Below are 56,498 nucleotides of genomic sequence, written 5' to 3'. Positions count from 1 at the left end.
TACCAGCTTGGTCAGGTAGGCCTCTTGCTGCTCGGGCGTACCGTGCTCGGAAATGGTGTTCATCGCGCCATGGGACAGGCCCGGGTACATGCCCCACGACCAGTTGGCCGCGCCGACCATTTCGCTCACTGCCAGGCCCAGGGACTCAGGCAGGCCCTGGCCGCCGTGGGCCACGTCATGGGCCAGGCTCGGCCAGCCACCTTCGACGAACTGCTTGTAGGCTTCCTTGAAGCCGGTCGGCGTCTTCACGCCCGATTCGCTCCAGGTGCAGCCTTCGGTGTCACCAACGCGGTTCAGCGGAGCCAGGACCTGTTCACAAAACTTGGCGCCTTCCTCGAGGATGGCGTCAACCATGTCCGGGGTAGCGTCCTGGCAAGCCGGCAGGCTCTGATAGTGCGCTTCGTAGCCGAGCAGTTCGTCACGAACGAAGCGAATATCACGCAAGGGGGCCTTGTAGTCAGGCATAGCGATAAACCTCTGCTGATGAAACCTGGAATAAGCGACCGCGTCGATTTGCCACGCCGGTCAAACAGTTGTTTGAAACATACGTTTGCGCTCAAATCTTGTCAAGCATCGTTCATAAGCCATTCGTCATACATAAGGGACAGGCGCGCAGGAAAAGGCCTGCGGCCTGGAGCGCAACGGCTGGCGATAAGCTAAGAATAGTCGAGAGAAAAGCAGGCTTTGAGATCAGTGCATGGGACGCGGAGCGTCCAGAGAAACATTCCCACGGGGACCGTCGGAACGATCAGGTGAGAGGCAACGATCAGGTGAGAGGGAACAGCCAGGTGCGCAGGAACGCTCAGCGAGCGAGGAAACAGGGATCAACGGATTTTTGAGCGCTCCCACGTTCTGCCTGGGAATGCAGCCCGTGACGCTGCGCGTCACAGAGACAGGATCAGGCGTAGGTGTCGATCAGCGTACCCAGGGCCTTGTCGGCGGCCTTCTCGACCTTGGCACCCAGTTCGACCTGGAGCTTGCCCTGGGACATGTCGACCATGGTGCTCGACAGATCCTGCCGGCTACGGTCCACCGACAGCAGGCGCTCGACCTGGGCATCGGAAGACTGGCTCTTCACCGAACGTTCGACAGTGGTATTGGCGATCTGGCTGGCAGCCTGATCGACACGGTTCTGCCCAGACTGAATAGTGCTCAGACCGGCATAAAAAGCGGTATTTCCTGAGATTTCCATGGGCGAACTCGACTGTACGGAAAAGTAACAGTGCTCATTGAAGCAGACCTGCCGGAAAAAGGCCCGTCAAAAACACTAATGGCACAATGCCCCGTGATAGCCAAAACCTAGTCCAGCAGGTCCAGTTGCAGATGCGCCGCCACCGCTTCGGCCGTGGCCGCCTTGAGCTTCGGCACCCGTCCCAGGCACGGCGCGGGCAGGCGCTCCGCCAGCGTCGCGAGGTTTTCTTCCAGACGAGAGGTCTTCGGGTCGATGATATTGGCGACCCAGCCGGCCAGTTGCAGGCCATCACGGGCAATCGCCTCGGCGGTCAGCAAGGCATGGCTGATGCAGCCAAGGCGCACCCCGACCACCAGGATCACCGGCAGCCCCAGGCCCTGGGCCAGGTCCGACAGATTGGCCTGGTCCGCCAGGGGCACCCGCCAACCGCCGGCCCCCTCGATCAAGGTGAAGTCGGCATTTTTCGCCAGCACCTCACGCATCGGCCCCAGCAGCGATTGCACGGTCAAGGCGACGCCCGCCTCGCGCGCCGCCAGATGCGGAGCGATGGCCGGTTCGAAGGCCACCGGATTGACCTCGGCATAGGACAGCGGCACCGAGCACTCGGCCATCAATGCCAGGGCATCGGCGTTGCGCAGGCCCTTGGGCGTCACTTCGCAACCGGAGGCCACCGGCTTGCCGGCCGCCGTACTCAACCCGGCTACCCGCGCAGCGTGCAACAGGCCCGCGGCGATGGTGGTCTTGCCGACATCGGTATCCGTGCCGGTCACAAAATAGGCTGCACTCATAGCGGCTTCTCCAGCACGGCGTAGACCACCTGATAGGTCGCCGGCAAACCCTGTTCCTGGCGAAATTGCTCGTACGCGTTCATCAGCCCGAGAATCCGTGCCCGGCCCGTCAGTCCGCCCGGCCGTCCGGGATTGAGGTTATGCGCGCCCAGGGCCTTGAGTTCATGGGTCAGGCTGCGCACATCCGGGTAATACAGGACCTGCGGCCGGCTTTCCAGGCTCAGCACCCGCAGGCCACTGGCCGCGCACAGGCGCTCATAGTCGGCGAATTCGCGGAAACGATTGACGTGGACCATGCCATCCACGGCCCGCCAGCTGTCGCGCAACTCCTGCAAGGTGCCGACACACAGGCTGGCAAAGGCCATCACGCCGCCTGGCTGCAGAACCCGTCGGGCCTCATCGAGCACTGCCGCGAAATCCGCGCACCATTGCACCGCCAGGCTGGAAAACACCAACGCGCAGCTCTGCGCCTGCAACGGCAACCGCTCCGCATCCCCGGCGATAAAGTGCCGGGCGCCCCCCAGGGGCCGGGCGTGCTCGAGCATGCCCTCGGCGATATCCAGCGCCAGCCCGCGCTCCTCACCGAATCGGGCACCCAGCGCGCGAGTGAAATACCCCGTGCCGCAGCCGACATCGAGCCAGCGCGACGGCTTCAGTGGCGCCGGCAAGCGCAGCAACAGTTCGTGTCCGACATCGCGTTGCAACTCGGCAACGCTGTCATAGCTGGCGGCTGCACGGGAAAACGAAGCCGCGACCTGACGCTTGTCGGGCAGGCCGCCCGGCAACGGTGGGTGGGAAAGATCAGTCATCACCGGACTCATGCAGAAAAGCCTGGATGGCCCCGGCCACTCCGTGGGGGTCCTCCAGAAGAAAGGCGTGGCCGGCCTGCTCGATCAGGCCGACTTCAACATCCGGCAACAGCGCCAGCAACGCAGCCGCGGCCTCGGCCGGGACCAGGCCATCGAGCCCGGCGAACAGATGCAACTGCGGTCCACGGTAGGCTTGCAGGGCCTCGCGGGTATCCAGTTGCGCCAGCACTTCCAGGCCGCTCAACAAGACCTGGGCAGCGCTGTTCGGCGCGCCACTCGACAGCAGACGCGACTGCCCACGCGGGTCCGCGCTGCCCTGGGCACACAGCAGGCTGAAGCGCTTGAGGGTGGCCTGGGGCTGCTCGCGGCAGCCGGCGAGGAACTGATCGAACGTCTCGTTGGCCATCGCGCTGGGCCAGCCGTCGCTGACGACGAAGCACGGGTTGCTCGCCAATGTCAGCAAGCCGCAGCAACGATCGCCACGACGCGCCGCCAGCTCCGAGGCGAGCATCCCCCCCAGGGACCAGCCGCCCAGCCAGGTATCCTCCGGCAGGGTCGCATCCAGTTCCTCGATCCATTGCCCCAGCTCACCGGAGTCCAGTTCCGGCAGCGGTTCGATTTCCACCCGCAGGCGCTCGTCCAGCCCGCGCAAGGCGGCCGCCAGCGGCTCCAGCGGTGAAACACCGAGGCCCCAACCGGGCAACAGGATCAGACGATCACGCATGGTGTGGCTCCAACGGCTCATGGGGACCCAGCAACCTGGAACATTCTGCCAATCCTTCTAACAATAGCCGCACCTGCGCTTCACTGTGGGCGGCGGACAAGGTCACCCGCAAACGTGCGCTGCCGGCGGGCACGGTCGGCGGACGAATCGCCGTGACCATCAGCCCGCGCTCGCGCAGCAACTGCGAGAAACGCAGCGCCCGTCCGGCATCGCCGATCAGGATCGGCTGGATCGGCGTGAAGCTGTCCATCAGTGCCAGGCCGATCTGCCGCGCGCCCTCGCGGAACTGGCGGATCAATGCATCCAAGTGTGCCCGCCGCCAGTGTTCGGTGCGCAGCAACTCCAGGCTTTTCAGGGTGGCGCAGGCCAGCGCCGGCGGCTGGCTGGTGGTATAGATATAGGGGCGGGCGAACTGGATCAGGCTCTCGATCAACTCTTCGCTGCCGGCGACAAACGCCCCCGCCGTGCCAAACGCCTTGCCCAGGGTGCCGACCAGCACCGGCACGTCCTCCTGGCTCAGGCCGAAGTGCTCGACGATCCCGCCACCGTTGGCGCCCAGCGGGCCGAAGCCATGGGCGTCATCGACCATCAGCCAGGCGCCCCTGGCCCGGGTCTCACGGGCCAGGGCCGGCAGGTCGGCGAGATCGCCGTCCATGCTGAACACCCCGTCGGTGACCACCAGCGTATTGCCGGTGGCCTTTTCCAGGCGCTTGGCGAGGCTCCCGGCGTCGTTGTGCAGATAGCGGTTGAAACGCGCGCCCGAGAGCAGCCCGGCGTCCAGCAGCGAGGCGTGGTTGAGACGGTCTTCCAGCACCGTGTCACCCTGCCCGACCAGCGCCGTGACCGTACCGAGGTTGGCCATGTAGCCGGTGGTGAACAACAGCGCGCGAGTCCGTCCGGTGAGGTCGGCGAGGGCTTCTTCCAGCGCATGGTGCGGGCCGCTGTGGCCGATCACCAGGTGCGACGCCCCGCCACCCACGCCCCAGCGCGCCGCGCCGGCCTGCCAGGCTTCGATCACCAGCGGGTGATTGGCCAGCCCCAGGTAGTCATTGTTGCAGAAAGCCAGCAGCCGCCGGCCATCGACCACTACGTCCGGCCCCTGGGGGCTGTCGAGCAGCGGTCGCTGGCGATAGAGGTTTTCGGCACGACGGGCAGCCAGGCGTGCAGAGAGATCGAAGGACATGGGCGCCTCGCAGATGCAATCTCAGGAACACAACATGACCTTGTGGGAGCCGGGCTTGCCCGCGAAGCTCTTGGCGACCTCAAGGACGCCTTCGCGGCGACGCGGCATGCCGACAAGCCGGCTCCCACAGGTTGTGTGTTCCCGCAGGAAGGACGGAGTGGATCAGACCGCAGCGTTATAGAACTGCTCGCTGCTCTTCTGCTCCACCAGCGCCTGCTCGATGGCCGCCTGGTGCACTTCGTCGGCGTGCTCTTCACGGGCTTCCGGCTGGATGCCCAGGCGGGCGAACAGTTGCATGTCCTTGTCGGCCTGCGGGTTGGCGGTGGTCAGCAGCTTGTCGCCGTAGAAAATCGAGTTCGCGCCGGCCAGGAATGCCAGGGCCTGCATCTGCTCGTTCATCGCCTCACGACCCGCCGACAGGCGCACGTGGGATTTAGGCATGAGGATCCGCGCCACCGCCAGCATGCGGATGAAATCGAACGGATCGACATCATCGGCGTTTTCCAGCGGCGTACCGGCGACCTTCACCAGCATGTTGATCGGCACCGACTCCGGGTGCTCCGGCAGGTTGGCCAGTTGGATCAGCAGCCCGGCGCGGTCATCGAGGGACTCGCCCATGCCGAGGATGCCGCCGGAGCAGATCTTCATGCCGGCATCACGCACGTAGGCCAGGGTCTGCAAGCGTTCGCCGTAGGTGCGGGTGGTGATGATGCTGCCGTAGAACTCCGGCGAGGTATCGAGGTTGTGGTTGTAGTAGTCGAGACCGGCCTCGGCCAGGGCGGCGGTCTGGTCCTGGTCGAGACGCCCCAGGGTCATGCACGTTTCCAGGCCCATGGCCTTCACGCCCTTGACCATCTGCAGCACGTAGGGCATGTCCTTGGCCGACGGATGTTTCCACGCCGCGCCCATGCAGAAACGGGTCGAACCGATGGCCTTGGCCCGTGCGGCTTCTTCCAGCACCTTCTGCACTTCCATCAGCTTTTCTTTTTCCAGCCCGGTGTTGTAGTGGCCGGACTGTGGACAGTACTTGCAGTCTTCCGGGCAGGCACCGGTCTTGATCGACAGCAGGGTCGACACTTGCACGCGATTGGCATCGAAGTGCGCGCGGTGCACGCTCTGGGCCTGGAACAGCAGGTCGTTGAACGGCTGGACAAACAGCGCCTTGACCTCGGCCAAAGACCAATCGTGACGCAAAGTGGCGGTGATGCTGGCGCTCATCGGCGGAGTTCCTTGTTTTATGCTGGGCAAGCGGCGGGGCAAGCAATACCCACAACCGCGACACGGATGCTCGGCATATTTAAGGAAGCGACATGGACTGTCAACCACATAACAAATCACAGGTTTACATTTGGTTAAAAAACAAACAGATCTGTTTATTATGCGATGAGCCCGGTGACAGCAGTCATCCACTCTGCACGCCCTGTGAAAGCGAACTGCCCTGGCTGCTGGACGGCTGCCAGACCTGCGCCCTGCCCCTGCCGATGTCCGGCCTGACCTGCGGCCACTGCCTGAAGCGGCCGCCCAGCTTCGAACAGGTGATCGCCCCCTGGACCTACCGCTTCCCGGTGGACAGCCTGATCACCCGCTTCAAGCACCAGAGCCAATGGCCGCTGGGACGCCTGCTCGCCGAGCTGCTGGCCGAGGCCCTGCGCGAGCGTTTCGACACCGGCCTGCCCCGCCCGGACCTGTTGCTGCCGGTACCCCTGGCGATCAGGCGCCAGCGCCAACGCGGCTACAACCAGGCGGCGATGCTGATGGACTGGCTGGGCCAAAGCCTGGAAATCCCCGTGGATGAACACCGTTTGCTGCGTATTCAGGACACGGTGGCGCAGCAGGACCTGGACGCCAGGGCACGCCGGCGCAACCTGCTGAACGCCTTTGCCCTGGCGCCCGGCGCCCGGGTCGAGGGCCTGCACCTGGCCCTGGTCGACGACGTGCTGACCACCGGCGCCACCGCCGAAAGCCTCGCCCGCCTGCTGCTCAAGGCCGGTGCCCGGCGCATCGACGTCTATTGCCTGGCGCGCACGCCGGCCCCACAAAGCCGCTAGTTGTGGGAGCTGGCTTGCCAGCGATGAGGCCCGTGAGCCTTGTATCGCCTGACCAGCCGCCATCGCCAGCAAGCCGGCTCCTACAAGGTTGTGACTACCTCATATGCAGCGCCGAAGCCCACATGTTGTGGGAGCTGGCTTGACGCCACCGACGCCGAAAGGCACCTTGCCTGGCACCTCTACCGTTCGAAGCTCGCCCATGTCCCTGCCCGTCCTGCTCACCCAACATATCGTCCGTCGCCCGCAGCGCATTGCCCTGCTGCAACATATCGCCGAGCAGGGTTCGATCACCCGCGCGGCGAAAAGCGCCGGCCTGAGCTATAAGGCGGCGTGGGACGCTATCGATGAACTGAACAACCTGGCGCAGAAGCCACTGGTGGAACGCAGTGTCGGCGGCAAGGGCGGTGGCGGGGCAAAGCTGTCGGCCGAGGGCGAGCGGGTATTGCGCCTGTACCAGCGCCTGCAAGTCATCCAGGCCCAGGTGCTGGAAGCCGCCGAGGACGCCAGTGACCTCGACCTGCTCGGGCGCCTGATGCTGCGTACCAGCGCCCGCAACCAACTGCATGGCACCGTGATCGCGATCGACGGCCACGGGCGCAATGACCTGATCCGCCTGGAACTGGCCGGCGGCCTGACCCTGCAGGCGCAGATCACCCACGACAGCACCCTCAGGCTGGAACTGGAAATCGGCACCCAGGTGGTCGCCCTGATCAAGGCCGGCTGGCTGGAATTGATCGCCTCGCAGGCCTCAGTAACACCTGGACACAATTGTCTCGGTGGTCTTGTCGAGGAAATTCTCGAGGACGAAAGCGGGCCTTCGGAGGTCAGGATCGCCCTGCCGAACGGACAAACTCTCTGCGCCCTGGCCGGGCCGGAACAGCTGGCCGCCCTCGGCCTCTCGGCGGGAAGCCCGGTGCAGACGCAGTTTGCGCCGTCCCTCGTATTGCTGGGTACACCGTTGTGACCTCATCGCCGGCAAGCCGGCTCCCACAACAGCCCCCCTGCCTCCGGTAGGAACCGGCCTGCCAGCGATCGATCCAGCAACACTCGCGACTTTTTCCTGCAACAAATCCGTCATCCCCCCTCACTAAGGTGACCGCTTAACCGCAGGGAGCCTGATGATGAAACTACTAGAAGAAAACCAATCCACCGACCTCGAGCAGATGGTCGGCCTCAGCCGCCGTGGCTTTATCAGTGCCGGTGCCCTGTGCGGCGCGGCGATGTTCCTCGGTGGCAACCTGCTGACCCGCAGCGTGATGGCCGCCAGCGTCAGCGCCGCCTCCGGCAAGCTGCTGGGCTTCGACAGCATTGCCGCCGCCACCAGCGACAGCCTGACCCTGCCGCCCGGCTATACCTCGTCGGTACTGATCAGCTGGGGCCAGCCCCTGGAGAAGAACGGCCCGGCCTTCGACCCCAGCGGTAACGGCACCGCCAAGGCCCAGGAAGTCCAGTTCGGCGACAACAACGACGGCATGAGCCTGTTCCCGTTCCCCGGCGACGACAACCGTGCGCTGATGGCGATCAACAACGAATACACCAACTACCGTTACCTCTACCCCCACGGCGGCCAGCCGAAATCCCTCGAAGACGTGCGCAAGGCCCAGGCCAGCGAAGGCGTCTCGGTGATCGAAGTGCGGCGCAAGGGCGAGCAATGGCAGTTCGTCCAGGGCTCCTCCTACAACCGACGCATCCACGGCAACACACCGATCAAGTTCGGCGGCCCGGCAGCCGGCCATCCCTGGCTACAGACCAAGGCCGACAAGCAGGGGCGCAAAGTCCTCGGCACCTTCCAGAACTGCGCCAACGGCAAGACGCCGTGGGGCACCTACCTGACCTGCGAAGAGAACTTCACCGACTGCTTCGGCAGCAGCAACGCCGAACAGAAATTCGATGCCGGGCAAAAACGCTATGGCGTGGTCGCCACCAGCAAGGAGATCAACTGGCACCTGCACGACCCGCGTTTCGACATGGCCCTGAACCCCAACGAACTCAACCGTCACGGCTGGGTGGTGGAGATCGATCCGTTCGACCCGCAGTCCACTCCGGTCAAGCGCACCGCCCTCGGTCGCTTCAAGCACGAGAACGCCGCCCTGGCCGAAACCCGTGACGGCCGCGCCGTGGTCTACATGGGCGACGATGAACGCGGCGAGTTCATCTACAAGTTCATCAGCCGCGACAAGATCAACCACAAGAATGCCAAGGCCAACCGCGACCTGCTGGATCACGGCACCTTGTACGTCGCCCGTTTCGACAATGGCGACGGCAACCCGGATCGGCCCAAGGGCGCGGGCGAATGGGTCGAGCTGACCTTCGGCAAGAACGGCATCGATGCCAACAGCGGCTTTGCCAGCCAGGCCGAAGTACTGATCCATGCCCGACTGGCCGCCAGCGTGGTCAAGGCCACGCGCATGGACCGTCCGGAGTGGATCGTCGTCAGCCCCATCGACGGCCAGGTCTACTGCACCCTGACCAACAACGCCAAGCGCGGCGAAGACGGCCAGCCGGTGGGCGGGCCGAACCCACGGGAGAAAAACGTCTACGGGCAGATCCTGCGCTGGCAGGCCGCGGGTAACGATCATGGTGCCCTGCGCTTTGACTGGGACCTGTTCGTGGTCGCCGGCAACCCCGGCGTGCATGCCGGCACCGCCAAGGGCGGCTCGTCGAACATCACCCCGCAGAACATGTTCAACAGCCCGGACGGCCTGGGTTTCGACAAGGCCGGTCGGCTGTGGATCCTCACGGACGGCGACTACAGCAACGCCGGCGACTTCGCCGGCATGGGCAACAACCAGATGCTTTGCGCCGACCCGGCGACCGGCGAAATCCGTCGCTTCATGGTCGGCCCGGTGGGTTGCGAAGTCACCGGCATCAGCTTCGCGCCGGACCAGAAGACCCTGTTCGTCGGCATCCAGCATCCGGGTGAAAACGGCGGTTCGACCTTCCCCGAGCATCTGCCGAACGGCAAGCCGCGCTCGTCGGTGATGGCGATCAGGCGGGAAGACGGCGGGATCGTCGGCGCCTGATAAACCGCTTTCGCGGGCAAGCCCGCTCCCACATGGGGGCTGTCGTTCACAGGAAATCCTTGCGACACAGCACCTGTGGGAGCGGACAAGGCCGTCCCCACATGGACGCTGTCGTTCACAGGAAAACCTTGCGACACAAGACCTGTGGGAGCGGGCTTGCCCGCGAAGAGGCCCGCCCAGCCACCCCATTTCCCAGCCCGCGACAGCGACTGGAACAGTCACCACACTTCATGGCCCCGGTGCGCTAACATGCTTGGCCGGACGCGGCAGCCTGCTGCGCGCAGGAGCCAGTATGTCCCACCCGTTTGAAACACTTACCCCCGACCTGGTGCTCGACGCCGTGGAAAGCATCGGCTTTCTCAGCGACGCCCGCGTACTCGCGCTCAACAGCTACGAAAACCGCGTCTATCAGGTGGGCATCGAAGATAGCGAACCACTGATCGCCAAGTTCTATCGGCCCCAGCGCTGGACCAACGAAGCCATTCTCGAAGAACACCGCTTCACCTTCGAACTGGCCGAGTGCGAAGTCCCCGTCGTCGCGCCGATGATCCACAACGGCGAAAGCCTGTTCGAGCACGCGGGCTTTCGCTTCACCCTGTTTCCCCGTCGCGGCGGTCGCGCCCCGGAGCCGGGTAATCTCGACCAGCTCTATCGCCTCGGCCAACTGCTCGGTCGCCTGCATGCCGTCGGCGCCACCCGTCCGTTCGAACACCGCGAAGCCCTCGGGGTGAAGAATTTCGGCCAGGACTCCCTGACTACCCTGCTCGAAGGCAACTTCATCCCGCGCAGCCTGCTGCCCGCCTACGAGTCGGTGGCCCGTGACCTGCTCAAGCGCGTGGAACAGGTCTACAAGGAAACCCCGCACCAGAACATCCGCATGCACGGCGACTGCCACCCCGGCAACATGATGTGCCGCGACGAGATGTTCCATATCGTCGACCTCGATGACTGCCGCATGGGCCCCGCCGTCCAGGACCTGTGGATGATGCTCGCCGGCGACCGCCAGGAATGCCTCGGCCAGCTCTCGGAACTGATGGACGGCTACAGCGAGTTCCACGACTTCAATCCCCGTGAGCTGGCGCTGATCGAACCCCTGCGCGCCTTGCGCCTGATGCACTACAGCGCCTGGCTGGCCCGCCGCTGGGACGACCCGGCGTTTCCCCACAGCTTCCCGTGGTTCGGCAGCGAACGTTACTGGGGCGACCAGGTGCTGGCCTTGCGCGAACAACTTTCCGCGCTGAATGAAGAACCTCTGAAATTATTCTGACGGTTGTGGCAGGATTTGCTGACAATGGCGTCTGAAAAGACGCCATCGCTGGCAAGCCAGCTCCCACAGTGGAGAGGTGACAGCCCGTTGCCCTCCAGCCGTTCCCGGAACCTGTAGGAGCTGGCTTGCCAGCGATAGGGCCCTCAGCCCCAACACACTCATCAACCCCCTGACATCCATAACGACAATCAGTCCGCAGCCCAAGAAAGGACTCTGCATGCAAGCCGCCAACCCGCGCCGCGGGTACATCCTTGGCCTCACCGCCTACATCATCTGGGGCCTGTTCCCGCTCTACTTCAAAGCCATCGCCAGCGTACCGGCCGTAGAAATCATCATCCACCGCGTGCTCTGGTCCGCGCTGTTCGGTGCCGCGCTGCTGGCCGTCTGGAAACACCCGGGCTGGTGGCGCGAGCTGCGGGAAAACCCGCGCCGCCTGGCGATCCTGGCCCTGAGCGGCACACTGATCGCCGCCAACTGGCTGACCTATGTCTGGTCGGTGAACAACGGGCGGATGCTCGAGGCCAGCCTCGGTTACTACATCAATCCGCTGATCAACGTCTTGCTGGGCATGTTGCTACTGGGTGAGCGCCTGCGCCGCCTGCAATGGATCGCGGTCGGCCTCGCGGCCATCGGTGTGGCGCAGCAGGTCTGGCAGGTCGGCAGCCTGCCATGGGTCTCGCTGGTGCTGGCGCTGACCTTCGGTTTCTACGGCCTGATCCGCAAGCAGGCGCCAGTCCAGGCCTTGCCCGGCCTGGTGGTGGAAACCTGGATGCTGGTGCCGATCGCCATCGCCTGGCTGCTGTTCCATCCCGCCGCTGGCACCGCGCAGGCCGATTTCTGGAGCAGTTCCCAGGCCTGGTGGCTGGTGGCCGCCGGCCCGGTCACGCTGATCCCGCTGGTGAGCTTCAACGCCGCCGCGCGCCACCTGCCCTACACCACCCTCGGCTTCCTCCAGTACCTGGCGCCGACCCTGGTGCTGTTGCAGGCCGTGTTGCTGTTCGACGAACATCTGTCGCCGGCCACGCTGCTGGCGTTCATCTTCATCTGGGCCGGCCTGGCGGTGTACAGCGTCGATATCTGGCTCAGCCTGCGCAAACGCAGCTGATCAAAAAACATACAGAAGCCTGAAAGGCACGGTTTCAAAGGGCCGCAGGCTTCCATCCCAAGGTTATCCACAAGCCGGTCCACGCCGTTTGTGCACAACCCCTTGAAACTGCTCGTTTTTTGCTCAAACCTCGGCAAGCCCCGGCCTACCTGGCCGGGCGCCGTGTCTCCCCAGGTTATCCACAGGCCCGTCCCCGGTTAACTTGGATAACCCGCCTCAACCTTCGCTGCGCAGCACCAGTTCCACCATCAGGTCATCCGCCAGGGTTTCCAGGCGTGCCTGCAAGGTATCCAGGGACAAGGTCAGCGGCACCGCCAGAATCGCCTCGGCATGGAACAAGGGTTCGCTGCTCATCGGGGCCGGGCGGACGTCCGTCACCAACCGCTCGAGGTTGACCCCCTGCTCGCTCAGCAACCGGGTTATATCGCGGACGATCCCCGGGCGGTCGTTGCCCACCAGCTCCATGGCGATGGGCTTCCAGGTACAGGACTGCTCGATGCCGGTTTCGGCGACCAGCACGCGGATGCCCTGGCCGGCGAGCGCCTGCAGGGCGTCGATCAGTTCATCATGGGCTTCGGCCGGCACCCCCACCCGCAGGATTCCGGCGAACTGCCCGGCCAGACGCGACATTCGGCTTTCCAGCCAGTTGCCGCCGTGCTCGGCGATGCACTGGGCGATCCGTTCCACCTGGCCGGCTTTATCCGGGGCGAATACTGTCAGTACGAGATGGTCCACGGGATAGCCCTCTTGTCGTTGATCGGTCCAGTATAGGCAAGGGGCCAGGGGAGCACCGTCCAGGGCGTCGGCGAGCCACAGAACAAATCGTGTACCATTTTCAGATTTATCTGGAACAATCCATGGATTTCTTGAGAACATTAACGGCTTCTGCGTGACCGGATAGAACTCATTGGTCGCAGAACGACGCATTTAGTCTGATTTTCACAACCGCAATCCATCATGTAGTATGCGCCAGCGCACACTACATAACGTTGGATGGATGTCTGCCCGAGTGTCTGTGAAACCACGGAAAGCCCCGCCGGCCAAGCTTGGCGAGGCTAGCCCAGCCGTCCGCAAGGGCATGTTCTGGTACTGTGTTCAGAGAAGCACGCAAGGCTTTAAACAGAAGAGCTGAATAGCTGAGCAGAGTGAGGCAAGCAATGACTGAACACGTTCAAGTCGGTGGCCTGCGGGTCGCCAAAGTCCTGTTCGACTTCGTGAACAACGAAGCCATTCCCGGTACCGGTCTGACCGCCGACCAGTTCTGGGCCGGTGCCGACAAGGTCATCCACGACCTGGCGCCGAAGAACCGAGCCCTACTCGCCAAACGCGATGATTTCCAGGCACGTATCGATGCCTGGCACCAGTCGAGAGCCAGCCAGGCTCACGATGCCGTGGCTTACAAAGCCTTCCTGCAAGACATTGGCTACCTGCTGCCAGAAGCGGCGGATTTCCAGGCCACTACCCAGAATGTCGACGACGAGATCGCCCGCACCGCCGGCCCGCAACTGGTGGTCCCGGTGATGAACGCGCGTTTCGCCCTCAACGCCTCGAACGCCCGCTGGGGCTCGCTGTATGACGCCCTGTACGGCACCGACGCCATCAGCGAAGCCGGCGGCGCGGAAAAGGGCAAGGGCTACAACAAGGTCCGCGGCGACAAGGTCATCGCCTTCGCCCGCGCCTTTCTCGATGAAGCCGCACCGCTGGCAGCCGGCTCCCATGTCGACTCCATCGGCTACAAGATCGTCGACCGCAAGCTCGTGGTCGCCCTCAAGGGCGGCAGCAACAGCGGCCTGCGCAACGATGCCCAACTGATCGGCTTCCATGGCGATGCCGCGGCACCCAGCGCGATCCTGCTGAAGAACAACGGCCTGCACTTCGAAATCCAGATCGACGCCAGCAGCCCGGTCGGCCAGACCGACGCCGCCGGCGTGAAAGACCTGCTGATGGAAGCGGCCCTGACCACCATCATGGACTGCGAAGACTCGGTCGCCGCGGTCGATGCCGATGACAAGGTGGTGATCTACCGCAACTGGCTCGGCCTGATGAAGGGCGACCTGGCGGAAGAAGTCGCCAAGGGCGGCACCACCTTCACCCGGACCATGAACGCCGACCGCACCTACACCGCCCTCGACGGCAGCGAACTGAGCCTGCACGGTCGCTCGCTGTTGTTCGTGCGCAACGTCGGTCACCTGATGACCATCGACGCGATCCTGGACAAGGACGGCAACGAAGTGCCCGAAGGCATCCTCGACGGCCTGGTCACCAGCCTCGCGGCGATCCACAGCCTCAACGGCAACAACGTGCGCAAGAACAGCCGTACCGGCTCGGTCTACATCGTCAAGCCGAAGATGCACGGTCCGGAGGAAGCGGCGTTCACCAACGAACTGTTCGGCCGCATCGAAGACGTCCTGAACCTGCCGCGCAATACCCTGAAAGTCGGGATCATGGACGAAGAGCGGCGCACCACGGTCAACCTGAAGGCCTGCATCAAGGCCGCCAGCGAGCGCGTGGTGTTCATCAACACCGGCTTCCTCGACCGTACCGGCGACGAGATCCACACTTCCATGGAAGCCGGTGCGATGGTGCGCAAGGCCGCCATGAAGGCGGAAAAATGGATCGGCGCCTACGAGAACTGGAACGTCGAGATCGGCCTGAGCACCGGCCTGCAGGGTCGCGCCCAGATCGGCAAGGGCATGTGGGCCATGCCCGACCTGATGGCGGCGATGCTCGAACAGAAAATCGCCCACCCGCTGGCCGGCGCCAACACCGCCTGGGTGCCGTCGCCGACCGCCGCTGCGCTGCACGCGCTGCATTATCACAAGGTCGACGTGTTCGCCCGCCAGGCCGAACTGGCCAAGCGTGCCCGTGCCTCGGTGGACGATATCCTGACCATCCCGCTGGCGGGCAACACCGACTGGTCGGCCGAAGAGATCCGCAACGAACTGGACAACAACGCCCAGGGCATCCTCGGTTACGTGGTGCGCTGGATCGACCAGGGCGTCGGCTGTTCGAAAGTGCCGGACATCAACGACATCGGGCTGATGGAAGACCGCGCGACCCTGCGCATTTCCAGCCAGCACATCGCCAACTGGTTACGCCATGGCATCGTCACCCGGGACCAGGTCATGGAAAGCCTCAAGCGCATGGCGCCGGTGGTTGACCGGCAGAACGCCGGCGACGCCCTATACCGTCCGCTGGCTCCGGACTTCGACAGCAATATCGCCTTCCAGGCGGCGGTCGAACTGGTGATCGAAGGCACCCGGCAGCCAAACGGTTACACCGAGCCGGTGCTGCATCGCCGTCGCCGCGAGTTCAAGGCCCGCAACGGCCTGTAATCAGGCGACACAACGGAAAAAGCCCTGGTCGGCAACGACCAGGGCTTTTTTCATTACGCAGGCTCAATACACCGCCATTCCCTGTAGGAGCTGGCTTGCCAGCGATAGCGGCGGTGTGGCTTGCATCGCCATCACCGGCCAGCCGGCACCCACAAGTTTCAGGCCTAGGCCACCAGCCCCAGTTCGCGCTTGACCAGTTTCAGCAGATGATCGGCATTGATCGGCTTGAGCAGAAAATCCACCACGCTCAAGTGCATGGCATCAATGGCATCGCGCACCTCGGCATTGCCGGAGACGATGATGATCGGCAGCGCCGCCCGCTCCGAAGCGCGGACCTTGCGGATCAGGTCCAGGCCATCGTCGGCCATGCGCAGGTCGGTGATCAGCAAGCCGATCGAGCGGTTCGCCTCCAGCAGCTCGAACGCCGCGCCACCACTGGCTGCGGTCATGCAGTGAATACCATCCAGGGCAAAAATCTCCGACAACAGCTCACGGGCGTCCTGGTCGTCATCGACGATCAGCACGCGTTGCGGTGGTAATTGCGGTGCCTGCATCACCTGGAGGAGTGCCTCACGCTCGGCATCGCTCAAAATATCGTGGTCGGACATACGGTTCTCTAGCTTCCCTTAGCTATCCAATCCCCTAGCATTGTGGTCAGACATCGCTAAACGGGTGCTCAATGTGCACTTCGTCGGAAAGTTTTCCAAGTGGGACTTCATTAAGAACTCGACTAGTTAACTGTAGGTTATTTCTCAAACCTAGACTTACGTCCAATGGGCACCCGCCAGCAAGCATCCGACCATGGGTAAAACAGTCCGATAACAACAACAGACAACAGCGATAGCGGTCATGAGCAAAGCGGATGCCTTCACCCAGGCAGGGAAGACCGCGGTGTTGCAAAACATCCACGGCACCATGCAGTTCCTGCAGCGATTCCCCCCTTTCAACCAGATGGAACACGCCCACCTGGCGTACCTGGTCGAGCAGTGCCAGCTGCGCTTCTACAGCCAGGGCGAGAGCATCATCAAGCCGGCCGACGGCCCGGTGGAACACTTCTATATCGTCAAGCAGGGCCGCATCGTCGGCGAACGCCCGCACACCGCCAGGGGCGGTACCGAGACCGTCTTCGAAATCGCCACCGGCGAATGCTTCCCGCTGGCCGCGCTGTTGGGCGAACGCGCCACCCGCACCGAACACCTGGCGGGCGAAGACACCTTCTGCCTGCAACTGAACAAACCGGCCTTCATCAAGCTGTTCTCGCTGTCCGACCGCTTTCGCAACTTCGCCCTGCGGTGTGTCAGCAGCCTGCTGGACCAGGTCAACCAGCAGGTCCAGCAGAAAGCCGTGGAAACCCTCGGCACGCAATATTCCCTGAACAGCCGCCTCGGTGAGCTGGCCATGCGTCATCCGGTCACCTGCAGCCCACACACGCCGCTGCGCGAGGCGGTGACCCTGATGCACGAGCAGCAGGTCGGCAGCATCGTGGTCGTCGACGAGCTCAAGGCCCCGGTGGGCATCTTTACCTTGCGCGACCTGCGCCAGGTGGTGGCCGACGGCGTCAATGACTTCAACCAGAGCATCGACCGGCACATGATCAAGGCGCCGTTCGCCCTGACCCCGGACCACAGCGCCTTCGACGCGGCCATCGCCATGACCGAACGGCATATCGCCCATGTCTGCCTGGTGAAGGACCAACGGCTGTGTGGCGTGGTCTCCGAACGTGACCTGTTTTCCCTGCAACGGGTCGACCTGGTGCACCTGGCGCGCACCATCCGCACCGCCGCCCGGGTGGAAAACCTGGTGGCGATACGCGGCGAGATCGGCCAGTTGGTGGAACGCATGCTGGCCCACGGCGCGTCCTCGACCCAGATCACCCATATCATCACCCTGCTCAACGATCACACGGTGTGCCGGGTGATCGAACTGACCCTGGCCGACCGCGGTGATCCGGGCGTGCCCTTCAGCTGGCTGTGTTTCGGCAGCGAAGGCCGTCGCGAGCAGACCCTGCACACCGACCAGGACAACGGCATCCTCTTCGAAGCCCGCGACGCGGCCCATGCCGCCGAGATCCGCGGCAAGCTGCTGCCGCTGGCCCAGCAGATCAACCAGAGCCTGGCCCTGTGCGGCTTCACCCTGTGCAAGGGCAATATCATGGCCGGCAATCCCGAGCTGTGCCTGTCCCGCGCCGAATGGGCCCGGCGCTTCGCCGCCTTCATTCGCGAGGCGACGCCGGAAAACCTGCTGGGTTCGAGCATCTATTTCGACCTGCGGGTGGTCTGGGGCGACGAACAGGCCTGCCAACAACTGCGCCAGGGGATTCTCGCCCAGGTCGCCGACAACCGCCTGTTCCAGCGCATGATGGCCGAAAATGCCCTGCGCAACCGTCCGCCGGTGGGGCGTTTCCGCGAGTTCGTGCTGAGCCGCAAGGGCAGCGACAAGGCGACCCTCGACCTCAAGGTCCAGGGCCTGACACCCTTTGTCGACGGTGCCCGCCTGCTGGCGCTGGCCAACGGCATCGAGGCCAACAACACCCTGGCCCGCCTGCAACAGCTGGTCGCCCGGGAAGTGATCGAGCCCCTCGACGGCGCCGCCTATGAAGAGGCCTATCACTTTATCCAGCAGACCCGCATGCAGCAGCACCAGTTGCAGACCCGGGACAACCTGCCGTACTCCAACCGGGTCGACCCGGAAAGCCTCAATCACCTGGACCGGCGTATCCTGCGTGAGTCCCTGCGCCAGGCCCAGCGCCTGCAAAGCAGCCTGGCCCTGCGGTATCAACTATGAGGCTGTTTTCCTGGTTGAAGTCCAGCACACCGCAGCTCACGCCGGCGCAACTGGAACGCCTGCGGCAATTGCCGGGCGCGGCCCCCCTGGGCGAATGTTCGCTGCGTGAACAGCGCTGGATCGTCGTCGACCTGGAAACCACCGGACTCAATCTCAACCGCGACCTGGTGATCTCGATCGGCGCGGTGGTGATCGAGGATGGCGCCATCGACCTGGGGCAATCCTTCGAGCGCACGCTCTTGCGTACCGAGCAGAGCGTCAGCCCCAGCGTGCTGATCCATGGCCTGGGGCCGAGCGCCCTGGCAGCGGGCAGTGATCCGGCCGAAGCCTTGCTGGACTTCATGGATTTTGTCGGCGACAGCCCGCTGCTGGCCTTCCACGCCCCGTTCGACCAGCACATGCTGTCCCGCGCCCTGAAGGACAGCCTGGGCTATCGCCTGCAACACCCGTTCCTCGATGTCGCCGATATCGCGCCGCTGCTGTGCCCACAGGCCACTCTGCGCGAAGCCGGGCTGGATGACTGGATCGGCCACTTCAACCTGCACGTCGAAGAACGCCACCACGCCAGCGCCGATGCCCTGGCCACCGCCGAGCTGGCGCTGATCCTGTTCAGCCGGGCCCGGCAGCAGCAGATCCACAGCCCGCTGAACCTGCAGCAGCGGCTGAACCAGTGGAAACGACGCCAGCACAGCCACTCGTTCTAGCCAGCCTCACTTGATCGTTCCCACGCTCCGCGTGGGCATGCAGCCCGTGACGCTCCGCGTCACTTGCAGAGCGGACGCGGAGCGTCCAGTGAGGCATTCCCACGCAGAGCGTGGGAACGATCATCGGAGCCCTCATGCAAGCTCCTTTCACACAAACTCCATACCGCGTAATGGCTTCCCGACCAGCAACCATTGCGCCTTTTCCTACGCCCTGACACAATCGCGAATAATTCTCGTTAGTTTAAACTTCCTATCGGTAACGTCCGTGTCGTCAGCCCGAAGCCCGCACAATGAGCTTGTTGGAGCCTTGTATCGCGACCATCGCGGCTGGCTGCTGTCGTGGCTGCGACGCAACATCGCCTGCCCGCAGCGGGCCGAGGACCTGAGCCAGGACACCTTCGTCCGCCTGCTGGGACGGGACGAACTGAAGACGCCCCGTGAACCCCGGGCCTTCCTCGCGGCCATCGCCAAGGGCCTGCTGTTCGACTATTTCCGCCGCGCCGCGCTGGAACAGGCCTACCTCAACGAACTGATGCTGATCCCGGAAGGCGAACAACCGTCCCTGGAAGAACAGCAACTGATCCTCGAAGACCTCAAGGCCATCGACCGCCTGCTCGGCAAACTGTCGAGCAAGGCCCGCGCCGCGTTTCTCTACAACCGCCTGGAGGGCCTGAGCCACGCCGAGATCGCCGGCAAGCTCGGCGTCTCGGTGCCCCGTGTGCGCCAGTACCTGGCCCAGGGCATTCGCCAGTGCTACATCGCCCTGTATGGCGAGCCGACATGAATCAGTTCAGTTCCAAACCAGTTTCCGCCCGCGTCCTCGACGCCGCCATTGCCTGGCAACTGTGCCTGGACACCGGCGGGCGCGGCTCCGTGGAACAGGCCGAGTTCGAGAAATGGCACGCCGCCCATGAAGAGCACGCCCGGGCCTGGAGCCAGCTGGGCATGCTCGACCAGCGCTTCAGCGGCACCAGCGCGCCGGCCCGCAGTGCCCTGCTGAAATCCCGCGACGGTGTCCGCCAGCGCGTGCGCAAGCTCGGCAGCGGCCTCGCCAGTGTGATGCTGGCCTGCGGCCTGGCGCTGTTCCTCGGCAATCGCTATCTGCCCATCGATTACTGGCTGGCCGACCAGCGCACAGCCACCGGCGAGCAGCGCACCCTGCACCTGGCCGACGGCACCGTTATCCAGCTCAACACCCACAGCGCCCTGGATGTGCGTTTCGACGAGACGACCCGGCGCATCGTGCTGAGGGACGGCGAGATCCTGATCGAGACCGGCCATAATGATGCCCGGCCGTTTATCGTCGAAACCGAGGATGGCCGCATGCGCGCGCTGGGGACGCGGTTCCTGGTCAAGCGCGAGGAAGACGGCACGCGGCTGAGTGTCCTGCAGTCGGCGGTCGCCGCCCGCCCGTACGCGGTCACCGACGAACAGATCCTGCATGAAGGCCAGCAGGTGCTGATGCACCGCGATGGCCTCGGCCCGCTGCTGGCCCTCAACCCCGGCGCCGATGCCTGGACCCGCGGCATGCTGGTGGTGGACAACGTACGGTTGGCGGACATGCTCGAAGAACTGGGCCGCTACCGACGCGGCCACCTGGGCGTCGACCCGAAAGTCGCCGACCTGCGGATCACCGGCAGCTTCCCGCTGCACGACACCAACCTGGCGCTGACCGCCCTGCTGCCGACCCTGCCGGTGCAGATCGAGCGGCATACCCAGTGGTGGGTAACGGTGCAAGCCAAGGCCATCAGCAAACCCTGAATAACAACGCCGATCGCTCCCACCCTCGGCGGTTGATCGTTCCCACGCTCTGCGTGGGAATGCCTCTCTGGACGCTCTGCGTCCGCTGTGTAACGCAGAGCGCACGGCTGCCTACCTGCGCAGCCTGTGAAGGATGATCCAGATATCAAGGACGAACACAGACCTGTGGCTCACCCGCCACAGGAGCCCACTTGATATTTTGTAAGCAGAAAATTCGTGAATCTAAATTATTTTCAATCAGCCCTATCACTTTTCGGATTTCGTTCGGCACATAGGCATTGAGAAACATTTCCATTCAGGAACCCATGCCATGTCCCGTTCGCTCGATACCCTGCTCCGCCCCAGTCTCCTGGCCGTCGCCATCGCCCTCGGCACTCCCCTGCTCAGCCCGGCGCTGGTCGCCGCCGAACAGACTGCCAGCGTGCGCGCCTACAACCTGCCGGCCGGCCCACTGGGCGTGACGCTGAGCCAGATCGCCAGCCAGGCGGGACTGACCCTGAGCCTCGATCCGGCGCTGGCGTCGGGCAAGACCTCGGCGCCGGTCAAGGGCCAGCTCGACGCGATCACCGCACTGCACACCGCCCTCGGCGGCACCGGCCTGCAACTGGTGCAGAGCAGCGCCGGAACCTACACCCTGATCGCTGTTCCGAGCGGCGTCATGGCCCTGCCGGAAACCAATATCACTGGCGAGGGCAGCGCTGAAAGCGCCTGGGGTCCGGTCGAAGGCTACACCGCGACCCGCACTGCCGCCGGGACCAAGACGGACACCGCGATCGTCGAGGCACCCCGCTCGATCTCGGTCATTACCCGTGAACAGATGGAAGATCGCGGCGTACAGAATCTCGACGATGCCCTGCGCTACACCCCGGGCGTGATCGCCAGCAGCTACGGCAGCGACTCACGCGCCGACTGGCTGCGAATCCGTGGCTTCGAACCGACCCAGTTCCTCGATGGCCTGCCGCTGCCCAAGGGTTCCTATGCAAACCCCAAGGCTGAAACCTGGGATCTGGAACGCATTGCCGTCCTGCGCGGCCCGGCCTCCTCGGTCTATGGTCAAACCCCGCCAGGCGGCATGCTGGACATGGTCAGCCGACGCCCCGAGGCCGAGACCAGTCACGAAGTACGCGCCGAAGTGGGCAGTAACAATCGCAAGCAGATCAGCTTCGACAGCACCGGCAAGATCGATGACGAAGGCCGGTTCCTCTACCGCATCGACGGCGTGATCCGTGACGGCGGCACGCCCATCGACCATATCGACGACAAGCGCTACAACATCGCCCCCAGCCTGACCTGGAATATCGACGACGATACCCACCTGACCTTCCTGTCGCAGTACACCCGCGACGATACCGGCATCAGCGGTCAGTTCCTGCCGCTGCAGGGCACCAAGCTGCCTTCGGCGGCCGGGGATATTTCTCATCACAAGAACCTGGGCGACCCGGACTCGGACTACTACGACCGTACCTACTACGCCCTGGGCTACAGCTTCGATCATCGGTTCAACGATGTCTGGCAGTTCAAGCAGAACCTGCGCTACACCAAAAGCGAACTGGCCTTCCGCCAGGCCTATGCATCCTTTGGCAATGTCGTCGCCCCGGATGGCACCCTTACCCGCCTCGTCGACAAGGTCAACGAAGACATCAGCCAGTTCGCGCTGGACAACAACTTCCAGGCCGACTTCCAGACCGGAGCCCTCAGCCACACCGTGCTGCTGGGCCTCGATCATCAGCGCAGCGACACCAGCTACCACTGGCAGGAAGGCAGCGCGCCCAGCAGCAACGTGATCCACCCGATCTTCGGGCAGGACTTCTCCAACATCGCCTACAACACCTTCTATAACTACAACCAGAAGACCAACCAGACCGGCCTGTATGCCCAGGACCAGATCTCCCTGGACAAGTGGCGCCTGACCCTCGGCGGGCGTGAGGACTGGATTCATACCGGCACCACCTTCTTCAACCAGAACGATGCCACCAGCACACGTCGCGACAAGGCCTTCAGCGGCAACGCCGGGCTGAGCTACGTCTTCGACTCCGGGATCACCCCGTATATTTCCTATACCGAGTCGTTCCAGCCGTCCCAGGGTGCCAACGCCAGCGCGACCCAATCCTTCAAGCCGACCGAAGGCCATCAGTACGAACTGGGCGTGAAGTACCAGCCGCCGGGTAGCAAGACCCTGCTCACCGCCGCCGTGTTCGACCTGCGCCAGGAAAACGTCTCGGTCAGCGACCGTGGCATCACCAGCCAGATCGGCGAAACCAAGGTCCGTGGCCTGGAGCTCGAAGCCACCTCCAACGTGACCGAGAACCTCAAGCTGATCGCGGCCTACACCTACACAGACTCGGAAATCCTCAAGGGCGACGACAAGGGCAACCGCCTGCAACTGGTGCCACGCAACCAGGCCTCCGTCTGGAGTGACTACACCTGGCGCACCGGCTTCCTCGACGGTTTCGGCGTCGGCGGCGGCGTGCGTTATGTCGGTGACACCTACGGCAACACCGCGAACACTGCCAACGGCCACGTAGGCTCCTACGCGGTCTACGACGCGGCCGTGCACTACGACTTGGGTCGCCTGAGCAGTTCATTGGCCGGTGCTTCGGTGGAAGTCAACGCGAAGAACCTGTTCAACAAGGACTACCTTTCCACCTGTGATGGCACCTGGTGTTACTACGGTGACGAGCGCAACGTGGTCGCCAGCGTGAACTACAAGTGGTAACAGCACCCGCCTTGATCACGCGGACCACCTGAACCACCGCGGACCTGTAGGAGCCGGCTTGCTGGCGATGAGGCCCTTGAGCCTTGCAGCGCCCATTCGGACGCCATCGCCGGCAAGCCGGCTCCCACAGGCCTTGTGACGTTTCCCGCCTCCCACTTGCTTAGCCGGGCAACCTTGAGGCAAGCCGCATTCCCATAGCGCGCCCTCATCCAGACTGTGGTCAACCATGAAAAGCAAAACCATCCGCCGCTGGTCCTTTATCCACACCTGGACCAGCCTGATCTGCACCCTGTTCCTGCTGATGCTGGCGCTGACCGGCCTGCCGTTGATCTTCCACCATGAGATCGACCACCTGCTGGGCGATGCCGCCGAGCTCAGGCAGATGCCCGCCGACACCCCGGCGCTGGACCTGCAGCAACTGGTCCGCGCCGCCGAGGCCCATCGTCCGGGCGAGGTCATGCAGTACTTCGGCTGGGACGAGGAAGACCCCAATGGCGTGATCGCGATCATGGCGAAAACCGCCGGCACCGAGCCCAACTCGTCCCATACCTTCATGCTCGACGCCCGCACCGGAGAAGCCCTGGAACTGCCCTCGGCCAACGGCGGGCTGATGATGGTCATGCTGCGCCTGCACGTGGACATGTTCGCCGGGCTGCCCGGCAAGCTGCTGCTGGCCTTCATGGGTGTGCTGTTCGTGCTGGCGATCATCTCCGGCGTGGTGCTCTACCTGCCGTTCATGCGTCGCCTGAAGTTCGCCACGGTCCGCCAGGACAAATCCACCCGCCTGCGCTGGCTCGACCTGCACAACCTGATCGGCGTCGTCATCCTGACCTGGTGCCTGGTGGTTGGCATCACCGGCGTGATCAGCGCCTGCGCCGACCTGATCATCGCCGCCTGGCGCAACGACAGCCTCGGCGCCATGGTCGAACCCTACCGCAACGCCCCACCGCTGACCGACCGCGCGCCCGCCACGCATCTGCTGGAGATCGCCGCCCAGGCTGCCCCCGGCATGCGCCCGGACTTTATCGCCTTCCCCGGCACGCGCTTCTCCAGCGAGCACCACTACGCGGTGTTCATGAAGGGCAGCACGCACCTGACCTCCCACCTGCTGACCCCGGTGCTGATCGATGCCAGCACCCTGCAGGTCACCGCAGTGGCCGAACGGCCCTGGTACATGGACGCCATGGGCATGTCGCAACCGCTGCACTTCGGCGACTACGGTGGCATGCCGATGAAAATCCTCTGGGCCGTCCTCGATGTGCTGACCATCATCGTGCTCGGCAGTGGCGTGTACCTGTGGTGGGTCCGGCGCCGGGCCACGGCGGGCGTCGCGGCGAAGGTCGTGGGATGAAGCCGAGGCAATCGAACTTCTGGAAGGTCTTCGGCCTGCCGACCGTGATCGCCCTGCTCACCGCCGCCGGGCTGTTCGCCGCCTTGCTCGGTGACGGTGCCTGGGATGCGCTGAGCTGGCTGGGGCTGGGGATACCGGCACTGATCGCGGTGCAGGCGTTGCTCAGACGCGCTTCGCGAAAATAAGCGAGGTCATACGATGACGGCCTGCGTCGTGTCTTTCGCGGGCAAGCCCGCTCCCACCTAAGACAGGGCCAGTCCGCCCCGAGCGCTCGTCGGTAAAAAGCCGTTACGGGCGCTTTTTTATTGCGCTCGCGATTGACATCCCCGCCAGACACTCCTTATAAAGGCCAAAGTCATACGACGACATACAACGAAACAAATTTACTCCAATAAAAATAATTCAAAGAGTGTCCACGCCAATGATCCGAGCCGCCGCTTTCTCCGCAGGCCTTCCCCGATTGCGCTCCCTGCGCTTGCACACGGTCGGTACGCCGCCCTTGTGATGTCTTTCCCACCCCGCCAGGCGCTCGCGCGCGGGGTGCCATGCACCACCCCATTCCAAAAATAACAATGGTGAAGTGATGAAAGTCAAAGGCATCCGCTGGTGGATGATCGCCCTGGTCACCTGTGGCCTGATGGTCAACTACCTGGCTCGCAATACCCTGTCGGTGGCGGCACCGACGCTGATGAACGAGATGAACATCTCCACCGAGCAGTACTCGCATATCGTCGTCGCCTGGCAGATCGGCTACGCCCTGATGCAACCGATTGCCGGTTATATCGTCGACGCCATCGGCACCAAGCTGGGCTTTGCGATCTTCGCCATCGCCTGGTCCCTGGCCTGCGCGGCGGCGGCCCTGGCCACCGGCTGGCAGGGGCTGGCGTTCATGCGCGGCCTGCTCGGCGTCACCGAGGCCGCCGGCATGCCGTCGGCGGTCAAGACCTCCACCGAATGGTTCCCGGCCAAGGAACGCTCCGTCGCCATCGGCTGGTTCAATATCGGCTCGTCCTTTGGCGCGCTGCTCGCCCCGCCACTGGTGGTCTGGGCCATCCTGCACAGCGGCTGGCAACTGGCGTTCATCAGCGTCGGCGTCCTGGGCATCGCCTGGAGCGCGGCCTGGTTGCTGCTGTACAAGCATCCCCGTGACCAGAAGCGCCTGAGCGACGCCGAACGCGACTACATCCTCAGCGGTCAGGAAGACCACTTCAAGGACACCACGACGAAAAGAGGCAACTGGAAAAAGGTCGTCGCCAGCCGCAACTTCTTCGCCATCGCCAGCGCGCGTTTTCTCTCCGAGCCGGCCTGGCAGACCTTCAACGCCTGGATCCCGCTGTACCTGATGACCGAGCGGCACATGAACATCAAGGAAATCGCGATGTTCGCCTGGCTGCCGTTCCTCGCCGCCGACCTGGGGTGCATCGTCGGCGGCTACCTGAGCCCGTTCTTCCACAAGCACCTGAAGGTCAGCCTTTTCACCTCGCGCAAAATGGTGATGTTCCTCGGCTGCAGTTGCATGATCGGCCCCGCCTGCATCGGCCTGGTGGACAGCCCCTACGTCGCCATCGCCCTGCTCTGCGTCGGCGGCTTTGCCCACCAGACCCTGTCCGGCGCGCTGTATGCGATCACCTCCGACTCCTTCGGCAAGAACGAGGTGGCCACCGCCACCGGTGTCAGCGGCATGTTCGGCTTCTTCGGCGCGGCCCTGTTCACCATGGTGCTGGGCATCATGGTGACCAAGGTCGGCTACAGCCCGCTGTTCGTGACCCTGGCCATCCTCGATATCGTCGCCGCTTTCCTGGTGTGGAACGTGGCCCGGCCGCTCAAGTCGAGCCCGGTCGAACCGTCGCCGGCCGGCAGTCCTGCCCTGGCCTGAACCGGGGCGGAAACAGGCTGGCGATCCGTTTCGCCAGCTGCGCCCCGCAGCGCTGATCCTCGCGCAGCCCCAGCGACCTACTCATGGGCCACCCCGCTCTCGGCGGGCAGCGCCCCGGCCGCCCTGGCCTGGCCGATGCCGTACCAGTCGAGCTTGCGGGTCAGTACCATGAACACCCCGAGCAGGCCGAACAGCAGCAGCGAGCCCATCAGCAACGCATAGTCTTCGGCACTCAGCAGCCCAAATAGCAGGCCATACAAAGCGGCCAGGGCGGCGGCAAAGCCCAGGCCATGGCTCAGACTGCGCAACACATGGCAGACATAGAAACCGATCAGGCCGACACAGGCAGCGGCTGACAACAGGTAGGCCAGGCCGAACCCCAGGTGTTCCGACAGCGACAGCAACAGCAGGTAGAAGAACGCCAGCGCCGCGCCGACCAGGGCGTACTGGATCGGGTGCACCGCCAGGCGCTTGAGCACTTCGAACAGAAAGAAGCCGGCGAAGGTCAGGGCAATGAACAGCAGGGCATATTTGATCGCCCGGTCGGACTTGAGGTACTGGTCCACCGGCTCGATAAAGCTCACCCCGAAACTGCGCGCCTTGAACGCCTCGCAATTGGTCGTCTCCAGGCACTGGTTCAACGCTTCATGCAGGTTGGTGGAGAAGAACGACGTCTGCCAGTTGGCGCTGAACCCCTGATCGGTGATTTCCCGCTGGGCAGGCAGGTAGTTGCCGATAAAACTCGGATGCGGCCAATCGGCGCTCAGGTGCACGCTGCTGGTCTTGCCCACCGGCATCACCTGCAATTGACCGGTGCCCTGCAAGGCCAGGTCGAAGGCAAAATCCAGGCGTTTTTCTTCGCGACCGTCGACACGCGGCAAGGTCACGTGGACGCCATCCCCCAGCCAGCTCACCTGGGTCCCTGGCAGGAACTCCAGTTGCTGATTGCCCAGTTGCAGGGTCAGCGCGTTCTCGATGCCACGGATATCGCTGATGCCCACCGCCAGGTACGGCTCGTCGAAGCGGTAATCGGCGAAGTCCTCGCTGATGCCCAACTGCGCCGGCAACGCGAAGGTGCCGCTGATGTGGTTGCTGGCGTGAAACAGCCGCGCTTCATAGATACCCCGCGCACGCAGCTCGGTCTGCACCTTGCCATCGAGCTCGAAACGCTCCGGCAGGAAGTACAGGCGCCCGCTGGTTTCGCTGGTCTGCTGGAAACGCTCACCCTTGTCATTGGTCTTCCACTCACGCACCGTCTGGCGATACGGCACGACCATCACCGGGCCGCTCACCAGCTGGCTGTAGCTGGAACTGCGGGCGATGTCCTCGAGGACGCCGTCACGCAGGCCCTGTCGCTCATCGATCATCCCGTCGATCATCATCAGGGGAATCAGCAACAACAGCATCAGTAGGGCAATCGCCCCGAATTTTATCGCCAGACTACGGTTCATGGGGTCTCTCTCCCTGTTGGAATGGGAGAGAGTCTGTGCTGCCCGTGTGGAGCCTTGATGGGCGAAATATGGAGACTGTGTGGAGACTGCGTGGAGAGTCAGGGCAGACGCAACGTCACCTCGACGCCGCCAGGGACATTGCCGATCAGCAGCTCGCCGCCATGCAGCTTCACCACTTCCTCGACAAAGTTCAGTCCCAGCCCGGTACTCTTGCGCCCGCTGCCCGGACGCGGCAGCGAATAGAAACGCTCGCTCAGGCGCGGCAAGGCGTAGTCGGGAATCGCCTCGGCCTGATTGAACAGGGTGAAGCACGTCTGCCGCCCCTGCTGTTCGGCGGTGAAGCGGATCAGCCCGCCCTCCGGGGTGAAATCGAGGGCATTGTCCAGCAGGTTGCCGATGGCCTGGCGCAGCAGAAAACGTTCACCGAACACCTGGATGCCCGCCGCGATCGTCTGTTCGATCCGCAGCCCGGCCCGTTCGATACGCGCCCCCTGGGCCTGCACGACTTCGTCCACGAGGGCCGCCAGCGGCACCTCGACCTGTTCTTCGAGCACCTGGCGCTGCTCCACCAGGGCCAGGTTCAGCAGCCGCTCGATCAGTTGCTGCATGCGTGCGCTTTCGCTCTCGATATTGCTGACGAAGCGCTGTTGCTGCGTCGCCGGCATGTCGCCCTGCAACAACTCCGCCGCGCCGCGAATCGCCGCCAGCGGGCTTTTCAGCTCATGGGTCAGGGTGTGCACATAACGCTCGACATAGGCCTTGCCTTCCAGTTGCGTGCGCATATGTTCCACGGCATTGGCCAACTGCTCCATCTCCCCGCCGCGATAATGCGGCAGCTCGGCCCGGCGACCTTCACTCACCGCCTGGGCGTAGGCGGTCAAACGGCGCAATGCCGCGCTCAGCCACCAGGACAGCAACGCACCGAACAACAGGCCCAGGGCGATCAGCCCCGCGCCCCACCACAGCAGGCGGCGCTCGGTGCGGTCGACATAGGGCTGCAACGAACTGTTGGGCTTGGCTACCGTGACCACGCCGATGATCTGGCCGTTATCGGTAATCGGCGCGCCGACATGCATCACCGAGGAGTTCGGATCGTTCGCCTCGGAGCGGGTCGAGCGGGCGCCGTATTCGCCACGCAAGGTCAGGTAGACGTCGTTCCAGCGCGAGTAGTCCTGGCCCACCGCCAGCTCGGCGGAATCGAGCAGGACAATGCCCTTGGCGTCGGTCACGTAGATCCGGTGATTGACCTGGTTCTTCGCCAGGCCCCAGATCTTCGCCCCCGGCTTGCGCTGACCGTAGGCCTTGAGCACTTGTGGTAGGCGACTCTGGCCGAGTGTGCCGGCCTTGACGTCGTCGTGGAGGATTTCCGCCAGCAGGTTGGCGGTGTCCACCAGGGTTTCCTCCGTGGACTGGCGCACGCCGGGACGGATTTCCTTCATCACCGTGCTCAGCACGAAATAGCCGGTGAGACCGACGAACAGGAAATACATCAGGAAGATCCGGATCCCCAGCGGCATCAGCTGTTCCCCGGACTGTAGCTGTAGCCCAGGCCACGGTGGGTCTGGATCGGCTCAGCCTCGGCGGCCACCGCCCGCAGCTTGGCCCGCAGGCTCTTGATATGGCTATCGATGCTGCGTTCATAACCGGCATCCGCCGGCACCCCGACGGCATCGAGCAACTGCTCGCGGCTGAAGACCCGCTCGGGCTGCTCCAGCAGGCAGGCCAGCAGGCGGAATTCATGGCGGGTCAGGTTCAGGGCCTGGGCGCGATAACTGATCTGCACCCGTTCGTGATCGACCAGGAAACGCTCGCCGGGCAACACCGGCGACGCCTGGGGCACCACGCGCTTGAGAATCGCCCGGACCCGCGCCGCCACTTCCCGTGGGCTGAAGGGCTTGACCACATAGTCGTCGGCGCCGATCTCCAGGCCCACCACGCGGTCGATCTCGCCGTCACGGGCACTGAGGAACATCACCGGCACTTCGGTAAAGCGCCGCAGTTGCTTGCACACCTCGAAGCCGCTGATATCCGGCAGGCCGATATCGAGAATCAGCAGGTCGGCCGGCGTGGCGCGCTGATGTTCGACCGCGGCGCCGCCCAGGTTCAGCCAGGTGGTGGTGAACCCTTCGCCCTGCAAGGCATACACAAGGGTATCGGCAATCGCCGCTTCGTCTTCGACAATCAGGATATGGGGCATGGCGTCCGAGCACTGGCATCAATGGCGCAACGGTGCCGGACGCGTGTCGCCCCGTCAATCAGCAGTCGGGTTTGTCGGCGGTATAACGCCGCGCCGGATTCACCGCCGCACCGAACTCGCGCAGGGCCTTGGCACCGATCAGCAGCGGGTAGTTGAAGCTGCTGCGGTTGGTCAGGTTGACCTCCACCGTGCGCTTGACGTTGCCCAGGCACATTTCCAGGTCCACCACCGGGCGCTTGCTCGGGTCGGCGACCTCGCTGTCCTCGTCTTCCTCGGTACGGGTCTTGATCTTGCTGATGCGCGAAACCTTGTGCTCATAGACCTTGTTGTCGGCATCGGCGGTGCCCAGGCGGAAGCGCACCCAGTCCTCGCCGTCGCGCTTGAACAGCTCGATATCCTTGGCCGACAGCGAGGCGGTCAGGGCACCGGTGTCCATCTTGGCCTTGAAGGTCTGGCCGATTTCCGGCAACTGGATGTATTCGTAGCGCCCGTACAGGGTCGGCTCGGCGGCCAGGGCGGGCAGGGCCAGTAGGGGCAACAGGGCAAGAAGAGCTTTCACTGGGGCGGTACCTTTGAGTGGACGCACATGGGTCGGCATTTTAGACCGCGCCGACCGCGTTGGTTCATGAACAAATCAGAAACAGCCCCGTCACCTTGCCAGAGCTGGCTTGCCAGCGATGACGTCCGCAAGGGCGCCGCAGGGTTCAAGAGCCTCATCGCTGGCAAGCCAGCTCCCACAGGGGGAAGTGTCCGCCACTGGATTTGGCGTCCGGCCGCGCCACCTTTATCATGGCGCGCCCTCACGTTTGTAAAGAGTTCCCGTATGCGCCGCCTGCTCACCGGCAGCTTCGTCACATTGCTGCTATTGCTCAACACGCTGGTGCTGTTCGGCCCGCTGATGGTCTTTGCCCTGCTCAAGCTGGTACTGCCCGGTCGTTTTCGCGACTACGCCAGTTGGGCGGTGATGTGGATTGCCGAGACCTGGGCCGAGATCGACAAGCTGATCTTTGCCCTGTGCATTCCCACCCGCTGGGATATCCGCGGTGCCGAAGGCCTGCGTGGCGACACCTCGTACCTGGTGGTCAGCAACCATCAGTCCTGGGTCGATATCCCGGCGCTGATCCAGACGCTCAACCGGCACACGCCCTTCTTCAAGTTCTTCCTCAAGAAGGAACTGATCTGGGTGCCCTTCCTCGGCCTGGCCTGGTGGGCCCTGGACTACCCGTTCATGAAGCGCTACTCCAAGGCCTTCCTCGACAAGCACCCGGAACTCAAGGGCCAGGACCTGGAAATCACCAAGGCCGCCTGCGAGCTGTTCAAGCGCCAGCCGGTCACCGTGGTCAACTACCTGGAAGGCACCCGGTTCAGCGAGGCCAAGCGCCAGCAACAGGCTTCGCCCTTTACCCACCTGCTAAAGCCCAAGGCCGGCGGCGTGGCCTTCGTCCTCGCGGCCATGGGCGAGCAGCTGGACGCGATCCTCGATGTCACCGTGGTCTATCCGCAGGCGCGTATTCCGGGCTTCTGGGACCTGATCAGCGGCAACGTGCCCAAGGTCATCATCGACTTCCAGACCCACGCCATGGACCCGTCGCTGTGGCAAGGCGACTACGAGAACGACCCGGCATTTCGCGAGCATATCCAGAACTGGGTCAACCAGCTCTGGAGCGAGAAAGACCGCCGTATCGCCGCCCTGCGCAACGAGCGCGACTGAACCTCAGTCGAGGATCACATGGGGCAGGAAGCGGCTGGTGTCCTTGGTGATCAGTGAATTGTCCTCGCGGATGCCGATGCCGGCCGGCTGATCGCCGATCACCCAACTGCCCAGCACCGTGTGGCTGCCGGCAAACAACGGCAGCGGCTGGAACTGCTGGAGGACAAACGGCCCTCGTTCATAAGGCCCCGGCTGGCTGACCCGTTCACCACCAGGCGTGTGGATCTCGACATTGGCGCCCTCCCGGGAAAAGAACGGCTTGCGTACCCAGCCCGCCCCCAGTCGCGCGGTGGGGTCCGGGTCGATAAAGGTCGGCAGCAGGTTCGGGTGGCCCTGGTTCATTTCCCAGAGCAGCGCCATGGCCCCCTTGTTCGACAGGATCGCCTTCCACGGCGGCTCGACGAACAGCGTCCGGCTGTGTTCGATGGCTGGTCCGAACGCTTCGCTGAACAGGTTTTCCCAGGGGTAGAGCTTGAACAGGGTAGCGATCGGCGAGCCCAGCTCATCGACAAAACGCCCGGCCTGATCCAGCCCGATGTCCTCGATATCGATCAGCCGTGTACCGAGTCCGGCCTGGCGGGCGATATCGCGCAGGTACTCGACCGTGCCGCGATCCTCCAGCGAGCCCCTGATCGACGAAAAGTGGAACGGCGACTGGAAGCCACCCTCGACAAAGGCCTGCAGCAACTTGTCCTCGATGCTGTTGAACTGATCGGCCCGGGCCGGCAGTTGCCCGCGCTTCATCTGTTCTTCCAGCCAGACGTACTGGAAAAAGCTCGCCTCGTACAACGAGGTCGGCGTGTCGTAATTGGTTTCCAGCAGTCTCGCCGGGCCCTGGCCGTCGTAGCACAGGTCCATCCGCCCATAGAGATGGGGGTGGCCCTGGCGCCAGGAGTCGCGGATCAGGTCGCGATAGGCCTCGGGAATCGCCAGCCGGTCGAGCAGTTGCTCGCTGTCCACCACCTGTTCGACCAGGGCCATGCACAGTTCATGCAGTTGCCGCGTCGGCTCTTCCAGCTCGTCCTCGATCTGGCGCAGGCTGAACCGGTAGTACGCCGACTCATCCCAATAGGGCTCGCCGTCGAAGGTGTGGAAATGAAAGCCCAGGCGTTCGGCGGTGGCCCGCCAGTCCGGACGTGGCGCCATCTGGATGCGCTGCATCAGGAACCCCAGCTGCCATGGGACGAGCCGAAACCGCCGCGGCTGACCGCCCGTGGCGCCGAGCCGTCATAGAAGCCGGTGATGAAATGCGCCGGGCTCGCCACCCGGAAACGCGCATTACGCGACTGGGCGAAGGTCTTGCCGGCCTTGACCTGCTGGTCGAGGCTGCTCAGGCGGTAACCACCACGCCCGTCGCGCTCCTGGTACAGCGGCTCGCTGAAGTAGCGCGGCGCATAGGGGTCGGTGCCCAGGCCGATCCAGCGCCAGACCCGGCTGGCCCAGCCATTGGAATGGCTGGCCGTTGCCGAACCGCCGCTCGAACCCCCATAGCCGCCACCACTGCTGCCCCCCGACGACCAATAGCTCGAAGTCGCGGCTTGCTCGTCCTGTTTCTGCGCCGGCACCGGTTGCTCCGGCGGCACCGTCACCGCGCGCAAGGTGGTCAGGGCGAACCCGGCCATCAACGGATTGAACTGCGCACGCTGCGGATCGGCGACACAACTGTCGAGGGAAAAATCAATGGCACAGGCCGTCTGGTCGCCATAGACCGGCGCGATCTCCCGATGCTGCTCCAGGGCCGTCGCCGCCGCATCGGCACAGACATCCGCCGCGATACCGGCGGCCACACAGGCCTGCTCGTTGGCATACCGAGCGGTCTCGCTGACGTCGCGCGTCAGGACCTGCTCGCCATCGCAGGCCACCAGCACAAAGGGCACGCTGCCCAGCAATACCAGGCCCACACGTTGACTGCGTTTCATCGCGGGCGCCCTCAGACCGAAGGCGTCATGCAGGCCGCATTGAGCAGGCCGACGCTGATGGAGATGGCCGCCGCCAGGATCGCCGCCGCCGACTCGCCGTTGCCGATGCGTGTCGACAGGCCGCGGATCACCCAGGCGACCAGGGCGAACGCCGCCAATTGCGCCACCAGCGCGATCAACGCCCAGACCAGGAAATCCACCAGCGAGACCGAATGGGCAATGGCGCTGGCCGCGGGAATCGCAAAACCGACCAGGGCGCCGCCCAAGGCGATTGCCGCGGCCACGTTGCCCTCGCGGATCAACGTCCATTCCTTGTGGGGTGTCAGACGGGTATAGAGACAGGCATACAGCCCAAAGACCAGCAGCGCCACCAGCAGATACAGGACAAATCCCATGACCGCATCCAGGTGCAACGACATTTTCACTGCATCGACCAACATGCTTGCGCCACTCTCTCCATGAACAGGCGGCGACAAATAGCACACTGCACGACAGAACTGAACAGACCTTCGCCGCCACAGACAAAAACGCATCGGGCCTTTTCAGGTTCCCGGTGCGTTTTTCAGTCGCGCTGGCACTGCCGGCCTGCCGGAGCCCTCAGCTGCCGGCGCCCCAGATCCCGCTCAGGCTCTGCAACAGCGGCCCGCCCACGCCCTGGTCGCCCAGGTACTTGAGAATGATCGGGGCGAACTGGCCGACCATATTGCTGTTCATGCCCAGGGCGCCAAAGGCATTGTTCAGGTCACCGGTATCCTTCACGTTGCCCAGGGCACTGCCGACGTCGGCAGTGCTGCCCGACTTGCCGCCCAGCAACCCACCGAGCCCGGCCAGCGCGCCGCCACCGGACAATTGATCCAGCCCCGGCACGCTCTGGCTCAGTTGCGAATAATCGTTGCCGCTGAGTTTGTTCTTCGCCAGCCCGAGCATCGCGCCGGTCCCGCCGATGGCCTGCTCCGGCGTGACATGGAGCTGCGAACCGAGGGAACTGAGCAACCCGTTAGCCGGTGCCGCGGCATTCTTGTCGCCGCCCTGCATGGACGACACCGCATTGGCCGCATCGCTCAGGCTGAAAGCCGCAAACACCGGCGTGACGGCGAACGCCATGAGCGAAGCCAATACAACACCGCGTGAAATCTTCATCGCTACCACCTCTTGAGTCATCGAAAACCCCTTCGCACAGGGGCCTGGCACTGCTCGTTGGAGTCGGAAAACCCCGGCTTGTTCCCCAGGGGCCGCGCACCACCGCAATTGCATCCGATTCAGGCTCGCCTGCGTATATCAGGCACGGATGGCCAATGGCCGGAACCCTGGACGCCCCTTCTGCGAGCCGCATGAATGAATGGAATAACCCCGTGCCGTGGACTAACCTCAGCCAGCAAGGTGCACCGCGCGCGGTCCATTCAACGTAGTGTGATTGTCTGGAGAATGCCCATTTCCACCGCCGACGCCGATCAACTCAGGCAGCTGCTGGCCCAGTGCTCACTGGGTAACCGCCGCGCATTCGAGACGCTTTATCGCAACGTCGCCCCGCGTCTCCACGGCATAGCCCTGCGCTGCATGGGCCGCCCCGACCTGGCCGAAGAAGTGCTGCAGGAAAGCTTCGTGCGGATCTGGAACAACGCCTCTCGCTACGACGCCAATCTGTCGGCACCGATGACCTGGATGGTGAATATCACCCGCAACCTGGCCATCGACCAGTTGCGCAAGAAGCGCGAGGAACGCCTGGGCGAGTTCCGGGAACAGGAACTTCCCGACGACGCCCCCAGCGCCCACGACCAGTTGACCAGCAGCCGTGACGCCTCGGCACTCAACCGCTGCCTGGACAGCCTCGAAGGCATGCAGCGCCAATCGATCACCATCGCCTACTTCCACGGCCTGTCGTACGCGGAACTGGCCGAACAACTGGCCGCACCGCTGGGCTCGGTCAAATCCTGGATCCGCAGGGGCATGGAGCGCCTGCGCCGGTGCCTTGAATCATGAACTACCAGAACCCCCGCCTGCGCCGCGCCCTGGCGGCCGACTACGCGATCGGGCTGATGTCCGCCGCCGGTCGTCGTCGCTTCGAAAGCCTGATGCGTGACGACGCGCGGCTGCGCGCGCAAGTCGCCGAATGGCAGGAAACCCTGGCCACGCTGACCGAATCCGTACCACCGCAACCGGTGCCGGACCGGGTCTGGCAAGCCATCGTCGCGCGCATCGACCCGCAGCAGTTGCACATACCGGCCAGGCGACCGTTCTGGAACTGGCTGCGCGCCACGGCGGCGATCTGTTCACTGGTGGTGATCGTGGCCCTGGGCGTGCTCTACCGGCATGACCCGATCAGCGCCAGCGCGACCCTGCTCAGCGGCACGCAACAGCCGGCACTGCGGATCGAGGCCCATGCCGGCTACCTGCAAGTCGAGCCATTGACCCTGGCCGCGGTGGACGCCAACCGCAGCCTGGAACTCTGGGCGATTCCACTGGATGGCAAGCCGGTGTCCCTCGGCCTGGTGCCCCGGGAAGGCAAGGGTCGTCTTGAATTGAGCGAGGCCCACAAGACCCTGCTCGGCACCTCGGTGGTGCTGGCGGTCAGCCTGGAACCACAAGGCGGCTCTCCGACCGGACAACCCAGCGGGCCGGTACTCTACTCGGGGCCGCTGGCGGCGCTGTGATCTGCTGATCCTGCGTGGCGGCTCAAACTGAAAGCAGCTCTACGGCGGCTTGAACAATTGGCCGCGCCCACTCGGGCGTTCCCTGCAGAGCCTGGGCATCCTGCGGATCGGGATAGACCATCTGGCCCTCAACCATTTCCAGCACCAGCAGCGGGTCCGGAATCTCCTCGCCGGGCGCGGCGTCGGTGCTGTTGTCAAAGACTTGCAGGTGGGTCAGGTACGGCATCAGGGCAATCAGGTTCAGCCGTGAGTTGACCCAGCGTTCGCGAATCTTGCTTTGCGCAATATCGTGACCGCCACGGGAAACCCGCAAGTGCACGCGTTGCAGGTGCTGTTCCGGCGAGGACAAACCACAGAACAACACCACCACCTCGTGGCTCTGCGCCGCCTGGGCGAGCATCAGGGCGATGGTATTGCCACCCAGCGTGGTTTCGAACGCATAGTTGCGGCCTTCACGCAGGGCGTTTTCCAACTGGCTGCGACCGTGTTCCCAGGCCAGGCCATTGGCCTGGGCCGGCTCGATCCCCGTCGAAGCGATCAGCTCACGGGCAAAGCTGTCCGGATTGAACCAGTCCAGACCATGCTCGGCGAGCAGCGCACCGCCTACCGAACTCTTGCCAGCGCCATTGACGCCGGCCAGGACAAAAATAAAGGGACGTTCGACGACCGGCGTCACTGGCATCAGAAGGTAGAACCGGCTTTGGGTCGTTTGGCCAGCTTGCCCTTGGCCGCCAGCAACGAACGCAACCCCGCCGTAGCCTGGGGTTGCTGCAGGCTCTCCAGCCGCGCATTGAAGCGCTGGGTCAGCTCATCCAGCACCGATTGCTCCCGCGCCTTGTAGGCCTGCACTTGTGCAGTCAGTTGCTGATAGGTCTCGGCGTCCAACAGGACCATTTCCACGGTGGCGTGGTTGGTCACCGCGACACTGCCGGACTGGTGGACCAGACGAACCACATCCGCCCACTTGTTCTTCACCTGGGAAGCGTTCTGACGGGGCAGATCAAGCAGATCAGGCAAGGCAATCATGGCGCGTGCTCGCAGAAAGGGGAGACAGGCTCACTATAACAAGACGACACCATTCTGGCTATTTTTGCCATATTGGCCTTTTTGATCGTCCTCCCCGCCTTGCTTCCGCGCAAGCCCGAGGCTTATAGTCCGCCGGTCGCCCTGATTGGCGATACGGGTTTGGCGACTCGTTTATAGACCATGCGAAAGCCCTGCGCTTGTTTGCAGGTGCCTTCGTACCCGCAAAGTCGCTCCATGGCGGCTGTGCGCGGGAGACCTTCGGGTCTGCCGGCTTGGTCTATTCCGGTTCGCCAACCTGCGTACAGCTGCCACCCGCTTCGTTTGGCGACGAATCGGGCGGTTTCAAACCCAATAGACTGAGACTTTGCCCATGAACAAGTACACCCCGCTCACCGCCATCGACTGCCTGATCCCCAGCCTGTTGATCGACGCCCAGAGTCCGACCGACGTCCTTCACGCCAACGCCACCGCGCGGATCCAGGCGGCCACCCGGATGCTCGAATCCCTGGCCCGCCTCGAACTGCATAACGCCAATGACATCGACTTGCAGCAGATCCTCCAGGCCCCCGCGATCCTGCTGCGCGACGGCTGCGACCTGATGGATGTACTGGGCTGGCGACTACGGGCCTGACCGCCCTGTGGGAGCCGGCTTGCTGGCGATGACAGCCGACCGAACACTGCAAGACCCAAGGGGCTTATCGCTGTCGGAGTAGCACGGCCCGTCCTCTTTGATCGTTCCCACGTCAAGGCGACGAATCGTCGGCACGGGAACGATCACGGCCCATCAAACACCGCTGCCCTTGCCCGCGCAGTTGCCGTAAAGTGCCAGTCCCTTCAGGAGAATGTACACATGGACGTAAAGATCGGCGCAGCAGCCCTGGTCACTATCCTGGCGGGCCTGGCCATCGCCTTCGGTGTGAGCGAATGCCAGCGCGGCCCGCTCAATCCGCCAGTGGCCGCCGACACCAGCGCCGAGGAAAAAGCCTGGCTGACCCTCGAACACCGGATCAAACGTACTGACCCGGCCTTTACCGAGGTCACGCGCTACGGGGAAACGCTGAATATTGTCTACCAGCCGGCCAAGGCGGCCGAGGGTGACGAGGCATGGCCGCCGCGCCTGCTGCGTGTGGTTGGCCAGGCAATCGCGGCCGTGAATGGCGCACCGGGCGGCAAGCAGTACACGCAGGTGACGATCAATGCGCAGATCATCGCCCCCAATGACGTGGAACTGACCTACGCGATGGTCGATTTCGACGCCCTCAAGACCCAGCCAGGCGGCTACACCACCTTTGCCAGCAGCCCCCGCGTGCTCAGGTTCAGCAGCGCGAGCCTGGCCCAGGCACGCGACTATTGCCGTGGCCCGAGCGCCCAGGGCTTCTATCCCGAGTTCTGCCAGCGGGTCGACAGCGCAAAGGCCAGGCAGCTCTTGCAGTAGGCGTCGGCACGGGTTGATCGGATAACTATGTATTACCCGCCCCTGGTGCGTATCGATGAGGATGCCTGTGCAGGACAACATCACTCACTCAATACCCAGAGGCTTGCATATGGATATGTTAACAAGCGCAATCATCGAGGCCGGCATCGACACCTTGTCTGCCCTCACGGACGTCGACCCCACTGCCTGCATAGAGCACCAGCCCCTCGAAAACGGCTTCAGGAAATTTGTCTTCTTTCTGAAGAAACGCCCGGACGAAGACGACCTGGAAGTCAGGATCAACGCCCGGATCAGCCTGTTTCACGATTGCAACCAGCGCTCGATCGAAAAGACCGACCTTGAGAAAACCGCGGCCGGTTACTACCGGATCGACCAACCCGTGTACACAAAAACAAGGATGGGCTGCAAGCTGCGAACCTATACCGAGACCGATACCCTGTACGGCGACGGCTATACCCTGCCCTATGACAGCAGCACCCCCATCGTCATCCATGCCTTCGCCGGTTTCGACCCGAGGGAGGACGTGTATGTCGGGTACGACGTCATCCACAAGTCCATGCAACCGCGCGAATTGCACGTATCGGCTGCACGCTCGTGAACATGTGAGCACGCCGCCGGCCCCCGGAAACCGGATAACGACCGCGGCATAAAAAAGGGCGACCGAAGTCGCCCTTTTTTCCGTCTTGCCCTTTGCTGCTTACGCCGCACTGAACAGCTTGTGCGGATCGATCACGAATTTCTTCGGCACGCCGGCATCGAACTCGCCATAGCCCTTCGGTGCGTCATCCAGGCTGATGACCTGCACACCAACGATTTCGGCGATATTGATCCGATCCCACATGATCGCCTGCATCAGCTGGCGGTTGTACTTCATCACCGGGGTCTGGCCGGTGTGGAAGCTGTGGGACTTGGCCCAGCCGAGGCCGAAGCGGATGCTCAGGCTGCCGATTTTCGCGGCGGCGTCCACGGCACCCGGGTCTTCGGTCACGTACAGGCCCGGAATACCGATCTTGCCCGCCACCCGCACCACGCCCATCAGCGAGTTCAGCACGGTGGCCGGAGCCTCGTGCTTGACGCCTTCATGACCGTGACCACGGGCTTCGAAGCCCACGGCATCGACGGCGCAGTCCACTTCCGGCTCGCCCAGCAACGCAGCGATCTGTTCGTGCAGCGGGGTGTCCTTGGACAGGTCGGCGATTTCGAAACCCTGGGCCTTGGCGTGAGCCAGGCGGATCGGGTTGACGTCACCGACGATCACCACGGCGGCACCCAGCAGGCGCGCCGAGGCGGCGGCGGCCAGGCCGACCGGACCGGCACCGGCGATATACACGCTGCTACCCGGACCGACACCGGCGGTCACAGCACCGTGATAGCCGGTCGGCAGGATGTCGGAGAGGCAGGTCAGGTCGCGGATCTTCTCCATGGCCTTGTCGCGATCCGGCAGTTTCAGCAGGTTGAAGTCGGCGTACGGCACCAGCACGTACTCGGCCTGGCCACCGGTCCAGTCGCCCATGTCGACGTAGCCGTAGGCACCGCCGGCGCGGGCCGGGTTGACGGTCAGGCAGACGCCGGTGTGCTGTTCCTTGCAGGAGCGGCAGCGCCCGCAAGCAACGTTGAACGGTACCGACACCAGGTCGCCGAGCTTCAGGTTCTCGACGTCGCTGCCCTTCTCGACCACTTCACCGGTGATCTCGTGACCCAGGACCAGACCGACCTGGGCGGTAGTGCGACCACGGACCATGTGCTGGTCGGAGCCGCAGATATTGGTGGAAACAACGCGCAGGATGACACCGTGCTCGATCTTCTTGCCGCGCGGGTCCTGCATTTTCGGATAGTCGATTTTCTGTACTTCGACCTTGCCATTGCCGAGATACACCACACCACGATTGCCAGACATGCTTTCACCTCGCTGTTGTTTTTATGTAGCGGCGCGCCGCCAGAGGGGCCGCGCGTTGATTGCTCGGGTTGTTGCCTGTGGTTGTTGCGTTGTTCCTGCCGGCCTCATCGCTGGCAAGCCAGCTCCTACAAGGGTATTGCGTCGCAGCAGGCACCGCGCCCACTGTGGGAGCCGGCTTGCCGGCGATGAGGCCGGCACGGGCAGCCAAAAATCAGAGGACCACCGTCCTGTTGGCGTTCAGGAAGACCCGCCGTTCAATGTGATAACCCACCGCCCGGGCCAGCGTCAGCCCTTCGATGTCCCGGCCCTTGGCGATCAGGTCCTCGGGATAATGGCTGTGATCCACCACTTCCACGCCCTGGGCGATGATCGGGCCTTCGTCCAGGTCGTTGTTGATGTAGTGCGCCGTGGCACCCACCAGTTTCACCCCCTTGTTGTAGGCCTGGTGATACGGCTTGGCGCCCTTGAAGCCGGGCAGCAACGAGTGGTGGATATTGATGGCCTTGCCGTCGAGCTTGCGACACAGCTCCGGCGACAACACCTGCATGTAGCGGGCGAGGATCACCAGTTCGGCGCCGGATTCCTCGATCACCTGCCAGACCTGGCGTTCCTGGCCCGGCTTGTCGTTGGGATCGAGGGGGAAATGGTAGTACGGAATCTGGTGCCAGTCGGCCAGGGGCTTGAGGTCCGGATGGTTGGACACAACCGCGGCGACGTCCATGGACAATTGACCGATGCGCTGACGGTAGAGCAGGTCGTTGAGGCAGTGATCGGCCTTGGAGACCATGATCACCACTTTCGGCCGGTAGTTCGGCGCGGTCAGTTCGAACACCATGCCGAAGGACTCGCCGCGCTCGGCCAGGCCGGCGCGGAAGGCCAGTTCGTCGAAACCCTCGGGCTGGCGGAACTCCACGCGAATGAAGAACCGACCGGAGAGACGGTCATCGAACGAATGGTGTTCGGTGACATAGCAGCCCTGCTCGAACAGATAGCGGGTCACCGCATCCACCGTGCCGAGCACGCTGGGGCAATCGGCGGTCAAAATCCATGTATCGGGTGCGCGGCTCATTGCTTGACTCCTGTTCGTGAATAACAGAGCGATGCAAAACCTGTGGCGAGGGGCCCTGGTCCTGATCGTTCCCCCACTCTTCGTGGGAACACCACCACGGCAGCTTCGCGTCCCCTCCTGGGACGCAGAGTTTTCCGGGGTGGATGTCCACACAGAGGGGGGGAACGATCAATCCTTACCCTTGTGTACTGTGGGAGCCGGGCTCGCCCGCGAAGCTTTCAGCGATCTCGCCAGCCCCTTCGCGGCGATTCGACAAGCCCGGCGCCTACAGTTTTGTTCAGATCTCAGGCCTGGACGCTGAGACCGTACTCGGCCGCCGCATCCTGCAACCACAACCACCAGTAATCCGAGAAGCTGCGGCGAATCACCAGCTCCCAGGTGTCTTCGGCGGTGTGGCGGATCATCAGTTGCGACTTGGCGAACACCGTGCCGACCGCCTTGCCCACCGGGAAGTTGTTCGGGTGCACGTCGTAGCTGGTGGACTTCATCAATACCTGGCGCACGTTCGGGCCGCTCAGCTCCAGCAGTTGCTGGCCGCCGCTGACATTGACGATGGCCACATGCAGATCGCCCAGGGCTTCGCGCAGCGCCTTCTCGGCGGCGAACTCTTCGCCGCTCGGGACGATCAGCAGCCACTCGTCGGGGCCGAGCCACTGCAGGCTGGTCTCGCCCTTGGCAACCACGGTCAGGGCCACGGGCAGCTCCAGGCCCAGGGCCTTGTGCACGCCGGCGGCGAACGCCGGGTCATGGCCGTCGCCACGAATGGTCAGGTGACCGAGCAGTTTCTTTTCCCGCACGGTCACGCCGGCGTTCTTGCGGCCCTTGCCCACCAGGCTGGCGAGGTCGGCATGGTGCAACGACGACTCGGCCTTGGCCCCGGAAGTCGGGCGTTGTTGGTAAACGTTGGCTGTGGTCATAAAACACCTTTAACTCAGGTTGATCGTTCCCACGCTCTGCGTGGGAATGCCGCCATGGACGCTCTGCGTCCGCTCTTGGGACGCAGAGCGTCCCGGGATGCATTCCCACGCCAGGCGTGGGAACGATCGACTTAAATGTTCTGGCGATCGCCCTTCGGATCGAAGAACACCGAAGAAACGATTTCCGCCTCGATCACGCTGCCGTCGGCCAGCGGTGCGAACACCCGCTCGCCGATGCGCTTGAGACCACCCTTGACCACGCCCATGGCAAACGAATAGCCGAGGGAGTTGTGGGCATAGCTGGAGGTCACGTGACCGACCATCTTCATCGGGATCGCCTGCTTGGTGTCGAACACCAGCTGCGCACCTTCCGGCAGCCACTTGGTCGGATCGATCGGCTTGAGCCCGACCAGTTGCTTGCGCTCCTCGCGCACGCAGTCCTCGCGATTCATCCCACGCCAGCCGATCCAGGAGAACGGTTTGGTGCGACCGACACACCAGCCCATGTTCAGGTCGTCGGGGGTCATCGAGCCGTCAGTGTCCTGGCCGACGATGATGAAGCCCTTCTCGGCCCGCAGCACGTGCATGGTCTCAGTGCCGTACGGGGTCAGGTTGTACTGCTTGCCCGCCTCGGCGATCTTTTCCAGGACGCCCATGGCGTAGTCGGCCTGGATGTTGACCTCGTAGGACAGCTCGCCGGTAAAGGAAATCCGGAACACCCGCGCCGGCACGCCACCGACCAGGCCTTCTTTCCAGGTCATGAACGGGAACGCGTCCTTGTCCAGGTCGATGTCGGTGACTTCGCTGAGCAGCTTGCGGCTGTTCGGGCCGGACAGGGTCAGGGTCGCCCAGTGGTCGGTCACGGAAGTGAAGTACACCTTCATGTCCGGCCATTCGGTCTGGTGGTACAGCTCCAGCCATTGCAGGACGCGCGCGGCACCGCCGGTGGTGGTGGTCATCAGGAAATGGTTGTCGGCCAGACAGGCGGTGACGCCGTCGTCGAAGACCATGCCGTCTTCCTTGCACATCAGGCCGTAGCGGGCCTTGCCCACATCGAGCTTGGTCCAGGCGTTGGTGTACACGCGGTTGAGGAACTCGCGGGCATCCGGGCCCTGGATATCGATCTTGCCCAGGGTCGAGGCGTCGAGCAGGCCGACGCTGTCGCGCACGGCCTTGCACTCGCGCTTGACCGCGGCATGCAGGTCCTCGCCGTTGCGCGGGAAGTACCACGGCCGTTTCCACTGGCCGACGTCCTCGAACTCGGCGCCCTGTTTCACGTGCCAGGCCTGCAAGGCGGTGTAGCGCACCGGCTCGAAGATATGCCCGCAGTGACGACCGGCGACCGCGCCGAAAGTGACCGGCGTGTAGTTCGGACGGAACATGGTGGTGCCCATCTGCGGGATGGTCACGTTCAGCGAACGGGCGGCAATGGCCAGGCCGTTGACGTTGCCCAGCTTGCCCTGGTCGGTACCGAAGCCCAGCGCGGTGTAGCGCTTGACGTGCTCGACCGATTCGAAGCCTTCGCGGGTCGCCAGTTCGATGGCGGCAGCGGTGACGTCGTTCTGCAGGTCGACGAATTGCTTCGGCGCCCGTGCGGTGGCTTTTTCATGGGGCACCTGGAACAGGGCCAGGGTCGGCTCTTCCAGACGCGCCAGGGCCTTGGGCAGGACACCTTCGACCGCCTTGAAACCGGCCTCGCTGGCCGCGCGCACGCCGCCCTCGAAACCGTCGGCCAGGGCATCGGCAAGGCCGTAGACGCCGTTAATGCCACCCACGCAGACGCGTTTCTGCGGGGCTTCGCCAGGGACGAAACCGAGGATGTCTTCACGCCAGATCGGCTTGCCGCCCAGGTGCGAGGCCAGGTGGACCACCGGGCTGTAGCCGCCGGAGCTGGCCACCAGGTCGCAGTCCAGCCATTCGCCGGGACTGGTGACTTTATGGGCCTTGACGTCGATGGCGGCGATGCGCGCACCGGTCACGTGCTTGCTGCCACGGGCCTCGATCACGGCACTGCCGGTGAGAATGCGGATGCCCTTGGCCCGCGCTTCTTCCACCAGCGCGCCGCGAGGATTGCTGCGGGCGTCGGCGATGGCGACCACTTGCAGGCTGGCATCGAGCCAGTCCAGGGCCACGCGGTAGGCGTGGTCGTTGTTGGTCGACAGCACCAGTTTCTTGCCCGGGGCCACGCCGTAACGGCGCACGTAGGTCGAAACGGCACCGGCGAGCATGTTGCCCGGCACGTCGTTGTTGCCATAGACCAGCGGACGCTCATGGGTGCCGGTGGCAAGGACCACGCGCTTGGCACGCACGCGGTGAATACGCTGGCGAACCTGGCCGATCGGCGCACGGTCGCCGAGGTGATCGGTGAGACGCTCGTGGATGGTCAGGAAGTTGTGGTCGTGGTAGCCGTTGACGGTGGCCCGAGGCAGCAGCAGGACATCCGGCAAGGCCTTCAATTCGGCGATCACGCTGGCGACCCACTCGGCCGCCGGCTTGCCGTCGAGGCTTTCGCGGGAATCGAGCAGGCTGCCGCCGAACTCTTCCTGTTCATCGGCGAGGATCACCCGCGCACCGCTGCGGGCAGCGGCCAGGGCGGCGGCCAGACCGGCAGGACCGGCGCCGACGATCAGCACGTCGCAGTGCTGGTTCATGTAGTCGTAGGTATCCGGATCGTTCTCGGTCGGCGAGCGACCCAGGCCCGCGGCCTTGCGGATGTACTTCTCGTAGGTCATCCAGAACGACTGTGGATACATGAAGGTCTTGTAGTAGAAGCCCGGCGGCATCAGCTTGCCGCCGACCTTGCCGAGAATCCCCATCATGTCGTTGTTGACGCTCGGCCAGCCGTTGGTGCTGGTGGCGACCAGGCCCTGATACAGCGCTTGCTGGGTAGCCCGCACGTTGGGGATCTGGGTGGCCTCGGTGGCGCCGATCTGCAGCACCGCGTTCGGCTCTTCGGCACCGGCGGCGAAAATGCCCCGTGGCCGCGAATACTTGAAGCTGCGCCCGACGATATCCACGCCGTTGGCCAGCAGCGCGGCGGCCAGGGTGTCACCTTCGAAGCCCTTGTAGGTCTCGCCGTTGAAGGTGAAGCTCAAGACTTTGTTGCGGTCGATGCGACCACCGTTGGACAGGCGATTGACCTGGCTCATACCTTTTCTCCCACAGCCGCGCCGGGCACTTTCGAACTGTCTGCTTTGGCGGTGAATTGGGGTTTCTCGCCGATCTTGTAGGTTTCCAGGATTTCGTAAGTCACGGTGTCACGGGTCACGTTGAAATACTGGCGGCAGCCGGCGACGTGATCCCAGAGCTCGTGGTGCAGCCCGCGCGGGTTGTCGCGGAAGAACATGTAGTCGCCCCACTGCTCGTCGGTGCAGGTGTTCGGGTCCAGGGGACGCGGGATATGCGCCTGGCCGGAAGCGTGGAATTCCTCTTCGGAGCGCAGTTCGCCGCAATGAGGACAGAAGATATGCAACATAGGGATTTCTCCTGTTAGTGGGCGACCGCTGCAGCGCCGTGTTCGTCGATCAACGCACCGTTGTGGAAACGGTCGATGGAGAAAGGTGCGGCCAACGGGTGCATTTCACCCTTGGCCAGGCTCGCGGCAAACACGTTGCCCGAGCCCGGGGTGGCCTTGAAGCCGCCGGTGCCCCAACCGCAGTTGAAGAACATGTTCGGTACCGGCGTCTTGGAAATGATCGGGCAGGCGTCCGGCGTGGTGTCGACGATGCCGCCCCACTGACGGTTCATGCGCACGCGCGACAGCACCGGGAACATCTCGACGATGGCCTGGATGGTGTGCTCGATCACCGGGTACGAACCGCGCTGGCCGTAGCCGTTGTAGCCGTCGATACCGGCACCGATCACCAGGTCGCCCTTGTCGGACTGGCTGATGTAGCCGTGCACGGCGTTGGACATGATCACGCTGTCGATGATCGGCTTGATCGGCTCGGACACCAGGGCCTGCAACGGGTGCGATTCGACCGGCAGGCGGAAGCCCGCCAGTCGGGCCATATGCCCGGAGTTACCGGCGGTGACCACACCGACGCGCTTGGCGCCGATAAAGCCCTTGTTGGTTTCCACACCGATGCACACGCCGTTTTCCTTGCGGAAACCGATCACTTCGGTCTGCTGGATCAGGTCCACGCCCAGGGCGTCGGCCGCACGGGCGAAGCCCCAGGCCACGGCATCGTGACGGGCCACGCCGCCGCGACGCTGGACGGTGGCGCCCATCACCGGGTAGCGGGTGTTCTTCGAGCAGTCCAGGTACGGAATCTCGTCCGCCACCTGTTTGGCGTTGAGCAGTTCGCCGTCGACGCCATTGAGGCGGTTGGCGCTGACCCGACGCTCGGAATCACGGATGTCCTGCAAGGTGTGGCAGAGGTTGTAGACGCCACGCTGGGAGAACATCACGTTGTAGTTGAGGTCCTGGGACAGGCCTTCCCACAGTTTCATCGCGTGTTCGTACAGGTGCGCCGACTCGTCCCACAGGTAGTTGGAACGCACGATGGTGGTGTTGCGGGCGGTGTTGCCGCCGCCCAGCCAGCCCTTCTCGACCACGGCGACGTTGGTGATGCCGTGCTCCTTGGCCAGGTAGTAGGCGGTCGCCAGGCCATGCCCGCCACCGCCGACGATGACCACGTCATAGACCTTTTTCGGGGTCGGCGTGCGCCACATTTTCTGCCAGTTTTCGTGATGGCTGAGAGAGTGCTTGAAGAGGCCGAAGCCCGAATAGCGTTGCATAGTCATTTACTCCAAAACCGCTCTCAGCGATAAACCGGGAAGTCCGCGCACAGGGCTGTCACATGCTTGGCGACGTTGGCCTCGACATCGGCATCGCCGAGGTTGTCGAGGATGTCGCAGATCCAGCCGGCCAGTTCCACGCACTGGGTCACCTTGAAACCGCGGGTGGTGACGGCCGGGGTGCCGATACGCAGGCCGGACGTGACGAACGGCGACTGCGGGTCGTTCGGCACCGCGTTCTTGTTCACGGTGATGTGGGCACGGCCGAGGGCGGCATCGGCCTCCTTGCCGGTCAGGCCCTGGCGAATCAGGCTGACCAGGAACAGGTGGTTGTCGGTGCCGCCGGACACTACATCGTAGCCGCGTTTGATAAACACGCCCGCCATCGCCTGGGCATTGTCGATCACTTGCTGCTGATAGGCCTTGAAGCCCGGCTCCAACGCTTCCTTGAAGCTCACGGCCTTGGCGGCGATCACGTGCATCAGCGGGCCGCCCTGGGCACCGGGGAACACCGCGGCGTTGAGTTTCTTCTCGATCTCTTCGTTGGCCTTGGCCAGGATCAGGCCGCCACGGGGACCGCGCAGGGTCTTGTGGGTGGTGGTGGTGACCACGTCGGCGTAGGGCAGCGGGTTGGGATACAGGCCGGCGGCGACCAGGCCGGCGACGTGGGCCATGTCGACGAACAGCAGCGCACCGACTTTATCGGCGATCTGGCGGAAGCGAGGGAAATCGAGGGTTTTCGAGTAGGCCGAGAAACCGGCGACGATCATCTTCGGTTTGTGCTCGACGGCCAGGCGCTCGACCTCATCGTAGTCGATCAGGCCGGTATTGGTGTCGATCCCGTATTGAACGGCGTTGTACAGCTTGCCCGAGGACGACACCTTGGCGCCGTGGGTCAGGTGCCCGCCGTGGGCCAGGCTCATGCCCAGGATGGTGTCGCCGGCCTGCAACAGGGCCAGGTACACGGCGCTGTTGGCCGAGGAACCGGAGTGCGGCTGGACGTTGACGTAGTCGGCACCGAACAGCTGCTTGGCGCGTTCGATGGCCAGGGCCTCGACCTTGTCCACGTGCTCGCAGCCACCGTAGTAGCGCTTGCCCGGATAACCTTCGGCGTACTTGTTGGTCAGGCCGCTGCCCTGGGCCTGCATGACCCGCTTGCTGGTGTAGTTCTCCGACGCGATCAGCTCGATGTGATCTTCCTGACGCTGCTCCTCGGCATTCATGGCCGCCATCAGTGCATCGTCATAACCCTGGATCTGGTCTTGCTTGCTGAACATCGCGTCTCTCCCAGCGGCGGTGGTACGCCATTCGTCTCGGTGAGGCCTTTGCCGTGCGGCAGTGCCCTTTGGACGTGATGGTATGACCGGCGCAGACAGGTCAAATGCCTACGCACGCCTTGCAAAGGTGCGTTTACGACATGGCTTGGCGCGCCGGGATAATCTATGCCCGAACGACCTGGCACGACGCGGTTTCGACAACACAGCAATCCCCTGTAGGAGCCGGCTTGCTGGAGATAGCGGCCAATCGGACGATGCAAGGCTCACTGACCCCATCGCCAGCAAGCCGGCTCCTACAAGGACAACGCCAACCTTCCGGCAATAGGAGGGTTTTCCTACGGAAACTGTGCCTGTGCGACACCGCCAATTCTGGTTACAGTGCGCACCATAAACGATCACAAGGACCGGGCCATGACCGACAAGAGCCAACAATTCGCCAGTGACAACTATTCCGGTATCTGCCCCGAAGCCTGGGCCGCCATGGAACAGGCCAACCACGGCCACCAGCGCGCCTACGGCGACGACGAGTGGACCCAACGCGCCGCCGATGGCTTCCGCAAACTCTTCGAAACCGACAGCGAAGTGTTCTTCGCCTTCAACGGCACCGCGGCCAACTCCCTGGCCCTGTCCTCCTTGTGCCAGAGCTACCACAGCGTGATCTGCTCGGAGACCGCCCACGTCGAGACCGACGAATGCGGCGCGCCGGAGTTCTTCTCCAACGGCTCCAAATTGCTGACCGCCCGCACCGAAAACGGCAAGCTGACCCCGGACTCGATCCGCGAAATCGCCCTCAAGCGCCAGGACATCCACTACCCCAAGCCACGGGTCGTGACCCTGACCCAGGCCACGGAAGTCGGCAGCGTCTACACCCCGGATGAAATCCGCGCCATCAGCGCCACCTGCAAGGAACTGGGCCTGAACCTGCACATGGACGGCGCGCGCTTCTCCAACGCCTGCGCCTTCCTCGGCTGCTCGCCGGCCGACCTGACCTGGAAGGCCGGGGTCGACGTGCTGTGCTTCGGCGGGACGAAAAACGGCATGGCGGTGGGCGAAGCGATCCTGTTCTTCAACCACGACCTGGCGGTGGACTTCGACTACCGCTGCAAGCAGGCCGGGCAACTGGCCTCGAAAATGCGCTTTCTCTCCGCGCCCTGGGTCGGCCTGCTGGAAAACGACGCCTGGCTCAAGCACGCCCGGCACGCCAACCACTGCGCGCAGTTGCTCAGCAGCCTGGTCAGGGATATTCCCGGCGTGGAACAGATGTTCCCGGTGGAAGCCAACGGTGTGTTCCTGCAACTGTCGGAACCGGCCATTGCCGCGCTGACCGCACGGGGCTGGCGCTTCTACACCTTCATCGGCAAGGGCGGTGCGCGCTTCATGTGCTCGTGGGACACCGAAGAGGCGCGGGTGCGGGAGCTGGCGGCGGATATCCGCGCGGTCATGACCGGCGCCCTGTAGGAGCCGGCTGTTTCAGGCGGCTACCGCCGGTCGCGACTGTCATTTCTGACAGTATTGAGCGCCCTCCCGAGCGTGGGAAAATGCGGTCAGCCTGAAAAGGAGTGTGTGCAGTCTTTCAGGATATGGGCACGTCATTCAAGAAATGACCGCCGCCATACCTATGGAGAGATCGACATGACAAAGCAAACCGAATACGTTCTCAAAGCAGACGGCAAGGCCAAAACCTACCCCGTGATCACCTTCGAAGAACTGTTGAAGCTGGCCCATATCGGCGAGCGCATCGAGAACAACGCCGGAACCAAGCTGGTCGTCAAGAGCAAGACCTACAGGCTAACGGAGAACGGCTTTTACGAAATCAGTCTCACGGTTAACGAGGAATAATCCTGCGCTGCCTGAACCACGCCGTTCAGGCAGGCGTCGACTTGCCAACGATAGCGTCCGAGCCCAAGGGCCTTATCGTCGACAAGCCGACGCCGACCAGGGTTCGATCCATCCCGCGACCGGGATATCACCTCAGTTCTGCCCGATCGTCTTGGAAATCACTTCGACCGTGGCGCTGACTTGCTCTTGATAACGGTCGAGTTCCTCGCGGTGCTGGCGTTGCGCCTCGATCTGCCGGGAACACAGGTTCAGGGCGGCCAGGACCAGCAACTGCTCGCCGATCAGCGTGGGAAACTTCTTCTTGGTATCGACCAGGGCCGTCTTGAGCATCAGGGTTGCGTCCTGCAACGTCTGCTCCTGGCCGGCAGGTGCCTTGATCGAATATTCCTCACCGAGGATCGAGATGACGGTCACCCCGTCGGTGCTGGTTCTCATGCGCCGACAGGACCTGCGCTGACGCGCTCCACCAGCGCCTGGATACGGGCGGCGGTGGCGCCGTGCTTTTCTTCCTGTTCCATCAGGCTCAGTTGCAGGCTTTCGTTTTCATCCCGGGCCTGGGCCAGTTCGCTGCTCAGCGCCGTGTTGGCAGCCAACAGCTCCTGCTTCTGCTGAACCAGCTCGCTGACCAGTTGTTCCAGTTGATTGAGGGAAGTCTCCAACATTTTCTTGATCTCTCGGGCAGTTTCAAAGGGCGCGTACGATAAAGAAAAGCCCCTGGGTTTGCCAGGGGAAAACGCTCTCAAAGCCTTGATTTTCCTGGCGGGATGCTTTTCTTCGCCCCCTAGGGACTGCGATTGGCGGAACATGTTCCCGGTCCCCTGTCGGAAAGCCGTCCCTGCGACAAAAACGCGCAGGGGGCTTTAGACTTTAGTCGTATGACCGATAGGTCAGACAGACCTCGTCTCCAAAGCCGCACGGAACGCGCTTTCTCTCAGGAAAAACCATGTCCCTACGCACTATGAACATCGCCCCACGGGCGTTCCTCGGCTTTGCCATGATCGGCGCTTTGATGCTGATCCTGGGTGTGTTCTCGCTGAACCAGATGAGCAAGATTCGTGCGGCGGCCCAGGAGATCACTGCCAACAGCGTGCCCAGCATCAAGGCCCTGGACGAATTCACCCAGCTGACCCTGCGCCTGCGCGTCCTGTCCTACCGGCTGCTGACCAATCGCGAGCCGGACACCCAGGCCAAGACCCTGGATCTGCTCGTCCAGCGCAACCAGCAGATCGACAAGGCCCGGGTGGTCTACGAAAAGCTGATCGCCGCCCCTGAGGAACGCTCGATCTATGAGCAATACGTCCAGTTGCTCGGCCAGTACCGGCAGATCGAAGACCGCATGAAAACCCTGTCGCGCAACAATCAGGTGACCGAGCTGGCAAACCTGCTCAACAGCGAGCTGCTGGCCAACTCCGAGCAGGTCAACACCGTGCTCAACCGCCTGCTGGACATCAACACGCAGCAGACCAACGCCACCAACCAGCAAGCCAGCGACCAGTACGACTCGGCCTTCAACCTGGTGGTGGCCCTGCTGGTGCTCGCCACCGGCCTGACGCTGCTGTTCGCCTGGCTGCTGACCCGCAGCATCACCCAGCCGATCGCCCAGGCCCTGAGCGCCGCCGAACAGATCGCCGAAGGCGACCTGACCCGTCCGATCCAGGTCGATGGCACCGACGAAGCCGGTCGCCTGTTGCAGGCCATGGTCAAGATGCAGCAGAAGCTGCGCGATACCCTGCAGCGCATTTCCGGTTCCGCCACCCAGCTGGCCTCGGCCGCCGAAGAACTGAACAGCGTCACCGACGAAAGCGCCCGTGGCCTGCTGCAGCAGAACAACGAGATCGAACAGGCCGCCACCGCGGTCAATGAAATGACCAGCGCCGTGGAAGAAGTCGCGCGCAATGCAGTGAGCACCTCCGAAGCCTCGAAGAGCGCCACCACCTCGGCCGGCGACGGACGCGACCTGGTGCAGGAAACCGTCAGCGCCATCGAACGCATGAGCGGCGATGTACAGAGCACCGCGACGCTGATCGGCAACCTGGCGGAAGAATCCCGCGATATCGGCAAGGTCCTGGACGTGATCCGCGGCCTGGCCGACCAGACCAACCTGCTGGCGCTGAACGCGGCGATCGAAGCGGCACGGGCCGGGGAAGCCGGTCGCGGCTTCGCGGTGGTGGCCGATGAAGTGCGGGCACTGGCGCACCGCACCCAGCAGTCCACCAGCGAAATCGAACGGATGATCGGCAGTATCCAGGGCGGCACCGAGCAGGCGGTGGACTCGATGCGCAACAGCACCGAGCGGGCCGAATCGACCCTGAGCATCGCCAAGGGAGCCGGCCTGGCACTGGACACCATCAACACGGCGATCGTCGAGATCAACGAACGCAACCTGGTGATCGCCAGCGCGGCGGAAGAACAGGCTCAGGTGGCCCGTGAAGTGGATCGTAACCTGGTGAATATCCGCGACTTGTCGGTGCAGTCGGCGACCGGCGCCAACCAGACCAGCGCCGCGAGCAACGAACTGGCCCGCCTGGCGGTGGATCTCAACAGCATGGTAGCGCGCTTCAGCCTGTAGAAACCCCCGAGAGAGCGGCGCTGCCTTCGCGGGCAAGCCCGCTCCCACAGGAGGGAGGCGCACCGGGCTGTCGTCTAGCCCGGGACCTTGTAGGAGCTGGCTTGCCAGCGATGACGATGCCAGCCACTCCGCCGCTTTCGCGGGCAAGCCCGCTCCCACAGGATGGGGGCTCGCCACGGACTATGGTCCAGCCTGGAACCTTGTAGGAGCTGGCTTGCCAGCGATGACGATGCCAGCCACCCCGCCGCTTTCGCGGGCAAGCCCGCTCCCACAGGGCTCCGGGCTTGACGCAGGTCTTGTGGGAGCGGGCTTGCCCGCGAAAGAAGCGCCGCGGTGTGCGATCAGTACTCGATCCGCACATCACCCTTCGGCACACTGCAGCACGACAGGATATAACCCTCGGCCACATCGTCGTCGGTGATCCCGCCGTTGTGGTCCATCTCCACTTCCCCGCCCAGCTTGAGCACCTTGCAGGTCCCGCAGATACCCATGCCGCAGGCCTTGGGGATCATCAGGCCAAGCTTGGCCGCCGCCGCGTGCACGGTTTCGCCCGGTGCCACGCGAATGCTCTTGCCGGTGGCGGTGAACTCCACCTGGTGCAAGTCCGCGGCATCCACTTCCGGCGCCTCGGCGGCCTGTTCGGCCTGCTCCACCGCATCGGCACGGGCTTCCGGTGGCGTCGCGCCGAAGGATTCCTCGTGGTAGCGGCTCATGTCGAACCCGGCCGCTTCCAGCAGGCGCTTGACCGCGTTCATGTAAGGCGTCGGGCCGCAACAGAACACTTCGCGCTCGAGGAAGTCCGGGGCCATCAACTCCAGCATCTTGTGGTTCAGGTAGCCACGATAACCGGCCCAGGGCTCGCCCAGGCCGTGTTTTTCGCAGATCAGGTGCAGGCTGAAGTTGTCGATCCGCGACGCCATGTGCTCCAGCTCGCGGTGATAGATGATGTCCTTGGGCGAACGGGCGCTGTGGATAAACACCATGTCGACATTGCCGTTGGTGTCGTAGAACCAGCGGGCCATGGACATCACCGGGGTGATGCCGACGCCGCCGCTCAGGTACAGCACCTTGGGGCTGGGGAAGTCGATGGCATTGAACAGCCCGACCGGCCCGTGCACCGCCAGCTCCTGGCCTTCGTGCAGGGTGTCGTGCAACCAGTTGGAAACCTTGCCGCCCGGCACGCGCTTGATGGTCACGGAAAAGCTGTAGGGCACCGATGGCGAGCTGGAAATGGTGTAGGAGCGCATGATCGGCTGCCCTTCGATTTCCAGCTCCAGGGTGACGAACTGCCCCGGCTTGAAGAAGAACATGATCGGCTGGTCGGCCATGAAGCAGAAGGTCCGCACATCCCAGGTTTCCTGGATGACCTTCACGCAGCGCACGATATGCCGACCATTGGCCCAGGTCTGGGTGGTTACCGGATTGAGGAAGTTGTTCGACATATTGTTCTCCACCGCCGACTGTCGGCTCTATGTTGGCGATTCTGCGCAAGCGCCGGGGCGACCATTTACCTATCCGCGACATTGGCATGCTTATCGCGACCAGCCCCCAACGACCGGGGGTTGGGCGTCGGGAACGGATTCGGCCATGTCGCCCATGGATAAGGTTCGTGTCGCTGCCGCCCCCACACTCGCTCCATACCAAGACACCTGACGTACACCTTGCGTAGCACCCCTGATCAGCCACTATTCGCCGGCCACACCGCATGGCCATGAGGACTAAATCGATGGACGTCACCGCAACCCTGAGCCTGGGCGATCCGCTGGAACCCGCACGCAAGGCCACCGCGAAAATGCTGCAAGAGCGCGAGCGGACCTTTTCCCTGCCACAACCGTTCTACTCCGATGAGCGGCTGTTCGAAATCGATATGCAGGAAATCTTCCAGAAGGAATGGTTGATCGCCGGCATGACCTGCGAGATCCCGGCCAAGGGCAACTACATGACCCTGCAGATCGGCAAGAACCCGATCATCGTGATCCGCGGTGCCGACGGTGTGGTCCACGCCTTCCACAACGTCTGCCGCCACCGCGGTTCGCGCCTGTGCACCAGCGACAAGGGCAAGGTCGCCAAGCTGGTCTGCCACTACCACCAGTGGACCTACGAACTGGACGGTCGCCTGCTGTTCGCCGGCACCGAGATGGGCGCCGATTTCGACATGAAGCAATACGGCCTCAAGCCGGTGCATGTGAAGACCTCGGGCGGCTACGTCTTTATCAGCCTGGCGGAAAACCCGCCGCCGATCGATGAGTTCCTGGCGACCCTGAACCACTACATGGAACCCTACGACATGGAGAACACCAAGGTGGCGGTGCAAACCACCTTGATGGAGAAGGCCAACTGGAAGCTGGTGCTGGAGAACAACCGCGAGTGCTACCACTGCGGCGGCTCCCACCCGGAACTGCTCAAGACCCTGCTGGAGTGGGACGACGTCACCGACCCGCGCGCCGACCAGGCGTTCAAGGACCATGTGGCCGCCTCCGCCGCCGCCTGGGAAGCCGAGAAGATCCCTTATGCCCACGCCAGCTTTGGCCTGCGTAACCGTATCGTGCGCATGCCGCTGCTCAAGGGCACCGTGTCGATGACCATGGACGGCAAGCAGGGCTGCAAGAAGCTGATGGGCCGGATCAAGAACCCGGACCTGGGTTCGATGCGCATCCTGCACCTGCCGCACTCGTGGAACCACTGCATGGGCGACCACATCATCGTGTTCACCGTGTGGCCGATCAGCGCCCAGGAAACCATGGTCACCACCAAGTGGCTGGTGCACAAGGACGCGGTCGAAGGCGTCGACTATGACGTGGCGCGCATGCGTGAAGTCTGGGATGCGACCAACGACCAGGACCGTCGCCTGGCCGAGGAAAACCAGCGCGGCATCAACTCCACGGCCTATCAGCCGGGCCCGTACTCGAAGACCTACGAGTTTGGCGTGGTCAACTTCGTCGACTGGTACAGCGAGCGCCTGCTGAGCAACCTCGGGGCCGAGCCTGCACCGTACCTCAAGGGCGTGCCCGTTCACGGCTAAAAGCTTCGCGGGCAAGCCCGCTCCCACACGACCCCAGGCTAGACGAAAGTCCGTGGTGCGCCACCCTCCTGTGGGAGCCGGCTTGCTGGCGAGAGCGGTAGTGCGGATGGCA

At 63.7% G+C, this 56,498-nt stretch carries 53 protein-coding genes and 1 pseudogene (1 of these 54 running past the window's edge); 25 read left to right on the top strand and 29 right to left on the bottom strand.

Annotated features, from left to right (window positions below):
- The 7 genes from ACL9RJ_RS28990 to bioB form a co-directional block, all read right to left on the bottom strand.
- On the bottom strand, positions 1–465 hold the 5' end (the start) of the coding sequence (locus ACL9RJ_RS28990; RefSeq protein ID WP_103032643.1) for a phenylacyl-CoA dehydrogenase. Its footprint begins 1,341 nt before the window's first position; only the first 465 of its 1,806 coding nucleotides appear in the window; its start codon is at positions 463–465; its stop codon lies beyond the left edge, outside the window.
- A 433-nt stretch (positions 466–898) separates the two neighbouring features.
- Positions 899–1,192, bottom strand: a complete 294-nt coding sequence (locus ACL9RJ_RS28985; protein WP_177117691.1) for a pyrroloquinoline quinone biosynthesis protein PqqE — start codon at positions 1,190–1,192, stop codon at positions 899–901.
- Positions 1,193–1,299: 107 nt separating this feature from the next.
- Complete coding sequence (gene bioD, locus ACL9RJ_RS28980; protein ID WP_017128731.1) at positions 1,300–1,980, bottom strand: dethiobiotin synthase; 681 nt, start codon at positions 1,978–1,980, stop codon at positions 1,300–1,302.
- The gene (bioC, locus tag ACL9RJ_RS28975) at positions 1,977–2,789 is read right to left on the bottom strand and encodes a malonyl-ACP O-methyltransferase BioC (RefSeq protein WP_017128732.1); all 813 of its coding nucleotides are present in this window, start codon (positions 2,787–2,789) and stop codon (positions 1,977–1,979) included. Before bioC ends, bioD begins: the two co-directional genes overlap by 4 nt.
- Positions 2,782–3,513, bottom strand: coding sequence for an alpha/beta fold hydrolase (locus ACL9RJ_RS28970; RefSeq protein ID WP_017128733.1), 732 nt, complete (start codon positions 3,511–3,513; stop codon positions 2,782–2,784). The genes bioC and ACL9RJ_RS28970 overlap by 8 nt, the downstream gene beginning before the upstream one ends.
- Positions 3,506–4,696 carry an 8-amino-7-oxononanoate synthase gene (bioF, locus tag ACL9RJ_RS28965; protein WP_422765880.1) on the bottom strand — a complete coding sequence of 397 codons (1,191 nt, stop codon included), beginning with the start codon at positions 4,694–4,696 and terminating at the stop codon, positions 3,506–3,508. Before bioF ends, ACL9RJ_RS28970 begins: the two co-directional genes overlap by 8 nt.
- Positions 4,697–4,858: 162 nt before the next feature.
- The gene (gene bioB / locus ACL9RJ_RS28960) at positions 4,859–5,914 is read right to left on the bottom strand and encodes a biotin synthase BioB (RefSeq protein ID WP_017128735.1); all 1,056 of its coding nucleotides are present in this window, start codon (positions 5,912–5,914) and stop codon (positions 4,859–4,861) included.
- A gap of 92 nt (positions 5,915–6,006) precedes the next feature.
- On the opposite strand from bioB, the gene ACL9RJ_RS28955 reads away from it, so the two are divergent.
- The 5 genes from ACL9RJ_RS28955 to rarD all read left to right on the top strand — a co-directional run bounded on the left by ACL9RJ_RS28955 (position 6,007) and on the right by rarD (position 12,139).
- Positions 6,007–6,744, top strand: a complete 738-nt coding sequence (locus tag ACL9RJ_RS28955; RefSeq protein ID WP_177084668.1) for a ComF family protein — start codon at positions 6,007–6,009, stop codon at positions 6,742–6,744.
- A 199-nt stretch (positions 6,745–6,943) separates the two neighbouring features.
- Positions 6,944–7,708, top strand: a complete 765-nt coding sequence (locus ACL9RJ_RS28950) for a TOBE domain-containing protein (protein ID WP_017128737.1) — start codon at positions 6,944–6,946, stop codon at positions 7,706–7,708.
- Between the two features lie 157 nt (positions 7,709–7,865).
- A complete protein-coding gene (locus ACL9RJ_RS28945) occupies positions 7,866–9,767 on the top strand; it encodes a PhoX family protein (RefSeq protein WP_017128738.1) in 1,902 nt (633 codons plus the stop codon).
- Positions 9,768–10,059: 292 nt separating this feature from the next.
- Positions 10,060–11,034: a serine/threonine protein kinase gene (locus ACL9RJ_RS28940; protein WP_017128739.1), complete on the top strand. Its 975-nt coding sequence runs from the start codon at positions 10,060–10,062 to the stop codon at positions 11,032–11,034.
- Positions 11,035–11,251: 217 nt separating this feature from the next.
- The gene (rarD, locus tag ACL9RJ_RS28935) at positions 11,252–12,139 is read left to right on the top strand and encodes an EamA family transporter RarD (RefSeq protein ID WP_017128740.1); all 888 of its coding nucleotides are present in this window, start codon (positions 11,252–11,254) and stop codon (positions 12,137–12,139) included.
- Positions 12,140–12,355: 216 nt separating this feature from the next.
- On the opposite strand, the gene ACL9RJ_RS28930 is transcribed toward rarD, so the two are convergent.
- On the bottom strand, positions 12,356–12,874 hold the full coding sequence (locus ACL9RJ_RS28930; RefSeq protein WP_017128741.1) for a glycine cleavage system protein R: 519 nt from the start codon (positions 12,872–12,874) through the stop codon (positions 12,356–12,358).
- A gap of 422 nt (positions 12,875–13,296) precedes the next feature.
- Here ACL9RJ_RS28930 and ACL9RJ_RS28925 point away from each other — a divergent pair, with 422 nt between their 5' ends.
- A complete protein-coding gene (locus tag ACL9RJ_RS28925; protein WP_422765879.1) occupies positions 13,297–15,474 on the top strand; it encodes a malate synthase G in 2,178 nt (725 codons plus the stop codon).
- 164 nt (positions 15,475–15,638) lie between these two features.
- Here the strand turns inward: ACL9RJ_RS28925 and ACL9RJ_RS28920 are convergent, their stop codons facing one another.
- On the bottom strand, positions 15,639–16,082 hold the full coding sequence (locus ACL9RJ_RS28920) for a response regulator (protein ID WP_017128743.1): 444 nt from the start codon (positions 16,080–16,082) through the stop codon (positions 15,639–15,641).
- A 241-nt stretch (positions 16,083–16,323) separates the two neighbouring features.
- On the opposite strand from ACL9RJ_RS28920, the gene ACL9RJ_RS28915 reads away from it, so the two are divergent.
- The 8 genes from ACL9RJ_RS28915 to ACL9RJ_RS28880 all read left to right on the top strand — a co-directional run bounded on the left by ACL9RJ_RS28915 (position 16,324) and on the right by ACL9RJ_RS28880 (position 26,666).
- Positions 16,324–18,258 (top strand): putative nucleotidyltransferase substrate binding domain-containing protein, encoded by a 1,935-nt coding sequence (locus ACL9RJ_RS28915; protein ID WP_017128744.1) that lies wholly within the window; start codon positions 16,324–16,326, stop codon positions 18,256–18,258.
- Complete coding sequence (locus tag ACL9RJ_RS28910) at positions 18,255–18,962, top strand: 3'-5' exonuclease (RefSeq protein ID WP_017128745.1); 708 nt, start codon at positions 18,255–18,257, stop codon at positions 18,960–18,962. The genes ACL9RJ_RS28915 and ACL9RJ_RS28910 overlap by 4 nt, the downstream gene beginning before the upstream one ends.
- Before the next feature lie 265 nt (positions 18,963–19,227).
- Positions 19,228–19,746 (top strand): RNA polymerase sigma factor, encoded by a 519-nt coding sequence (locus ACL9RJ_RS28905; protein WP_042936654.1) that lies wholly within the window; start codon positions 19,228–19,230, stop codon positions 19,744–19,746.
- Entirely contained in the window at positions 19,743–20,723 is a 981-nt protein-coding gene (locus ACL9RJ_RS28900) for a FecR family protein (protein ID WP_017128747.1), read from the top strand. The genes ACL9RJ_RS28905 and ACL9RJ_RS28900 overlap by 4 nt, the downstream gene beginning before the upstream one ends.
- A gap of 310 nt (positions 20,724–21,033) precedes the next feature.
- Positions 21,034–23,439: a TonB-dependent siderophore receptor gene (locus ACL9RJ_RS28895; protein ID WP_177107720.1), complete on the top strand. Its 2,406-nt coding sequence runs from the start codon at positions 21,034–21,036 to the stop codon at positions 23,437–23,439.
- Between the two features lie 226 nt (positions 23,440–23,665).
- Positions 23,666–24,790, top strand: a complete 1,125-nt coding sequence (locus ACL9RJ_RS28890; RefSeq protein ID WP_422765878.1) for a PepSY-associated TM helix domain-containing protein — start codon at positions 23,666–23,668, stop codon at positions 24,788–24,790.
- Positions 24,787–24,975 (top strand): hypothetical protein, encoded by a 189-nt coding sequence (locus ACL9RJ_RS28885; protein WP_017128750.1) that lies wholly within the window; start codon positions 24,787–24,789, stop codon positions 24,973–24,975. The genes ACL9RJ_RS28890 and ACL9RJ_RS28885 overlap by 4 nt, the downstream gene beginning before the upstream one ends.
- A gap of 398 nt (positions 24,976–25,373) precedes the next feature.
- Entirely contained in the window at positions 25,374–26,666 is a 1,293-nt protein-coding gene (locus ACL9RJ_RS28880) for an MFS transporter (protein ID WP_177084692.1), read from the top strand.
- 77 nt (positions 26,667–26,743) lie between these two features.
- Here ACL9RJ_RS28880 and creD read toward each other — a convergent pair whose 3' ends face one another.
- From creD to ACL9RJ_RS28860, 4 genes are all read right to left on the bottom strand, one after another.
- Positions 26,744–28,117, bottom strand: a complete 1,374-nt coding sequence (creD, locus tag ACL9RJ_RS28875) for a cell envelope integrity protein CreD (RefSeq protein WP_017128752.1) — start codon at positions 28,115–28,117, stop codon at positions 26,744–26,746.
- A gap of 98 nt (positions 28,118–28,215) precedes the next feature.
- Positions 28,216–29,634 carry a two-component system sensor histidine kinase CreC gene (gene creC / locus ACL9RJ_RS28870; RefSeq protein WP_017128753.1) on the bottom strand — a complete coding sequence of 473 codons (1,419 nt, stop codon included), beginning with the start codon at positions 29,632–29,634 and terminating at the stop codon, positions 28,216–28,218.
- Positions 29,634–30,314 carry a two-component system response regulator CreB gene (creB, locus tag ACL9RJ_RS28865; RefSeq protein ID WP_017128754.1) on the bottom strand — a complete coding sequence of 227 codons (681 nt, stop codon included), beginning with the start codon at positions 30,312–30,314 and terminating at the stop codon, positions 29,634–29,636. The genes creC and creB overlap by 1 nt, the downstream gene beginning before the upstream one ends.
- Positions 30,315–30,372: 58 nt before the next feature.
- Entirely contained in the window at positions 30,373–30,873 is a 501-nt protein-coding gene (locus ACL9RJ_RS28860) for an ATP-dependent zinc protease (RefSeq protein ID WP_042936670.1), read from the bottom strand.
- 264 nt (positions 30,874–31,137) lie between these two features.
- Between ACL9RJ_RS28860 and ACL9RJ_RS28855 the strand changes: the two genes are divergently transcribed.
- Positions 31,138–32,025 carry an acyltransferase gene (locus ACL9RJ_RS28855; protein WP_017128756.1) on the top strand — a complete coding sequence of 296 codons (888 nt, stop codon included), beginning with the start codon at positions 31,138–31,140 and terminating at the stop codon, positions 32,023–32,025.
- Between the two features lie 3 nt (positions 32,026–32,028).
- On the opposite strand, the gene ACL9RJ_RS28850 is transcribed toward ACL9RJ_RS28855, so the two are convergent.
- From ACL9RJ_RS28850 to ACL9RJ_RS28835, 4 genes are all read right to left on the bottom strand, one after another.
- On the bottom strand, positions 32,029–33,186 hold the full coding sequence (locus ACL9RJ_RS28850; RefSeq protein WP_103032535.1) for a glutathionylspermidine synthase family protein: 1,158 nt from the start codon (positions 33,184–33,186) through the stop codon (positions 32,029–32,031).
- Positions 33,186–33,944, bottom strand: a complete 759-nt coding sequence (locus tag ACL9RJ_RS28845) for a DUF1190 domain-containing protein (protein ID WP_103032536.1) — start codon at positions 33,942–33,944, stop codon at positions 33,186–33,188. Before ACL9RJ_RS28845 ends, ACL9RJ_RS28850 begins: the two co-directional genes overlap by 1 nt.
- A gap of 11 nt (positions 33,945–33,955) precedes the next feature.
- On the bottom strand, positions 33,956–34,381 hold the full coding sequence (locus ACL9RJ_RS28840; RefSeq protein WP_177084774.1) for a DUF350 domain-containing protein: 426 nt from the start codon (positions 34,379–34,381) through the stop codon (positions 33,956–33,958).
- Positions 34,382–34,541: 160 nt separating this feature from the next.
- On the bottom strand, positions 34,542–35,084 hold the full coding sequence (locus tag ACL9RJ_RS28835) for a DUF2780 domain-containing protein (RefSeq protein WP_017128760.1): 543 nt from the start codon (positions 35,082–35,084) through the stop codon (positions 34,542–34,544).
- A 195-nt stretch (positions 35,085–35,279) separates the two neighbouring features.
- Between ACL9RJ_RS28835 and ACL9RJ_RS28830 the strand changes: the two genes are divergently transcribed.
- Positions 35,280–35,924: an RNA polymerase sigma factor gene (locus ACL9RJ_RS28830; RefSeq protein ID WP_042936660.1), complete on the top strand. Its 645-nt coding sequence runs from the start codon at positions 35,280–35,282 to the stop codon at positions 35,922–35,924.
- A complete protein-coding gene (locus ACL9RJ_RS28825; RefSeq protein WP_017128762.1) occupies positions 35,921–36,595 on the top strand; it encodes an anti-sigma factor in 675 nt (224 codons plus the stop codon). The genes ACL9RJ_RS28830 and ACL9RJ_RS28825 overlap by 4 nt, the downstream gene beginning before the upstream one ends.
- A gap of 22 nt (positions 36,596–36,617) precedes the next feature.
- Here the strand turns inward: ACL9RJ_RS28825 and ACL9RJ_RS28820 are convergent, their stop codons facing one another.
- Both ACL9RJ_RS28820 and ACL9RJ_RS28815 read right to left on the bottom strand, forming a co-directional pair.
- Positions 36,618–37,277 carry an AAA family ATPase gene (locus ACL9RJ_RS28820; protein ID WP_017128763.1) on the bottom strand — a complete coding sequence of 220 codons (660 nt, stop codon included), beginning with the start codon at positions 37,275–37,277 and terminating at the stop codon, positions 36,618–36,620.
- A complete protein-coding gene (locus ACL9RJ_RS28815) occupies positions 37,277–37,621 on the bottom strand; it encodes a prevent-host-death protein (RefSeq protein ID WP_422765877.1) in 345 nt (114 codons plus the stop codon). Before ACL9RJ_RS28815 ends, ACL9RJ_RS28820 begins: the two co-directional genes overlap by 1 nt.
- A 370-nt stretch (positions 37,622–37,991) precedes the next feature.
- On the opposite strand from ACL9RJ_RS28815, the gene ACL9RJ_RS28810 reads away from it, so the two are divergent.
- The 3 genes from ACL9RJ_RS28810 (at position 37,992) to ACL9RJ_RS28800 (ending at position 39,654) form a co-directional block, all read left to right on the top strand.
- Positions 37,992–38,252, top strand: coding sequence for a hypothetical protein (locus ACL9RJ_RS28810; protein ID WP_017128765.1), 261 nt, complete (start codon positions 37,992–37,994; stop codon positions 38,250–38,252).
- Between the two features lie 219 nt (positions 38,253–38,471).
- The gene (locus tag ACL9RJ_RS28805) at positions 38,472–39,056 is read left to right on the top strand and encodes a hypothetical protein (RefSeq protein WP_017128766.1); all 585 of its coding nucleotides are present in this window, start codon (positions 38,472–38,474) and stop codon (positions 39,054–39,056) included.
- Positions 39,057–39,165: 109 nt separating this feature from the next.
- Positions 39,166–39,654, top strand: a complete 489-nt coding sequence (locus ACL9RJ_RS28800; protein WP_177084707.1) for an ecotin family protein — start codon at positions 39,166–39,168, stop codon at positions 39,652–39,654.
- A gap of 99 nt (positions 39,655–39,753) precedes the next feature.
- Here ACL9RJ_RS28800 and fdhA read toward each other — a convergent pair whose 3' ends face one another.
- The 7 genes from fdhA to glyA all read right to left on the bottom strand — a co-directional run bounded on the left by fdhA (position 39,754) and on the right by glyA (position 48,956).
- A complete protein-coding gene (gene fdhA, locus ACL9RJ_RS28795) occupies positions 39,754–40,953 on the bottom strand; it encodes a formaldehyde dehydrogenase, glutathione-independent (RefSeq protein ID WP_017128768.1) in 1,200 nt (399 codons plus the stop codon).
- Positions 40,954–41,164: 211 nt separating this feature from the next.
- A complete protein-coding gene (gene purU / locus ACL9RJ_RS28790) occupies positions 41,165–42,022 on the bottom strand; it encodes a formyltetrahydrofolate deformylase (RefSeq protein WP_017128769.1) in 858 nt (285 codons plus the stop codon).
- Positions 42,023–42,306: 284 nt separating this feature from the next.
- Positions 42,307–42,939, bottom strand: coding sequence for a sarcosine oxidase subunit gamma (locus tag ACL9RJ_RS28785; RefSeq protein ID WP_017128770.1), 633 nt, complete (start codon positions 42,937–42,939; stop codon positions 42,307–42,309).
- 131 nt (positions 42,940–43,070) lie between these two features.
- Entirely contained in the window at positions 43,071–46,088 is a 3,018-nt protein-coding gene (locus ACL9RJ_RS28780) for a sarcosine oxidase subunit alpha (RefSeq protein WP_177084709.1), read from the bottom strand.
- Positions 46,085–46,414 (bottom strand): sarcosine oxidase subunit delta, encoded by a 330-nt coding sequence (locus ACL9RJ_RS28775; RefSeq protein WP_017128772.1) that lies wholly within the window; start codon positions 46,412–46,414, stop codon positions 46,085–46,087. The genes ACL9RJ_RS28780 and ACL9RJ_RS28775 overlap by 4 nt, the downstream gene beginning before the upstream one ends.
- Positions 46,415–46,428: 14 nt before the next feature.
- Entirely contained in the window at positions 46,429–47,679 is a 1,251-nt protein-coding gene (locus ACL9RJ_RS28770) for a sarcosine oxidase subunit beta (RefSeq protein ID WP_017128773.1), read from the bottom strand.
- 23 nt (positions 47,680–47,702) lie between these two features.
- Positions 47,703–48,956, bottom strand: a complete 1,254-nt coding sequence (gene glyA / locus ACL9RJ_RS28765; RefSeq protein ID WP_017128774.1) for a serine hydroxymethyltransferase — start codon at positions 48,954–48,956, stop codon at positions 47,703–47,705.
- Between the two features lie 411 nt (positions 48,957–49,367).
- On the opposite strand from glyA, the gene ACL9RJ_RS28760 reads away from it, so the two are divergent.
- A complete protein-coding gene (locus ACL9RJ_RS28760) occupies positions 49,368–50,414 on the top strand; it encodes a low specificity L-threonine aldolase (RefSeq protein ID WP_422765876.1) in 1,047 nt (348 codons plus the stop codon).
- A 174-nt stretch (positions 50,415–50,588) separates the two neighbouring features.
- Positions 50,589–50,795 carry a hypothetical protein gene (locus tag ACL9RJ_RS28755; protein WP_017128776.1) on the top strand — a complete coding sequence of 69 codons (207 nt, stop codon included), beginning with the start codon at positions 50,589–50,591 and terminating at the stop codon, positions 50,793–50,795.
- A gap of 132 nt (positions 50,796–50,927) precedes the next feature.
- Here the strand turns inward: ACL9RJ_RS28755 and ACL9RJ_RS28750 are convergent, their stop codons facing one another.
- Complete coding sequence (locus ACL9RJ_RS28750; protein WP_017128777.1) at positions 50,928–51,230, bottom strand: cell division protein ZapA; 303 nt, start codon at positions 51,228–51,230, stop codon at positions 50,928–50,930.
- On the bottom strand, positions 51,227–51,457 hold the full coding sequence (locus ACL9RJ_RS28745) for a hypothetical protein (protein WP_017128778.1): 231 nt from the start codon (positions 51,455–51,457) through the stop codon (positions 51,227–51,229). The genes ACL9RJ_RS28750 and ACL9RJ_RS28745 overlap by 4 nt, the downstream gene beginning before the upstream one ends.
- Positions 51,458–51,738: 281 nt before the next feature.
- Between ACL9RJ_RS28745 and ACL9RJ_RS28740 the strand changes: the two are divergent.
- Both ACL9RJ_RS28740 and ACL9RJ_RS28735 read left to right on the top strand, forming a co-directional pair.
- Positions 51,739–52,461, top strand: a pseudogene (locus tag ACL9RJ_RS28740) (MCP four helix bundle domain-containing protein); the annotation flags it as partial.
- A 30-nt stretch (positions 52,462–52,491) separates the two neighbouring features.
- The gene (locus ACL9RJ_RS28735) at positions 52,492–53,364 is read left to right on the top strand and encodes a methyl-accepting chemotaxis protein (RefSeq protein WP_370590934.1); all 873 of its coding nucleotides are present in this window, start codon (positions 52,492–52,494) and stop codon (positions 53,362–53,364) included.
- Positions 53,365–53,705: 341 nt separating this feature from the next.
- Here the strand turns inward: ACL9RJ_RS28735 and gbcB are convergent, their stop codons facing one another.
- The gene (gene gbcB, locus ACL9RJ_RS28730) at positions 53,706–54,806 is read right to left on the bottom strand and encodes a glycine-betaine demethylase subunit GbcB (RefSeq protein WP_017128780.1); all 1,101 of its coding nucleotides are present in this window, start codon (positions 54,804–54,806) and stop codon (positions 53,706–53,708) included.
- Positions 54,807–55,090: 284 nt separating this feature from the next.
- Here gbcB and gbcA point away from each other — a divergent pair, with 284 nt between their 5' ends.
- Positions 55,091–56,386 (top strand): glycine-betaine demethylase subunit GbcA, encoded by a 1,296-nt coding sequence (gene gbcA / locus ACL9RJ_RS28725; RefSeq protein ID WP_017128781.1) that lies wholly within the window; start codon positions 55,091–55,093, stop codon positions 56,384–56,386.
- Positions 56,387–56,498 lie beyond the last annotated feature (112 nt).

The organism is Pseudomonas sp. Mn2068 (assembly GCF_049319725.1).
Classification (GTDB): Bacteria; Pseudomonadota; Gammaproteobacteria; order Pseudomonadales; family Pseudomonadaceae; genus Aquipseudomonas; species Aquipseudomonas gingeri.
Note: the sequence above shows the minus strand (reverse complement) of the source record. Positions and strands in the feature narration are given on the sequence as shown.

Coding starts and splice junctions, on each gene's coding strand:
- ACL9RJ_RS28845 (WP_103032536.1), bottom strand. CDS start 33,944: ATGAAACGCAGTCAACGTGTGGGCCTGGTATTGCTGGGCAGCGTGCCC.
- ACL9RJ_RS28920 (WP_017128743.1), bottom strand. CDS start 16,082: ATGTCCGACCACGATATTTTGAGCGATGCCGAGCGTGAGGCACTCCTC.
- ACL9RJ_RS28955 (WP_177084668.1), top strand. CDS start 6,007: ATGGACTGTCAACCACATAACAAATCACAGGTTTACATTTGGTTAAAA.
- ACL9RJ_RS28810 (WP_017128765.1), top strand. CDS start 37,992: ATGAACAAGTACACCCCGCTCACCGCCATCGACTGCCTGATCCCCAGC.
- ACL9RJ_RS28805 (WP_017128766.1), top strand. CDS start 38,472: ATGGACGTAAAGATCGGCGCAGCAGCCCTGGTCACTATCCTGGCGGGC.
- fdhA (WP_017128768.1), bottom strand. CDS start 40,953: ATGTCTGGCAATCGTGGTGTGGTGTATCTCGGCAATGGCAAGGTCGAA.
- ACL9RJ_RS28775 (WP_017128772.1), bottom strand. CDS start 46,414: ATGTTGCATATCTTCTGTCCTCATTGCGGCGAACTGCGCTCCGAAGAG.
- ACL9RJ_RS28755 (WP_017128776.1), top strand. CDS start 50,589: ATGACAAAGCAAACCGAATACGTTCTCAAAGCAGACGGCAAGGCCAAA.
- ACL9RJ_RS28925 (WP_422765879.1), top strand. CDS start 13,297: ATGACTGAACACGTTCAAGTCGGTGGCCTGCGGGTCGCCAAAGTCCTG.
- creB (WP_017128754.1), bottom strand. CDS start 30,314: ATGCCCCATATCCTGATTGTCGAAGACGAAGCGGCGATTGCCGATACC.
- rarD (WP_017128740.1), top strand. CDS start 11,252: ATGCAAGCCGCCAACCCGCGCCGCGGGTACATCCTTGGCCTCACCGCC.
- bioD (WP_017128731.1), bottom strand. CDS start 1,980: ATGAGTGCAGCCTATTTTGTGACCGGCACGGATACCGATGTCGGCAAG.
- ACL9RJ_RS28940 (WP_017128739.1), top strand. CDS start 10,060: ATGTCCCACCCGTTTGAAACACTTACCCCCGACCTGGTGCTCGACGCC.
- ACL9RJ_RS28835 (WP_017128760.1), bottom strand. CDS start 35,084: ATGAAGATTTCACGCGGTGTTGTATTGGCTTCGCTCATGGCGTTCGCC.
- ACL9RJ_RS28800 (WP_177084707.1), top strand. CDS start 39,166: ATGGATATGTTAACAAGCGCAATCATCGAGGCCGGCATCGACACCTTG.
- bioF (WP_422765880.1), bottom strand. CDS start 4,696: ATGTCCTTCGATCTCTCTGCACGCCTGGCTGCCCGTCGTGCCGAAAAC.
- ACL9RJ_RS28735 (WP_370590934.1), top strand. CDS start 52,492: ATGGTCAAGATGCAGCAGAAGCTGCGCGATACCCTGCAGCGCATTTCC.
- ACL9RJ_RS28900 (WP_017128747.1), top strand. CDS start 19,743: ATGAATCAGTTCAGTTCCAAACCAGTTTCCGCCCGCGTCCTCGACGCC.
- ACL9RJ_RS28895 (WP_177107720.1), top strand. CDS start 21,034: ATGTCCCGTTCGCTCGATACCCTGCTCCGCCCCAGTCTCCTGGCCGTC.
- ACL9RJ_RS28890 (WP_422765878.1), top strand. CDS start 23,666: ATGAAAAGCAAAACCATCCGCCGCTGGTCCTTTATCCACACCTGGACC.
- ACL9RJ_RS28915 (WP_017128744.1), top strand. CDS start 16,324: ATGAGCAAAGCGGATGCCTTCACCCAGGCAGGGAAGACCGCGGTGTTG.
- glyA (WP_017128774.1), bottom strand. CDS start 48,956: ATGTTCAGCAAGCAAGACCAGATCCAGGGTTATGACGATGCACTGATG.
- bioC (WP_017128732.1), bottom strand. CDS start 2,789: ATGACTGATCTTTCCCACCCACCGTTGCCGGGCGGCCTGCCCGACAAG.
- ACL9RJ_RS28910 (WP_017128745.1), top strand. CDS start 18,255: ATGAGGCTGTTTTCCTGGTTGAAGTCCAGCACACCGCAGCTCACGCCG.
- creD (WP_017128752.1), bottom strand. CDS start 28,117: ATGAACCGTAGTCTGGCGATAAAATTCGGGGCGATTGCCCTACTGATG.
- ACL9RJ_RS28855 (WP_017128756.1), top strand. CDS start 31,138: ATGCGCCGCCTGCTCACCGGCAGCTTCGTCACATTGCTGCTATTGCTC.
- ACL9RJ_RS28770 (WP_017128773.1), bottom strand. CDS start 47,679: ATGCAACGCTATTCGGGCTTCGGCCTCTTCAAGCACTCTCTCAGCCAT.
- creC (WP_017128753.1), bottom strand. CDS start 29,634: ATGCCGCTGGGGATCCGGATCTTCCTGATGTATTTCCTGTTCGTCGGT.
- gbcB (WP_017128780.1), bottom strand. CDS start 54,806: ATGTCGAACAACTTCCTCAATCCGGTAACCACCCAGACCTGGGCCAAT.
- ACL9RJ_RS28820 (WP_017128763.1), bottom strand. CDS start 37,277: ATGCCAGTGACGCCGGTCGTCGAACGTCCCTTTATTTTTGTCCTGGCC.
- ACL9RJ_RS28825 (WP_017128762.1), top strand. CDS start 35,921: ATGAACTACCAGAACCCCCGCCTGCGCCGCGCCCTGGCGGCCGACTAC.
- gbcA (WP_017128781.1), top strand. CDS start 55,091: ATGGACGTCACCGCAACCCTGAGCCTGGGCGATCCGCTGGAACCCGCA.
- ACL9RJ_RS28760 (WP_422765876.1), top strand. CDS start 49,368: ATGACCGACAAGAGCCAACAATTCGCCAGTGACAACTATTCCGGTATC.
- ACL9RJ_RS28850 (WP_103032535.1), bottom strand. CDS start 33,186: ATGCAGCGCATCCAGATGGCGCCACGTCCGGACTGGCGGGCCACCGCC.
- ACL9RJ_RS28815 (WP_422765877.1), bottom strand. CDS start 37,621: ATGATTGCCTTGCCTGATCTGCTTGATCTGCCCCGTCAGAACGCTTCC.
- ACL9RJ_RS28830 (WP_042936660.1), top strand. CDS start 35,280: ATGAATGGAATAACCCCGTGCCGTGGACTAACCTCAGCCAGCAAGGTG.
- ACL9RJ_RS28950 (WP_017128737.1), top strand. CDS start 6,944: ATGTCCCTGCCCGTCCTGCTCACCCAACATATCGTCCGTCGCCCGCAG.
- purU (WP_017128769.1), bottom strand. CDS start 42,022: ATGAGCCGCGCACCCGATACATGGATTTTGACCGCCGATTGCCCCAGC.
- ACL9RJ_RS28970 (WP_017128733.1), bottom strand. CDS start 3,513: ATGCGTGATCGTCTGATCCTGTTGCCCGGTTGGGGCCTCGGTGTTTCA.
- ACL9RJ_RS28885 (WP_017128750.1), top strand. CDS start 24,787: ATGAAGCCGAGGCAATCGAACTTCTGGAAGGTCTTCGGCCTGCCGACC.
- ACL9RJ_RS28945 (WP_017128738.1), top strand. CDS start 7,866: ATGAAACTACTAGAAGAAAACCAATCCACCGACCTCGAGCAGATGGTC.
- ACL9RJ_RS28985 (WP_177117691.1), bottom strand. CDS start 1,192: ATGGAAATCTCAGGAAATACCGCTTTTTATGCCGGTCTGAGCACTATT.
- ACL9RJ_RS28745 (WP_017128778.1), bottom strand. CDS start 51,457: ATGTTGGAGACTTCCCTCAATCAACTGGAACAACTGGTCAGCGAGCTG.
- ACL9RJ_RS28780 (WP_177084709.1), bottom strand. CDS start 46,088: ATGAGCCAGGTCAATCGCCTGTCCAACGGTGGTCGCATCGACCGCAAC.
- ACL9RJ_RS28785 (WP_017128770.1), bottom strand. CDS start 42,939: ATGACCACAGCCAACGTTTACCAACAACGCCCGACTTCCGGGGCCAAG.
- bioB (WP_017128735.1), bottom strand. CDS start 5,914: ATGAGCGCCAGCATCACCGCCACTTTGCGTCACGATTGGTCTTTGGCC.
- ACL9RJ_RS28750 (WP_017128777.1), bottom strand. CDS start 51,230: ATGAGAACCAGCACCGACGGGGTGACCGTCATCTCGATCCTCGGTGAG.
- ACL9RJ_RS28880 (WP_177084692.1), top strand. CDS start 25,374: ATGAAAGTCAAAGGCATCCGCTGGTGGATGATCGCCCTGGTCACCTGT.